Genomic DNA, 56,489 nt, shown 5'->3' with positions numbered 1-56,489 from the left:
CATTTCTTGGGTTTGCAGTCTATGCCACTTATCATCATTGGAATTTCCAACTTAGAAATATATGGTTTTTTACACTCGGGTTGCCGTGGATGCTGTTTGGATTCGGGATTTCTTCAATTAAAAATGAATGGGAAAACAGCACAGAAGGCTGGTGGCTCACGCTTCCTTATTCAAGGATTATGTTAATCGGAGCAAAATATATTGCTGCTTTGTTTAAGACCCTTTTTATTCTTATTGTCATATATGCTTTGGCAATTGTTTATGCCATCTTATATGGCGCATGTATAAGCGTTTGGCAAGGTGGTTATCCCCTTCATGAAGTAACCCAATTTATCATGTCGGGATTTTGGTGGTATTTATTTTTAATTGGGTTAATGCCTTTAATGGTTTCTATAGGGGTTCTTGTCGGAGTCATTAAATATTCGACCGCAAAATATATTTCCCCGCTGATTTATATTTTCATGTTTATATTAGGATACGGCATGTACGGCGGGTTAGGACTTTTTAATCAAAAGCACAATTTATATACAGTATTTAGCGGTGAGATTAGTCCTGGCTCTTCACCATTTCCTGTTGTATTTATCTATTTCATGATTGCAGGATGGGTTTTGGCATATTTAATGGTTCGTTTTTCTGGTTACTTGTTAAAAAATAGATTGGATTTATAGATTGGAGATTAGTGCGTTAAGCAGCTGCCTGAATTAATATCTTTTCAGTTTCAGGATGAGCTTTGTTAAGTTTTTATGAATGGCCTCACGCAGGAATTCATTTAAATCCGCCTTGCTTGGCAGCTGCTCCTAATCTTCAATTGCGTTGTTAGTTTTTCTTTTAAAGTACAAAAAACTGTTAATTTCTGGAGGGATTTTAATGGAGACAGTGTTGAATACAGAGTCTTTAGACGCTCAAAGCCGCTTAGCGGATACCATTTTGGATGTGAGTCATTTAAAAAAGACATATGGTAAGAAACAGGCAATAGAGGACGTTACTTTCTCAGTTAAAGCGGGGAGCTGCTTTGGTTTGCTCGGGCCAAACGGCGCAGGCAAATCAACGACAATGAAGATTTTAACGGGCATTATTAAGTCAGATGGCGGCAGCGCTAAGCTATTGGGCAAGGATGTTTCGAAAAACAAAAACGTTGTTTCAAAGAATATCGGCTATGTCCCGCAGGAAATCACTTTGTATGATCAATTAAGCGCCTATGACAATCTTGTTTTTTTTGGAGAAATGTACGGGGTTCGCGGGAATGAATTGAAACGCAGGATTGATGAGGTGTTGGCTGACACGGGTCTAACGGAACGAGCGAAAGATGCGATTAAGACATTCTCCGGCGGGATGAAACGCCGGATCAATATTGCTTGTGCTTTATTGCATCGCCCGAAGCTGCTTATATTAGATGAACCGACAGTCGGGATTGACCCGCAATCGCGTAATCGTATATTCGAAATGATTCGTGCATTAAATCGGGCAGGAATAACTATCATTTATTCTACACATTACATGGAAGAAGTCGAAGCGCTGTGCGACGAGATCGCCATCATTGATAACGGCAATGTAATGGCCCAAGGACCGCTCGGCGGATTGCTCGAACGTTACGGCCAAAAGGCAATTTATGTTGAAGCAGGCGGGGTCATCGAGATACCGGACTTACCTCATGTAGTAAAAATGCGTAAAGAAGGTTCCGGATGGGTCGTCGAAACGAACCAAGTTCAGGCAGTTATGCAAAATCTTATTAAACTGGCGGCTGAACAACATTGGGATGTCAAGCAGCTTGAGATTGTCAGACCATCGCTGGAAAGTGTATTTTTGTCAGTCACCGGTACAGCACTAAGAGACTAAAAATTAGTAATAATTAGTTATCCACAGTTCACGGGGTCAGACCCCTTAATTGGGGATAACTTAAAAAAGGGGATTGTTATGAAATCAATCATTTTAAAAGAGTTAAAGTTGATGTTAAAGGAAAAGAGAAGCTACTTTTTTCTTTTGATTATGCCGCTGCTTATGATTGTCATGTTCGGTTCTATCTTTGGCAATACCGATAATTCAACGATTGACATTCATGTTATCGATCAAGATCATTCCTTGGCATCAAAGGCTTTTCTTGGACAAATGAACCATATTAAAGGAATAGATTTGAAGCAAACTTCTTCAAAAAATACAAAGGATGAAATTGATAAAATTAAAAAAGGACAGTTAGCGTCGGTTCTTGTTATAAATAAAGGATTCCAAAAGTCATTGAAGGAAGGAAAACAAGCGGACTTGAAGCTTTACCAAGATCCTTCTTCTGCATCATCAGTTGCACCTGTTAAAGCCGTGCTTAAAAACATTGCAAATGGTTACCGGGAACAAAAATTGTCGCAAACGCTGGCGGCAAAAGGTGTTTCTAAAGCGGATATATCTAAAACATTGGCTCAGCCAATCCAAATTAAAGATGTCGATACAACAGCCCAAGGCATTAATTATATTTCACAAGTTGTTCCGGGAATGACCGTTATGTTTGTCTTCTATATCATGATCTCAATGGCAAAACGCTTTTTTGATGAAAAGAAATCAGGACTTTTGGCAAGGGTTCAAAGTACAACTGTTAAACCGTTTCAATATTTGATTGGAATGTGGCTGCCATTTGTCATTATTGTTATTGCCCAATGTGTTCTTCTCTTTGCTTTTGGACACTGGGTTTACGATCTTCACCTTGGCGACCTTGCTGCATTAGGCCTGATCATTATCTGTATCAGCATTTGCAGTTCCGGAATCGGTTTGGCACTGTCACTGATTGTCAGCAGTGAAAATACAGCCATGGTTATTTCCCAGATTATCGCACTTGGCGGCGCTATGGTCGGCGGCTTATGGATGCCTTCGTATCTTATGCCATCTTTTGTGCAAACGATCGGTCATTTTACACCGCAGTTTTGGGCACAAAAAAGTTTACAAGATGTGATTGCCCATGGCGCCCATATTAGCAATGTCCTTGAAGGTCTTGGTATTTTAATTGCATTCGGTGCAGCCGGGTTAATTGTTGCTACATTGTGTTTTCCACGATTCTTGCGCTCTGCCGCCAATTAACTAAATAAATTTATTAAAAAAATCGGGTGATTATCCCGATTTTTTTATTTAAATTTTTTGCTGCTGTTTGTCAATTAATCTTGTTTTCTCGATATCTAATGACCAGAGCCCGTTATTTAAAACAATATTAGACTGTATGATATCAACTTTTTGTTTAAAAATCGGTCCATCAAGCACGAATGTGTGATATTCGCCATTTTCCCCCATAGGACAAATATCGGAAAATCCACAAATGTCATTAAAAAAGGTTTGATCAAGAGATCGCCCTGCAAAGCTTTGATCAAAATATATATCAGAAGCACGGCAAACGACCGCTTGATACCCAAGAGATATCCATTCATTCAGTAAGTCTAATGAATGCCTTTTGTCTATCCAAACTGGAAATAAGGGATCAAGTTCTGAAGATAAGGCGACCTGTTCATTCCATTTTCGTTCCGGCTCAATGTACAAACTGCCAAAGGCAACGGCGTCTGCCTGATGTTTTTTGCGTAGGGCAGATAATGCTTCTTCTAATCGAATTTCATAGTTAAGATTTTGCGCATCAACCATGACAAGAGGGAGATCAATCGCTTTTGCTTGCTGTTTTATAACATTTAAACGGATGCCGTGTGATCGATTGCGGTCATCAGCTTCTGAAACCATTGTTACAAGACCAACAACTTCGTACCCATTTTCTAAAAGACGGTGCAAAGATAGACAACTATCCTTTCCGCCGCTCCAGCTTAAAATAACACGTTTATTTGAATTCATTTAGTTTCCTCCATAGCAAATTCTAAAACCATTTTAAAGCTTGAAGGTACTATAAGGGAATTCACAAGTTGTTAAAATAGCTTCTATAAATAAAATAGAATAGATTAATCCTTCGGCAGGTTTTATAATTACAAACACGTACAATAGCCAATGTATAATATGTTGCTCAAAAGACAGCCGGGTGATAATTGCTTGGCTGTCTTTAAATGAATTTTTTGCGTTAACTTGCAAATAATAGCATAGGGAAAGGGAGGTAAAAAGATGACAAAGCGGAAACAGCCAAAAGGAGCAGCACGAAATAGTAATTTTACGCCAACAGAAAGCATGGCCAATATGAATTTGACGGATAAAACATTTGCAGAAACAGAGATTCCAGAGAAACTTAAAAATCCGCATAAAGAAGAAGAGTAAAGGGGCTTATAGGACGGCCCCTTTTTTTATTGTCAATTAATTTGTTGAAAAGATGTTGCCATTTTAATGAAGGTCATTGGATCTTTTTTTGTTTCCAAATGATAAACTTTATTGTTATCCTGCCATTTCATTTTAACTAGGGTATTATTATTCCCATTATAAAAAATTGTAATAGTTCCTTCTGAATGAGGTGCAGGCAGGCTATGGTTTTCTAAATAATTTACAATATTTTTGGCTAACCCTTTCTGATTTTTTGCTATTGAATTTTCGGTAAGTGTGTCTATATTAATATACCAATTTCCCTCATTCCACATAATATTTGCGTGGCCTGCTGATCCTTCCATGCCTGCTTTAATGCCATGACCTAGATTAAGTCTCCCATTATTACCTGTGTTAATATAATCACCGATTTCCTTTTTGGCATCGTTGAAACTTTTATATTTTTTCCCGCCGAATTCAACAATTTTATTTTTTGAACTAACATCATTTAGGGAAGAATCATTAATTGGGGTTGGTTTAGAAGTTTGCATAAATATAACATTATAACTGTTTGTATCAGATTTTATTGCCGCTGATAGATTCGTGTTTTCATCAATGGGAACTTGAGTCGGCGCCATCTTAGGAACGGATGTATTAAGGCTTTGCATGGTTTTTCGAATGACATTATTAGGAGATGTTGATTTTGTATTATCCTGATTATTGTTGCCCTCGCCGGAAGAGTTATGCTGGTCAGAAGAGGTATTGCTGTTAGCCTTTTCCGATTGATTATTTGTTGGTTGAGTGGATGGCTTATTATCATTTTTTTGGTTACCCGCATCTTTGTCGGCTGAATTTTTTTCAGTTGTTGTTTTAGAATGATTTACTGCGGAATGATTGCTATTGTTATCTCCATGTTCCGAATTAGCCGTCTTCTCGTGTCCGCATCCTGTTAAAAGTGTTATACCTAGTGCGATAAACATCACTGAATAAAACTTCTTCATTTTTAACACTCCTTCAAATAAAATTAGCTGAATATAACAAAGTCATGATTGCGGAAGATTAGCTTCTATTTAATATTTGATACAATGATCTTTATAAGAATTAGGCAGCATGTATTAAAAGTAAGAAAGCTATAATAAAAACAATCCACAGGAAATCACTCTACGACCGAAATTTAAACGCTTTTTACGTTCTGATAATCCATCCCTTTTTTGAACATCTAAAAAGTAATTGATGAACAAAAATATGAGCAGTTATGCTTAACCCCAAAAAAGCAAAAAAAACAGTATAAACTTCATAAGGCAAGTATTCCTTCCTGAATGGATAGTTGGAATTCATACCCTCGTTATAAATAAAAAAAACACTTAAAAATGAAAAGTATTAGAAAATTTCTTTCCTTAGGAAATATAATTAGTCGGTTTTACAGCAAATTATCATAAAGCGCATTTTAGAACAAAAATAGTTGCTTTTATAATTTACTAAGAGCTTTAATTGAATAATATTTTAGATTACCTTCGATCTATTTATAATATTATGTCATTAAAAATGAAAGATGTGTTAGGAGGCTATATTATGAATCAGGCAGCTCAAGCGTATTGGAATGATTTTTGGAGGGATCAAGATAAGCCTCGGTCTGTTAGTGCATGGCAATTCGGAGATAATCCTAATCATCTCGCACAGTTGGTTATAGATGGCATAAAAACTGCAACATGCTCAGGATATATTTTTTATAAACTGGAGAATGAACCACTGCCAACAACAGAGGATTATAGCATTATTTTAAACAGTGAAGATAAACCTGTGGCAATTATTAAAACGGTGGAGGTTGCACTAACCCCAATGAATGAAGTCACTGAAGAGTTTGCTATTGCTGAAGGTGAAGGAGATAGGACTTATCAATATTGGTGGGAAGCTCATGAAAAGTTTTTCAGAAATGAATTAAGCGCAATTGGACGTGAATTTAAGGAAGATATGCTTCTTGTTTGTGAGCGTTTTAAAGTGGCAGATGTTAAAGATAGATAAGTTTTGTTTATATATAGACAATAAAATACAGTTTCCGAATAAACCTAATGATTAGGCTTGTTATGTACAGCCGCCATTGCCGTAGTTGTATAAGAAAGTTTTAAACCACCACTCCTCAAAGTGGGTGTCCGCAGAAATGTTCCTGCATGTCCTCCATGTCATATAGACAGAGGCTTGTCATTCCGATTTCAATTTAAACTCCCTTTTACAGCTTAAAGGTTAAAACTTTATTATGAATACGAACAATGCAGCTTGTGTGATTATATTACCTCGATTATGTCATTTGTTCAATGGTAATTGTTTCCGTATGTTACCGGCGGGCTTCTCCGCTCAACTATTTATATGGCGAAATTAATGGGGAGGGAAAGCCCCCTGCTCCTTTAATATTTTTGTTAACTATTAAAAAGATTTCATTGAAGTAGCTATTTTCAAGACATCTAATGGATTTTTGTATGATTGCATATGGTAAACAATCGATTGATCTTGCCAGGATATATAAGTCTTCGGTGTTTTTTTCTCGCATTTTACTCGAATAAATCCTTTATCATGAGGTGATGGTAATGCATGGGTATGCAAATACGCAACCATATTTTTGGCAAGACTTTCCGGAGTGCAACTTGGATAAGCATTTGGGGCATCTGTCCCTTCGATTAAGATAAACCAACGGCCTTCTGTCCATGTTATAGACGTATGGCTCGCAGCTACTCCAGATTCCCCCTTTATACCGTAGCCTAGATCAGTGTTGCCTTTATTTGATTTATATTTTGAAGCGTCTTGTAATGAGGAATATCCATTGCCAGCAGAAGATTTGGCCTTTTTGCCGGCTTCAGAAGGATTTTTATATTTATTAGCTCCAAATGAAACAATATGATTCTTTGAACTAATATCATTTAAAGAAGCATCATTAATTGGCTTTGGTTTAGAAGTTTGCATAAATATGACATTATAGCTATCATTATCAGATTTAGTTGCGGCAGATAAATACTTGCCGTCTTCTAATGGGACTTGGGTTGGCGCCATCTTAGGAACGGATGTACTCATGCTTTGCATGGCTTTTTGCATAACGCTATGAGGTGAAGGTGATTTTGTACTTTCCTGATTTTTATTGTCCTTGTCTGAAGGACTTTTTTGATCCGACGAATGATTACTGCTTGATTTTTCTGATTGGCTATTTGTTGGTTGAGTGGATGATTTATTATTGTCCTTTTGATTATCTGTTTCTTTATCCAATAATTTCTTTTCGGATTTTGATTTTAAATGATCCGGTGTAGTGCTCCCGGCATTGCTTGCATTCTGGTTTCCGCATCCTGTTAAAAGCGTTATGCCTAAAGCAATAGACATCATTGAATAAAATTTCCTCATTATTTCACTCCTCAAAAGGGTATATATAATTTACTTACCCATTATTTAAGAACTTTTAACTGGTTAAATATAATTTGTATATAATTCATGGGATATTCCGCCAAATGGTATTCTAAAAGGGATACTTCTAATTACGTAAAAAACGTTTAGGAGACAAGAGTTTTGTTTGTATGAATGTGCAGTTCAGATATAAATTTTCGGTATGCCCCCAATGAAAATTAAAGTAATACGTATCTTATAATAAAGAATGATCTTGACATCTCTTATCTGCAAAATTATATTATTGTATAACTGATCTATCATTCTATTATATATAATATAAGATGATAGGCATTAACCTAAGAGAGGGTATTAAGATGTTAAATAAAATTATTGTTCCGATTTTATCGGCGATATTGATTGGAATAGGATTATCCGGAACGATATCCGCTAAGGCCGATTCAGCTCCGGGTGATGTTATTGTTACAATTGGAGCTAATTTAACAGAAGCTCAAAAGCGTGACATTTATAGGGAAATGAATGTTGACCCGACTCAAGCAGAAATTATTACCGTTACAAATGCGGAAGAACATAAATATCTTGATAAATACATGCCAAAGGCACAGATCGGCAGCCGGGCGATCAGCTGTGCCAAAATTACACTGAAAGACAAAGGTACAGGTTTATCGGTTCGCACCCATAATATAACTTACGTTTCGGATGATATGTATATTAACGCTTTATCGACAGCGGGCGTTAAAGATGCGAGTATTTATATCACAGCGCCATTTAACGTATCCGGGACGGCAGCGTTAACAGGCTTAATTAAAGCCTATGAAACGTCAACAGGTAAAGTCATACCTGAAAAGCAAAAACAAGTGGCTAATGAAGAAATGGTAAAAACAGCTCAATTAGCTCAGCAAAACGGTGTCGGAAAAGAAAAAGCTGCTGATCTCATGACGACTATCAAAGAAAAGATCGCCCAAGACAAACCGTCAAACGATCAAGAAATGAGAAATATTATTAATGATTCGGCAAATAAGGTCGGCATAAGTTTAGACAGCCATGATACTAATGAATTGGTATCCTTATTCAATAAAATTGAAAACCTGAATATTAACTGGAATACAGTAACTGATCAGCTGCAAAATGCTAAAAATAAAATCACTCAGGCTGCAAATTCAGATCAAGCAAAAGGGTTTTTTGCAAAGCTGGGAGACTTTTTTCAATCACTCATTAACAAAATAAGTTCAGCACTTTAATTAAGACCATGCCATTTTTGGCATGGTTTTTTACTTTTCCCGGGTCCCATTTTTAAATGAGCACCGGGAAAAGTCGCTCATAAAACGAGCTTTTTATACAGGAAATGAATGGAATTTAATCTGTTGGATAACCTAAATGTATGAAAATGTCGGATGGTGGTGACATTTGTGAACATACAAGCATATAAGCCTTATATATCGGTTGTGACGCCGGTTTATGGCTGCGAAAAATGTCTTCGCGAGTTGTATCAACGGTTAAAAAGGGTGTTGAATCAAATCTCTAACCGTTTTGAAATTATTATGGTTTGCGATCATAGCCCGGATCAGTCGTGGGAAGTCATACAATCGTTAGCAGCTCATGATATGCGGGTAAAAGGGATTAAACTTTCCAGGAATTTTGGCCAGCATATCGCCATTACGGCAGGACTTGATGCGAGTAAAGGTGATTGGGTGGTCGTCATGGACTGCGATTTGCAAGATCAGCCGGAGGAGATTATACACCTTCATACTAAGGCGCTTGAGGGTTATGATATTGTGTTTGGGCGTCGCGCTGAGCGTCATGATACTTTGATAAAAAAATGGCAGTCCAAGCTCTTTTATAAAGTTTACGGCTATTTCGCAGATACTAAGTTTGATCATTCAATAGCAAATTTCAGTATATGCTCGAGACAAGTGGTTAATGAAGTGGTTCGTTTACGGGAAAGAAGCCGCTCTTATCCGCTTTTTTTAAAATGGCTCGGTTTCAACTGGACATCAGTAGATATTAATCATGCGAAACGGGAAACTGGGAAATCAAGTTATAATTTGTCGAAATTGATGCGATTTGCGATGGACAGCATTGTTTCCCAGTCAAACAAGCCATTGCGTTTAGCGATCAAACTGGGCTTTGCCATTTCGTTTGGATCCCTTCTATTTGGCTGTTTTCTTATTTATAAATACTTTTTTCTCATGCAGCCTGTAGCGGGATGGACGAGCTTCATGGTTTCAATTTATTTTATTGGCGGGTTAATTCTTGCTAATTTAGGCGTTCTGGGTCTCTATATTGGTAAGGTTTTTGATGAGGTTAAGGGGCGTCCGCTTTATATTATCCATCAGGCTGTCGGTTTTGAAGAGCCTGTTCAAGTGATAAAAAATAAGGAGACTGACGTGTAATGGAGGACATTATCAGGACACCGTGGGATCAGCGGGCATTTGGTATTGATACATACGAAATCCGCCGCGTGTCAGAAGACATTTTGTCTTCGTTAGATCAGGTAAATGGCCATTTTACAGTTAAGATTTCTCCTTTAGAATCAAAGGCTTTGCTTCATCAGTATGGTTTTTATTATTGCGATACGCTTATTGAGCCGTATGGCAGTTATAACCGTTTTCAATTTTATTCCGAACCCGCTATCTCAATTAATGAGGAAATTGATTTAGAAGAGATCATTGACATGTGTTTTGATACGTTCCACTTTGATCGGTTTCATCGGGATTTCCATATTGATTCAAAAAAGGCTGACGGGCGTTATGCCAATTGGCTCCGCGATATTTACAAGAACGGCAATGTATTTGCGCTTCGTTATAGACAAACAACAGCGGGCTTTTTTGCATGTCATGATGAACGGATATTACTCCATGCTTTACATAAGGATTTCAGAGGAAAAGGTTTGGCCAAATATTTTTGGAGCGCTGCATGTCAGTATTTATATTCTTTTGGTTACAAGGAATTGGTCAGCTCTGTATCGGCGGCAAATACGGCTATAGTCAACGTTTATCATCATCTGGGTTTTTCTTTTAGAAATCCTGTGGATATTTACCATAGGATCAATCATAAACATTTATAATAGGAAGTTTGAAAAAGGCAAGCCGCCGTTTCTTTAAACTTCAATTAGAGGAGTATGACGTTGGGTTACTTATATATTTTCGGTACGATTTTCTTTACGGTTTATGGACAGATGGTATTGAAATGGCGGATAAATGCAATCGGTCAGCTTCCGTCCGGATCTTTGGAAAAGGTCTTGTTTTTGTTTAAAACTGTATTTGATCCTTTTATTTTTTCTGGATTGGCCGCTGCTTTTATTGCCTCCCTATTTTGGATGGCGGCTATGACAAAGTTTTCTTTAAGTTATGCTTATCCGTTTACAAGCCTTTCTTTCGTATTGGTTGTTGTTTTATCAATACTTTTTTTCCATGAAGCGATAACTGTATATAAGGTTGTTGGATTATTGTTGGTGATCATTGGCGTCATAGTTATAAGTCAGTCTGCTTAGGTGGTGTAAAGTATGATTCCTTTTAATCAGCCAGCTTTAACAGGCAACGAAGAAGCTTATCTTATTCAAGCTATCAGGAATCGCAAAATTTCGGGAGATGGACACTTCACACAGCTTTGTCATCAATGGATTGAGAAGACATTCCGGTGTCCGAAAGCGTTACTTACGCCGTCATGCACTCATGCATTAGAAATGGCTGCGGTGCTGATGGAAATAGGCCATGGTGATGAAGTGATCATGCCGTCTTATACCTTCTCATCAACAGCCAACGCCTTTGCACTGCATGGAGCAAACATTGTGTTTGTCGATATTCGTCCGGATACAATGAACATTGATGAAAGGCTCATTGAACAAGCAATCAATCATAGAACGAAAGCGATCGTTGTTGTTCATTACGCGGGTGTTGCTTGTGAGATGGACGCTATCATGAAATTAGCTGATAAATATGGATTATTTGTTGTTGAAGATGCAGCACAGGGCGTCATGAGTATGTACAAAGGACGTCCGCTTGGGACAATCGGACATTTTGGCTGTTACAGCTTTCATGAAACAAAAAATTTCACAAGCGGGGAAGGCGGTGCGCTGTTAATTAATGATCAACGCTATGTGGACCGTGCTGAAGTTATCAGGGAAAAGGGCACCAACCGGAAACAATTTTTGCAAGGTCAGGTTGATAAATACTCATGGGTTGATATTGGCTCATCCTTTTTGCCTAGTGAACTCAATGCTGCTTATTTATATGCACAATTTGAAAAGGCGGAGGAGATCAATACAGACCGCTTATCAAGCTGGCACACTTATTATAATGAATTAGCTGATTTGGAGCGTGCCGAGAAAATAAAATGCCCTCATATACCCGAGAACTGTCAGCATAACGCCCATATGTTTTATATTAAAGTTCGAGATATTGAAGAACGTTCGAAGTTCATTAGTTATTTGAAAAGTAAAGGTATTATGGCTGTTTTTCATTATGTTCCGCTCCATTCCTCTAAAGCCGGTCAAAGGGTAGGAACATTTCATGGCAATGATCAATTTACGACAAACGAAAGTGAAAGGTTGGTCCGTCTTCCTATGTATTACGGGTTAACAAATGATTCCATTAATTACATAACAGATTGTATCAGGGGCTTTTATGAAACAAGAACTTAATAGGGTATTTATCTTTATGAAGGTTCGTTACAGTCAATACTTTGCTTTTGGCGGCGAATATTCTAAAAAGAAATGCTTTTTTTGGGGGAATATTCATGTCAATACTAGCAAAGTTAAAACCGCTTCCGGTAGAAGAAATTTCCAAAGACGATGTCCTTTATCGGGGTTTGGAAATTAAGATGCAGCAGCTCGGCCATCTGACACCTTTTCGTGAGTCGCTAAATTGGAACGAAGAAATTGCCTCTTATGAATTAGGGAGTCATGAATTAATTGAAAAGTTAAAGAAAACCGCGGCTAAAAATGATGGTGTTCCATTGTTTTATGCAAAGCTTTTAAAAAAGACAATTTATCAGAATTTAATTCTTCACCCAAACAATCAAGGTTTTTACTTGCCGTTTCGTTTTGAAGAACCTTTTACTATTGAGATTAAAGGGAAAAAAATTTGGATTGGTTCTTCAATCCGTCTGTCCGAGGAGTTAGCGTGGCTTGAATTAACTATGAAAAATGAAAATGATAATGATCTGGTTGAAGTTTGGAAAACCTTGCAGGAAATATGCCGTGAAAGTTTTGAGCATATGACGCCGATACAATTACAATCCGCTTAACGGATTTTTCGAATTGCAGGAATAAACTTCTCTTCTTGAAACACAATAATAGTGATTCGATGAATTAAAGGAGGGACTGTTTATGCCTAGACCTAAACCGGATGACCGCAGCGATAACGTTGAGAAACTGCAGGAAAATGTCCAAAATACGATTGAAAACCTTGAGGAAGCTCATGAAACATTGCATAATGATGATCTTTCAGAAAAAGATCGTCAAGCTATTCTTGACAAAAATGAGCGCCGGGAGCAAAGCATTGCCGGTATGCGTGAGGAAATTAAAGACGAAGCTCAATATCAAAATCAAAAAGACTAGGCATTTTGCCTGGTCTCTTTTCCTCTTTTGACATTATCCACCATAAAACACGTCGTTATAGAATGTGTAACCGGTTAATTATTTTGTTTGAAAATGTCTAATGATAATAAGTTTTGTCAAAACAATTGCAATTTCTATCGATCCTTTGCATAATAGACAAAGGTTTATATGAACCGACATTTCATATAGATAGGGGTAAAGAAGAAAATGAAGGAAAGTAAGAATCCGACCAGAATTGAACTTATGCAAATGATAAATCGAAAGAGAAAAGAAATGATGAAAATCGCATCCATCAGAGGTCTAAAAAACAAAGAAACGGTTAAGCAAAGTAAAGAGCTAGACGTCTTAATTAATTTATATCAACGTAATTTGCTTCAATCTAAAAGTTCTTAATTTATTTATTGGATATAGATCAACCCCATGAAAGCAATTAGTCCTTCATCTTTGCCTTTTTGCAATATCCAATTAAGATAAATTTTTAATTAATTTAAAAAACAAGAAACGAATGACGATTCACTCATATAAACTTATACTTAAAGAAGCTTGAAAATACAGACTTGACAACCACCGGCGTTAAACAAATTAACAATTGCCGAGTTTTTCCCTTTAAGAGTTAAAAATGAAAAGGAAAAAACCTCTAATTATAGAGGTTTTAAAAAAGGAAATTATTCTTTAGGAGGGTTTATTGACTCGTCTTGATCTGCCTTGCCATTGAATGACCTTTTAAATTCATTTAGTGTTTTACCAGCAGCTTTTCCCAATTCAGGCAATTTTTTTGGACCGAAAATAATAAAGGCAACCAATAAAATGAGAGCAATTTTACCAGGGCTAAACAATTCCATTTGTCTTCCCCCAATCGTTTGGTTTATATTCATTATAACCCGTATATTGAATATAAAAAATATTTAAAAATGAAAAAGGAGCAAAAAGATGAAAAATTCAACGTTGGGTTTGATTCTTTTAGGGATTGTTTTAGTTGCGACTATTGTATACTTTATTTTAAATTGGATATTTTTATCATAAAGCCAAGGCATTTTTACATATAGCAGCGGAAAATAATTTTGCGAAATAAAGAAAGACGCGAAAACTTTATTTTGCGTCTTTCTTTTTTGTTTCTTGGAGCGAGCGCCATTCCTTTTCTAAATCAGTTAAGGTTAAATCATATAAGTGTTGCTCGCCCTTTTTATATATACCATTCTGGATCAGTTCATTAATAAGAGCAGTTCTTCTTTTTTCAATAGCTTTTTTTCGTATAACATGATCGTTCAAGTTTACCACCATCTTTTTATACAAAACTTTTTGGTATTTGATTCTAAATGATTACATTTTACTTGTCAAATGAATGGACCTCAAGCTTGCTGCTAATCCTATAACTGCACCACATTATCTAATGAGGAGTGGATGATTCCATGGCTAAAGATGTGTTGTGTGAAGTAAATAATTGCAAGTATTGGGAAAGCGGAAATAAATGCAGCGCTAAATCCATTTATGTTGTAAGCCACACAGGAAAAAAGGCTAAAGAACAAGAAGAAACGGATTGTAAAACATTTGAACCAATGGCATAACATATGAGGGCAATCAATGATTGGTTGCCCTCTTTTTTTACGTTTTTAAAATGATTTATATCATCCCGGGATTAATAACATATAATAAAGGAAAATGGCCCATTTTTATGTGTCAGCTTGATAAAGATACGGTGTAGCTGCCCAAAAGCTTTTTCAAGTTGTTGCCTGCTGTGGACGGTTACTTCTTAAACAATGATCATTTCTGAGGAGATGAGGGCTGTGCCATACGCAATTAATATCTTTAATATAAAAACAAATGGCGTTACAATGAATGGTAATGTTGATATCGGTCCAACCGTTCATAACAGCCATACTGCAAATACAAAGGCAATAGGTGCAAATGTTTCTCTCGGTGACTTTTCACCATCCAGTTCCTTTAGTTTAAATGGCAGTTATGATCCGGATCTTAGCGATCAAGGTCAAGTTGCGAACCCATCATTGCCACAAACCGGTCAAATTTAATCCGATGTGTCTTAAAATTCTTTTTCTATGTGGTGATTCCCATGTCGTTTATATTTAACATAAAAAATATTAAAATCAATAACATGTCACATAATGCATCGATAATTATAGGACCGGGCTATCATAACAGTCATACCGCCAGTTCTAAAAGTCAAGGTGGGAATAACACAATTGGCGACAATTCACCGGCTTCTGGATTATTTAATAACCAATTATACGATCCCGATATTAACGATCAAAGTGAAGTCGGAAATACTGACAGTATAAACGGCACTACCCAAGGATAAATGATATTAATTTATTTTTTAGCATGCGTTGAAAATCAACGGGTGCTTTTTTTATGTCCATTACTGGTGAAACTTGTCCTTAATATATTATGCAAAATAAGAATAATTCATGTTAAAATAGGGTAATACACACAAACACTTTTTTAAAACGAATATTATAATTGTCCTTTCTTATTAAATATAAAGATAAGTAAATACTTTTAATTACATTTTTTATGAATTTATAAGGCAATTTGTTGGTTATCACTCACTGCCATTGAAGGTCTTTTTGGCTGGTTTGAGGATAAAAGGAGCTATTAAAATGAAAATATTGTTATTGCCTTTGTTTAAAATGCCATCAGGGCATCATCATGTAGCTGATGCGATTATTAACCTTATAGAGAAAAGAACTAATAAAATTGAATGCAAAAAAGTTGATTTATTAAGTTATAGCAGTAAAACGATTGAAAAGGCAGTATCATCACTATATCTAAAATGGATACACCATACGCCCCGTTCTTATGATTGGGCCTATAGACATTTTGCCTATACGAAAAATCATAAACACGTTTCTTTCAGCGGGATAGAACGATTTTTTATAAATAAACTTTATAAGCTGTTAACCAGTGAACAGCCTGATCTCGTGATATGTACACACGGCTTTCCTTCATTGTTAATGAGCCGTTTAAAATTAACCGGTGTTGTTAAGATACCAGTTATCAATATATATACGGATTTCTTTATGAATGATATATGGGGAAGAAAAGGTATTGATTATCATCTTGTCCCAAACCAGGAAATGAAACAGCAAATGATTGAAAACTATCATATTAAGGAACGCCGCATTATCGTCACCGGGATCCCTGTGCATGAAAGCTTTTTAAAACCGGGTAAAACGATGCATTCTCATTCTTATCAAAAGAAGATACTCATAGCCGGGGGCAGCAGCGGACTGGGGAATATGATCGAATTAGTAAAAAATAATGAGCGAAAACCGAAGTATCAATATATCATTTTATGCGGCAACAATAAAAAGCTGTTTAATGACATAAAGAAATTAAATTTAGATTATGTGAAGCCGCTGCCTTATATTTCATCAAAAGAGGAAATGAACCGGCTGTACGATGAAGTTGATGCAATTGTTACTAAACCCGGCGGCGTAACTATCAGTGAAGTTTTGAGGAAAGGGTTACCGATATTTGTTCATTCGGCTTTACCTGGACAAGAATATATTAATTTACAATATTTAAAAAGTCAGTATTTAGTATATGAGATTAACCGGCAAAATGATCTGGAAGCTATCATTTCGGGTGTCTTGCAGAATGAACTCGAAATGAGAAAGTGGAAAAAGGCTGTTTCAACATATCTTGATAAGTTTGAAATACCTTCAACTAATACGATGTTTCAATTAATTTCAGCCAACACACTTAAAGGTGCATATTTTAATAAAAGCGGATATCCATTTTTACGTGTCCGGAATGTTGTCAGCAAGGTTATGAAGTATATGAAAAAGACTTCACCAATAGACAATATATAAAAAAGCGAACCGATACGGTTCGCTTTTATTCTCTTTCTTTGTTTTTAATACGAATAATGTGGATAATGGTAATAACGATAAAAATGAGGAGGAATATGCCGACAATAATTGCTAAATGTATAGGCTTAAAATGCAGATATTGTTGGATTTTGTTTCCCAGGAAATAACCTAAGAGAATAAAGGTAGTTACCCATACAGCGCCCCCTATGGCTGAACTGATGATATATGTAACAAGACGGGAGCGGCTGATTCCGGCTAAGTATGGATTTATTTGTCTGATACCCGGGATGAAGTAACCAATGGCAATTGTCCAAGCGGAGTGTTTTTTATATTTTGTTTCAGCTTTTTCCCATCTCTCCGGAGTTAAACCGAAATACTTGCCGAATTTATTTATAAAAGGTTTTCCAACGTATTTTCCGATAAAGTAAGAAGTTATCATACCTGAAAAAACACCTGAAAAGGCACAAACTAAGCTGCCGTATAAATTAAGCGTGCTTTGCGAGACAGCAACGCCGATAAATAACATAAAGGACTCTTCCGGTGAAGGAATACCTGTAATCCCGAAGAACAGGAGGAAAAAGATAGCAAAATAACCATAGGTTACAAGATACGGTTCGAAGTTTTCCATATAATTCCCCATTTGACTATTATTTTATTTTATGTAGAGTATTTATGAGGATGTTCAAAAAGTCAGGGAAAATAGTCCTTTTTCTTCTTTTTGAACACGTGCTATAGTATCAAGTTAATATAAATACACTTAAAAGTAAACTTAAATCCCGAAAGAGGAAGAATAAGATATGTCTATTTTACTTATTTTACTTATATTAGTATGCATATTTGCTATATACAGTATTATCCCTACATTAGTTATACGCGCATTTTCTATTGGTATTTTTAAATCTGCACATATTAAAAATAAAGCGGCCCTGACATTTGATGACGGACCGAATCCGTCTTATACACCCAGGCTATTAGACCTGCTTAAGAGTCACGGTATTAAAGCGACATTTTTTGTAGTAGGTGAGAACGCAAAAGCTTATCCTGAAATTATTTCGAGAATGCATCGTGAAGGCCATACAATAGGTACTCATCATTATAGACATATTAGCAACTGGTTATTAACACCTCGGGAAGTTAAAGAACAATGCCGCTTAGCGGCGGAAACCATTGAAATGATCACTGGAAAACGTCCCGTATATTATCGGCCGCCTTGGGGTCACCTTAATTTATTTGTAAATTGGGCGAGCCGGCCTTATAAAATCATTATGTGGTCGGCTATACTCGGGGATTGGAGATATAAACTTGGTAAAGATAAGTTAAAACAACGTCTTCATAAAAGTTTACATGAAGGAGCTGTTATCGTTCTCCATGATTCCGGACAAAACATAGGTGCAGACCAATTAGCGCCAGAAATGATGCTTCAAGCCTTAGAAGAATTTTTACAAGAAAAGAATGACAAAATTGAATTTGTTCCAATAGATGTCCTTTGTCAACATGAAGAATCAAAAGAGTCACTAATAGAGGATAATTTAAATAAATGATACAGGGATATTATTCGAAAAGTGTTCAGAGATTCCCATACTCAAAATGAATTCTTTTATGATAAACTGTCTTAAATAATAAACTATGAGGTGGCGAAATGACAAAAAATCAAGAGAAAAAGTTAAAAGAACAACGTAAGCGTGAACGGGAAAATGAAAAGCAAAAAAGAAAACAAAGAAAAATCATTGTCATTAGTACTGTTATTGTTGTCTTGCTTGTTGTCGGGATTGTCGCTACTGCTTTTCAAAATTTAAATAAAAATAAGGTTGCTGAAAATCAGACTCAAAATGCCGGAAAACAAACGGAAACAAGGGCAACAATTGATTACAGCGGTCAACCTATGATGGGACAAGCGAACGCCCCTGTAACCATCGCGGAGTTTGGAGATTACAAATGTATTTATTGTAAAAAATTTGAAGAAACAATTTTCCCTAAGCTTAAAAAGGAATTTATTGATAAAGGGAAGGTTAAGTTTTATTTTATCAATGACACGATCTTTGGCGAAAACTCACAGCTTGCTGCTGATGCGAGTGAGGCAGTCTACCATCAAAATCCAAAAGGGTTCTGGGCCTTTCATAAAAAATTATATGAGAGCCAAGGGCCTGAAAACAAAAACTGGGTCACAAAAGGTTTATTGACAAATATAGCAAAAGAAACAGTCCCTTCCTTAAATATGAACAAATTCACGGATGCCTTAAATAACAGATCTTACCAAGATGATGTTGTTAAGGATTATAATATTGCCCAAAATATCGGTGTTAAAGGCACCCCTGCGTTATTTATTGACGGGCAGCAAGTTGATCCGTTTAATTATCAGGATATAAAAGAGACAATAAGGGAAGCTGCCAATGAGTAAATCGTCATCTGCAAGTGATTCATTAAATTTACGGCTTTATTTTGCTTGGATTGTGGCTATTATATCGACCTTGGGCAGCCTTTATTTTAGCGAAATTGCAGGATTTGAGCCATGCAAATTGTGCTGGATACAGAGAATTTTTATGTACCCGCTTGCGATTATTCTTGGGATTGCCTGCTTTCGAAATGACCGTTCCATTAGTATTTATACTTTGCCGCTGACAATGATCGGCGGCATCGTTTCCATTATTCATTACAGTGAACAAAAACTTGGTCTGTTCAGGGGAATATGTCAATCTGGCATTCCATGCAGCGGGGAGTATATTAATTGGTTTGGATTTATTACAATACCATTTCTTGCGCTAATCGCTTTTGTTCTGATCACAGTGACTTTAATGATTGATTTAGTGAAGGCCCGCAAGTCGGCATGATGTCAGAATCAGATAAACATGAGATGTTTATTTTGGAGGGAGAGTCCGGGTGGCAAAGCAAATGATTTTGCGTGTTTTATTGGGGATAAGTATGTTATCAATGTTGATTGTGTCTAGTGCTTCTGCACAAGGTACCAACAATCAGGCTGGATTAATGATTACCAGTCTGACAAATGACAAGGAACTCATTGCCGGAAAGAAAGTCCCTTTTACAGTCCATGTTTCAAGTATTAATGAAAAAAATCCGGCGCAAAGCATTAAAGATGATAATAAAGTGGTTGTCTATACCTTCTTTAAAAAAGGCAATGAAGTTATCAAACGTAAAATGTCTAACGGCCAAAAAGGTAACTACAAAGGCTCTGTCACTTTACCATGGGACGGCAAATGGCAAGTGACAGCTTTTGCTTTAACGCGGGACCAATCAAGTGATAACTTACAGCCGGAATCTATGAAAACGGAATGGAACGTAGAAAAACCAGCAAGTATTCAATCAATCGTTTGGCCGGTTATTCTGGTTGTGATTATCATATTAGTGATCGGATATATCATTTTTAATAGATTTAGAAGAAAAACCAGCTAATGCTGGTTTTTCTTTTGTGACTAAATAAAGTTATCCACAGTTCACAGGGTCAGACCCCTATTAAAAAAATAGTTGTTAAAACAATTATAACAATTCAAAATAAGTGGAATAGGGTGTATAATGTTAAGGTAAGCCCTTTCATAGAGGCTGAAAGAACTAGTTTATGACAGGTTCTATATTACTTATGACAGGGGGGTTGCTTGTTATCCAGAATAGCCAAACAATGATAAGGGGGAGAAAGAAAAATGGGTGAAAATGAAAAGTATAGCGAGATTGTCCAAACGCCGGAGTTTCAGCGGCTCCTGAAAGCAAAACGTAAATTTATCGTTCCAGTCACTATCTTTTTTGCAGGGTATTTTATTTTGCTGCCGATTTTTACATCTTACTCAACAATTCTGAACAAACCTTTTATCGGTTCAATCACATGGACTTGGGCTATTGCGTTTACACATTTCATTATGACATGGGTATTGTCCGGTGTATATATTTGTAAGACGAATAGCTTTGATAAAATATCAGAACAAATATCAGAACAAATAGCGGAAAAGAATGCTAATCAGAACAAAGAGGTGACATTATGAATTATACAGCTCTTGCCTTGTTTTGTATTATCGTTATTGCGACCTTATTTATTACATATTATGCGGCAAAAAGAACGAAGAATGCCAATCAGTTTTACACTGCCGGCGGCGGGTTAACTGGATGGCAGAATGGCTTGGCTATCGGCGGCGATTTTATGTCTGCCTCATCTTTTTTAGGCATTGTCGGCGGGATAGCGTTAACGGGGTTTGATGGTTTGTATTTATTGCTGGGGGCGCTTGTTTCTTATCTAGTCGTTATGTATTTAGTAGCGGAACCGCTTAGGAATCTTGGGAAATATACTTTGGCTGATATGATTACGGCCCGGTTTAACACGAAAAAAGTAAGAGGGGCGGCCGCTGTCAACACAATCGTCATCTCTATCTTTTATATGATTGCCCAACTGGTAGGTGCAGGCGTGTTAATTAAACTATTACTTGGTATAGGTTTTTCGACATCTCTTATTATTGTTGGGGTATTAATGACTGTCTATGTCCTGTTTGGCGGTATGACAGCAACAAGCTGGGTGCAAATTATTAAAGCCAGTTTACTTATGGTTGGCACTTTTATTTTATTTATTCTTGTTCTTTCAAAGTTTAACTTTAACATTATGGCGATGTTTGATCAGATTAAACACGCAACACCACTTGGAGAGAAATTTTTAAATCCGGGTATTAAAAATACTAACGGATTGGATGCTATTTCGCTGAATATTGGTCTTTTACTCGGGACTGCAGGCCTGCCGCACGTACTGATGCGTTTTTTTACTGTTCAAGATGCGAAAACGGCACGAAAATCTGTCACAGTGGCAACATGGGTTATTAGCATTTTCTATGTGATGGCTGTTTTCTTAGGGTTTGGAGCGACTCTATTAGTTGGAACGAAATCAATTACTCAAGCTAACCCTGCTGGAAATATGGCTGCGCCGCTGTTAGCTCAAGCTTTAGGCGGAAACTTTATGTTTGCGTTTATATGTGCAGTGGCTTTTGCGACTATTTTAGCTGTTGTTGCAGGTATTGTCTTATCAGGGGCCTCAGCATTCGCCCATGATTTTTATAATGAAATAATACGCGGCGGCAAGGCAACGGAAAAAGAACAAGTACGCGCTGCCCGGATTGCCGCTATCTCAGTTGCTGTTATTTCAATTATTCTCGCATTATTTGCAAAAAACCTTAATGTAGCATTCCTTGGTTCATTAGCGTTAACCCTTGCGGCAAGCGCGAATTTGCCAGTTATTCTTTATACGATATATTGGCGCAAATTCAATACGGCAGGGGCAATTACCAGCATGGTTGTCGGATTAGCAGGTACGATAATACTTGTTTTTCTAAGTCCTAATGTCTGGGATCCTGAAGGCCACGCGATACTTATCGGCAAACCAATTTTTCCGCTTGCTTCACCGGGTATAGTATCAATTCCGCTTTCATTTATCGGGGGTTATTTAGGCACGGTATTATCAAGGAAAAAAGCTAACAAGGAAGATTTCGATAAAGTACTTGTTCAATCTAACCTTGGTAAAGATGTTTGACATTAAGATAAGAATTTTAAATTATTGGGAAGCACTTTATCTCGTTGCAACTGTCCAAAGAATCCTGTCTTAAACGTTAATAGAATCATTGACGCTTTATCAATATGGCGATATAATATTCATAATCTTATGATAAGGAGATGCGCCTATGTTTGTATTCATGGCAGTAAATGGACTTTTACAAAATTAAACAGTCCGGGGACAGCCTATCCCAAATACTGCGCATGTGCTAAGGGTATCATGATTTAAAAGATCATCGCAGTTATATTGAGAATGATTTGAAGAAGCTTTCCTCCGGACGAACTGGGAGGACATTGAGTGGATCAATTAAATAGTAAAAATTTATTTTCCGGTGATTTGGTTCGTTTAGCAGCTAAACGTCATGAAGATGCGTTAATTATGTTTAAATGGCAGGAAGACAGCGATTATTTGCGGCGAATGGACAGTGACTTTGCTGCTTTTTCGACGCTTGAGGAATTAGAAGAAAGGGATCGCCAAAGCAACCGGCAAAATGGTCCCATTGAATTTAGAATCCGCACTTTGGAAGATGACCGATTAGTTGGATTTGTCGCCCTCTTTGGTATTGAGTGGAATAATCAATCGGCTAAGCTTGCAATTGGTATCGGCGATTCTAAAGATCGGGGGAAAGGGTACGGTACAGAAGCGCTTAAGCTTATTCTTGGTTATGCTTTTAACGAATTAAATCTTTATCGTGTCGGTTTAGATGTGAATTCCTACAATATCTCTGCTATTAAGGCATATAAAAAAGCGGGATTTATTGAAGAAGGTAAAATGAGAGACAGCGTATACCGCGACGGCTGCCGTTACTCTAGAATAATGATGAGTATATTAAAAGATGAATGGATGTAATTAATAACGTTTGGCCTTTTGGCCAAACGTTTACTTTTTCTTTTAATACCGCCTTTTTAAAGGGGAATGATTGGAAGGTTTCTTCCTGTTCATGAAGAATATATAATTTGACAATTGAACGCGGCGGGACGTTAAATAAGGACAATATCAGAATATAAATCAAAGCTCAGATAAAATGTCAGAAAGATTATTCAGGCAGCTGGTATTCCCTGCCCTGATGGTTATTCAGGGAAGAAAAATGATTACATTTTTTGATACAGCGGGTCAATGATGACATCATAATGTTCCTTAACTTCTTTTAACGAATAGATCTGCAATTTACTTTTTTGATTAATAATCATTTCAATGTTACCTTTTAATAAGTTCATGGCATGGCCGCCAACAAATTCGCCTTGATATTCTTCAAAATATGTATCATCAAGTTTGCGGCGAAAAGAAAGATCCATGAAAGCATTAACAAGAATTAGGGTATCTTCCTTTTGATCAATTGCGTAATAATAGTTTCCATAACAGTCGACGATAAGGTCACCGCGTTTTTTTATATTCATAACTGACATCCTTTCACCAATGGTTACTTTAAAATATAAAATGTTTAACACTAAAAGCGAGGTTATTCATGTGGAGTTAAATAAAATAACAGAAGAATGTTACTTTTTTCACAGTCCTGTTAATGTCGGTTATATTAGAAAAGGCTCAACAGGCATCCTGATTGATGCGGGACTCGATTCATCGGCATCAAAAAAGGTGATTAGACAGCTGGACGAGAGAAATTGGCCTTTAACACATTTACTTATTACTCATGCTCATGCCGATCATTTTGGCGGCGCTTATAAAATTTTAACAAAAAGAAAAATCATTACTCTGGCTCCGGAAGTGGAAGCGGATGTTTTGCGTTATCCAAAATGGGAACCCATCTATCTCTTTCAAGGCAATGAACCGCATGAATCCCTTAGAAACAAATTTATCGAAGGTCAAGCTGTTCAAGTTGACGAATATTGCCATGAAGGTCCTATAGAATTAGGAGAAATATCAATAGAATGCGTTTCCTTGCCAGGGCACGCAGAAAATCAAATGGGCGTCATTTATGAAGGTATCCTATTTGCGGCTGATGCTTATATGTCTATAGAGACACTTAATAAGCATCGTATCCCGTATCTTGTTGATCTTGGGCGGACTCTTGATTCTCTCAAAAAAATGCTCGAACTCCCTGTAAGAGGAGCGGTTCCCGGTCATGGCATATTTGAAGAAAGTTTTAAAGAAACGATTCAGGATAATATTCAATTTCATGAAGATATTCTATCACGAATTGCCAATATACTGAAGGATGAATCAAACGGCTTATCTCATGAGCAAATGATTCAAAAGGTATGTCAGGAATGGAACATAGAGTTGAAAGCATTGCCGCAATGGGCGTTGTACAGAACAGCCATTACAAGTTATCTGCATTACTTGGCCCAAACCGGACGGGTTAATATGTTTATAAAGCAAAACATGCTTTGGTTTATACATAAGTAGAAAATAGCTTTCTAAGAGGTTGATGATAATGGATCAAATAATAACAGCGGCCGGTACCGTGATTTTAAATAATGATGCCATTCTGCTTGTAAAAGAACATGGAAAATGGGGATTGCCGAAGGGCGGCCAGGAACCTAACGAGTCACTGATAAATACGGCTGTTCGTGAGACAAGGGAAGAAACAGGTCTCGATGTTCTCATTAAAGGTTTAGCTTTTATGAGTGAATTTTTTATTGAACATTGGGGGCATTATTTACAGGTCTATTATGAAGCAAAACCGGCAGGCGGTAAATTAAATCATATTAAAGATTTTGAGGTAGACTATGCGGAATATATTCCGTTGGATAATATTGAAGAGTATTTGCATTTTCCTCCGGTTATAAACCCGTTAAAAGCTTGGCTTAAGGATAGGCAATCTTCATATTATTTATCCTATCTTAATGAAGACGGAAAGCAAGTACCTCCAAATGACGTACAATGGGATAAAAATAACTTTAAAGGATGAGAGACTTTTGCAAAAAGATAAACAGCTGTTAATATGGTTAATCCGTCATGGCGAAACCGAATGGAATAAATTAAAAAAGGTACAAGGACGGCAAGATATAGAATTAAATGAAACAGGGATAGCTCAAGCAAATGCTGTTGGCAAATATGCCCAAAATGTGGATTGGGATGCTATTGTAACAAGCCCTTTAAAGCGGACGGTTAAGACGGCCGAATGCATTGCTGCTAATCTCAATAAGCCAGTTCCTGTTTATATTGAGGATGATTTAATTGAAAGGCATTATGGCAAAGCGGCGGGACTGACTTATGAAGAGAGGCTCGCTATATTTAAAAACCAGTCTATTGAGGGAATGGAAGAACTCGTTGATTTGGAAAAAAGGGCTTGGCGTCTCCTTGATCGTCTTTTAAATCAATGGCAAGGCAAGCGAATTATGGCTGTTACTCATGGCGGATTAATTAAAACGATATTATCTGCGGTTTCTAAAAACACTTTAAAAAGAGACGATATATTTGTTGGTAACGGAAGTATTTCCAGCATTCATTATTCAAACAATGATTGGCATATAGATTTATATAACGAAACTGACCATTTAACCAAAGATTATTAAGTTTTTATCCCGGTGCAACCGTCCGTAAAACTCCCGCCTCAAAACTTGAGTTTAAGCGCTGAAGTTTAGGCGGGAGATAACGGACGATAACACCCCAATTTGTTCATCTAACCATCAGTGTGGGATGAACAAAACCCCCACTGATGGAAGTTTCACTTTATAACCATATGGAAGCAAAATAATGGTTCAAAAATGCTTTCAAAAAAGATCAAGTAATATGTTAAACTTTACTAAAAGTTTCCTTAGGAGAATATCTATGGCTGAGAATAAAACGAAAAAAGGCGTTCTTGTTACTATAGGTTTACTTATATTAACTAAGTTGAAGTGGCTGCTCGCCTTATTAAAGTTTTCTAAATTTGGCGGGACGTTAATCAGTTTAGTTGTCTCATTGGCGGGTTACGCCATATTCTTTGGCTGGGGGTTCGCAGCAGCTATTGTTTATCTCATCTTTGTTCATGAAATGGGACATTTAGTTGCCGCCAAACTTAAGGGGATCAAAACGTCGCCTGCTGTGTTTGTCCCATTCCTAGGTGCAGTTATTGGCATTAAAGAGCAGCCGAAAGATGCGGCAACTGAAGCCTACCTTGCTTATGGCGGGCCGTTTGCAGGGCTGATTTCAGTTATTCCCGCGATTATCCTTTATTACTTGACCCACCAGCCTTATTGGGCCCTTGTTGTCATGCTGGGAGCTATGATTAACTTATTTAACTTGTTTCCAGTGTCTCCGTTGGACGGCGGGCGAATTGTCGCTGTACTCTCAACAAAAATATGGTTTATCGCGCTTATCGCTTTATTAGTCTTGATTATTATATCTCCAACGCCAATTATGTTTTTAATTTTAATTTTCGGCTTTTTCACATGGTGGAGCCGCGTACGTGAAGGATATAAACGGAGAAAAATTGACCTTCACATTAAAGCGAAACAAAAGATGATTGAAAGTCTGGAAAATTATAAGGATGATATTTTTTATGCTTTTGGGTTTGATGAAGAGGGCGGCCCGATGGTCAATGAATCAATGATCATGTACCATTTAAGATTAATGCGTCAGCACATTGATGACATACATGTACGGGTGTCAGACATGAAAAAATGGTATATTCCTTTTATTCAAGATAAAGAACGTCTGAAAAAGGATGCCCTTATTTATGAAATGAACTTATATCATGAATTAATTGCCTTTTTACAACATACCCCAGACTATTCGAGTATTGAAAGAAAGATCAATCAAGCTGAACAAGAAATTGCTGATTTAGAAAGAGAAAAAAGTAAACTGAAAGAATATTATAAAGCCAAACCGTCAACGAAATGGAAGGTGCTTATTGCATATATTCTGTTGGCCGCATGCCTTTCGTTCTTGTCTATTTATGCGAGACAAGTTTTGGATACCACATTGGGCTATATTTACTAATAAGGCGCTCTTGTAAGAAGCGTTACTCATTTTCTTTCCGATAAAAACCACCTCATGTATAATGGAATTAAACGCTTACATTGATGTAATGATAGGAGGGGGACATATGCCGGAACATACTGTCGTAAAAATTGACGGGGAAGAGTATTTAGCAGATCCCGGTCAAAGTTTAATAGATTTAATCAAAAATAACGGTATTGAATGTCCGAGCGTTTGTTATCATGAGAGTCTTGGTCCTATTGAGACCTGCGATACTTGTATTGTTGAAGTCGATGGGGAATTGAAGAGAGCTTGCGGGACAACCGTACAAGCAGGAATGACTGTCAATACACAAACAAAAGCTTCATCAGAGGCGCGCCGTATCGCCATGAACCGGATCTTAGTTAACCATGAGTTATATTGCACCGTTTGTGATTATAACAACGGTACATGTGAGATTCATAATACAGTCAAAGCCATGGGAATCGAACATCAAGATAAGCCGTTTGAACATAAGCCGTATGAAGAGGATTTCACAGGTTCTTTTTACCGTTATGATCCAGACCAATGTATTTTGTGCGGCCGCTGTGTTGAAGTTTGCCAAAATGTTGAAGTCAATGAAACACTGTCAATTGATTGGTCGTTAGAGCGCCCGCGTGTCGTTTGGGACGGAGGCACGTCAATTGATACGTCATCTTGCGTCAACTGCGGCCAATGTTCGACCGTTTGTCCATGCAATGCCATGATGGAAAAGGGTATGGTCGGTGAAGCCGGCTATTTATCAGGTATTGAAAAAGGGACGCTGCGCTCTTTAATAGAGTTAACTAAGAAAGTAGAGAACGGCTACGGTTCGCTCATGTCTATATCCGATGCTGAATCGGCTATGCGGGAAGAACGTATTAAGAAAACGAAAACGGTATGTACTTATTGCGGTGTCGGCTGTTCCTTTGATGTTTGGACAAAAGGCAGAAAAATTTTAAAAGTCCAGCCTCAGCCTGAATCGCCGGCAAACGGCATTTCAACATGTGTAAAAGGCAAATTTGGCTGGGACTATGTCAACAGTCCGGAACGAATCACGAAACCGCTGGTCCGTAAAGGCGGCCGTTTTATTGAAGTTGAATGGGATGAAGCACTGAAAACTGTCAGCGACAAGTTAAAAGACATTAAAAAGCAACACGGCAGCGATGCCATCGGTGTGATTTCATCGTCAAAAGCAACGAACGAAGAGTCGTATCTGATGCAAAAGCTGGCAAGACAAGTGATCGGAACGAATAATGTTGATAATTGCTCACGCTACTGCCAGTCACCGGCAACTGTCGGCTTATTCCGGACGGTAGGCTACGGCGGCGATGCCGGATCATTTTCAGATATCGCTTCAGCCGGCCTTGTGATAACGATTGGTTCAAATACAGCTGAATCACATCCGGTCCTTGCTTCAAAAATTAAACGGGCGCAAAAACTCCATGGTCAGCGCCTGATTGTTGCTGACCTCCGCAAGCACGAAATGGCTGAACGGGCAGACCTGTTTATTCATCCAAAAGCGGGGTCTGATCTTGTTTGGCTGCAAGCTGTCACTAAATATATCATTGATCAGGGCTGGGCTGATGAAGGTTTTATTAAAAAACGGGTGAACGGTTTTGATGACTATGTTAAAAGCTTGGACAAGTTTACGCTCGACTATGCTGAAAAGGTCACAGGGCTGTCTGAAGACATTTTGAAAAAGATTGCTGAAGAAATCCATCGGGCTCATTCCGTTGTCATTTGCTGGGCGATGGGCGTCACGCAGCAAAAAGGCGGCAGTGACACATCTACAGCAATTTCTAACTTGCTGTTAGCGACTGGAAACTACGGCCGCGCGGGTGCAGGTGCTTATCCGCTTAGAGGCCATAATAATGTACAAGGCTGCAGCGATTTCGGCAGCATGCCAAATAAACTGCCGGGATATCAGGATGTTTCCGATGATGCCGCAAGAAAACGTTTTGAAAAAGCGTGGGATTGCGTAATTCCGGCAGAAGCCGGTTTGAACAATCACGAAATGGTCGAAGCGATTCATGACGGTCACTTAAAAGCGTTGTTTTTACAAGGCGAAGACATGGGCATTGTTGACTCAAACATTAATCATGTCCAATCAGCGTATGAAAAGCTTGATTTCTTTGTCGTTCAGGATATTTTTCTGACAAAAACAGCCCAGTTCGCCGACGTTGTTTTCCCGGCCAGCCCGAGCTTAGAAAAGGAAGGCACCTTTACCAATACGGAACGGCGCTTCCAACGGCTTTATCAGGTGCTTGAACCGTTAGGCGACTCAAAGCCGGATTGGCAAATTATCCAATTGCTTGCCCAATATTTAGGCGCCGATTGGTCTTATCAACATCCTTCGGAAATTATGGCCGAAGCGGCGAATCTGACACCAATGTTCAGCGGGGTAAGGTATGATCGTCTCGAAGGCTATAACAGCCTGCAATGGCCGGTTGAAAAGGACGGTAAAGATTATCCGCTGCTTTATGAAGAATCGTTTCCGTTTGATGACGGCAAGGCACGCTTTTTCATTGTCGACTGGACAGAACCGACAGGAACAAGCGGAGAATATGATTTGCATGTAAATAACGGCCGTCTGCTTGAACATTTTCATGAAGGCAACCTCACATACAAATCAGAAGGGATTAAGAGAAAAACCCCGCACGCTTTCATAGAAGTGTCACCGGAGTTAGCCAAAAAACGCGGCATAAAGGACGGATCGACCGTTCGCCTTGTCTCGCCGTACGGTGCTTGCAAAGGGCGTGTGGTTGTCACAGACCGCGTTCATGGAAATGAATTATACATCCCGATGAATGACAACGGTGAAACAGCAATTAATCAGCTGACGTCAAGTGAAGTCGATAAAGATACCGATACACCGGCTTATAAAGATACCGCTGTTCGTATGGAAGTGCTTGAAGTAGAAGGCGAAAATCCAATCCCGGCCAATAACCACCGCAACGGACACCGGACGCCGCAGCAAGGTGTTTTAGTCGAAAAGAAATGGGAACGTGATGATTACGTCTTTCCAGGCGATGTCGTTAAGCATAAAAAGGAGCTGAGCGCAAATGGCTAGTCCAATACAAAAAATTGAACGGATGAAAATTGATCCAGAGGTACAAAAGCAGCAAGAAACAGACCAATTGCTTTCAGCCCTTTTAGACAACAAAGAAGCGATCCTTTCACTTATAGATATTGTCGATAAATTGCAAGACCGCGGGATCCTTGACCTGTTAAACGCCTTATTCGGACAAGGCGATAAGGTCTTAGCGATCGCAGCAAGAGAACTTAATAAGCCGGGCATAAGCAATACCTTAGATCATACAATGAATTTGGCCCAAATGGTCGGCAATCTGGAAGTACAAAAATTAAAAGGGTTAATTGACCATGTTAATGCCGGTATCGATGAAGCAGAAAAACAGGTCAACAGCGGTGAAAAAACAAGCCTTTTTGATCTTATAAAAGTTTTGAAAGACCCGGATGTTAACCGGGCGGTTACTGCCCTGGTCGGTTTTTTGAAGGGAGCAGGCAAAATTCAAGGAGCGGAATGATTTCCGCTTCTTTATTTTTTTAAATCTGCTCCGCTTAGGTAAGTAACTTTTTCTAATCATTTAGATCTATATCCGAAAAATTTTAAGAGCGAAAATTGAGCTTTGAGAGCGGCTTTTTATATTTAGGGCGAAAGTTAGGGGTTGTGAGCGACATTTCAAATTTTATGAGCGAAAATTAGTAATTTAAGAGCGGATTTTTAAGATTATGAGCGAAATTTGGAATTTATGAGCGATCTTTAAAAGATACGAGCGAAAATTAGGGTTTATGAGCGACTTATTAATTTTAGGAGCGAAAGTTTGGATTTGTGAGCGACATTTCGAATTTTATGAGCGAAAACTAAGAATTTAAGAGCAAATTTTTAAGATTATGAGAGAAATTTGGAATTTGCGAGCGGTTTTTAAAAGATATGAGCGAAAGTTAGGATTTATGAGCGAATGGAAGAAGTTATGAGCAATTTTTAAAGTTAAGGAATGAAAACCTGATTGTAAAAGTTCAAGATATGAAAAACGCTCCTTTTTAAAGGAGCGCTGTTTTTTATTTTGTGAAGGAGTCTTTGTCCATCGCCAAGATAAAACTTCTTCGATAATTTTCTTCAAGAAAGGTTTAATTCAAAAACATTCCCGCTATAGCACCGCTCATTAAATTTGCTAATGTACCTGCTATGACAGCTTTTATACCTAATTTTGTGATTTGAGCTCGTCGTTCTTCAGCAAATGCTGTCAAGCCGCCGATGAGAATTCCGAGGGAGCCGATATTTGCAAATCCGCAAAGTGCAAAAGAAACAATTGCCACTGTTTTTGAAGAAAGTTCATGCATGTGCGGTGCAAATGATGTATAAGCAACCATTTCATTTAAAATGATTTTTTCACCAAGATAATTACCTGCGGTCATTGCCTGATGCCACGGAACACCAATAAGAAAGGCAATTGGGGCAAAAATATATCCAAGTATTTTTTGAAATGATAAACCATGAATACCAAATAAACTGCCGATACCGCCAAGAATTCCGTTAAGAAGAGCCATTAAAGAAATAAAAGCGATGAGCATGGCGATGATTAAGACAGCCATTTTCATACCATCTACCGCACCTTTAGAGATGACATCAAGGATATTTTTGTCTTCTTTATCCGCTTCTTGAACTTCGCTGCTTCCAGTTTTAACGGGTGTTTCAGTTTCTGGAATCATAATTTTTGCGAATAGTAAGCCTGAAGGCGCCGACATAAAGCTTGCCGCAAGCAAAAACTTAACTGGAATACCGAGGGCTGCATAACTTGCAAGAGTACCGCCGGCAACGGAAGCTAATCCGCCTGTCATAACTGCAAACATCTCGGACCTCGTCAATAATTTCACATAAGGTTTTATGACAATAGGCGCTTCTTGCATTCCGAGAAAAATATTTGAAGCAGCTGTAACTGATTCAGTCCTGCTTGTACCAAGTAATTTTGACAATGCCCCGCCAATAATCCGTACAACGAACTGCATAATACCGAATCGGTACAATACAGCAATTAACGGTGTAAAGAATACAGCAAGCATCGCCACTTTAAAAGCAAATACAAATCCAACCGATGAAGATGGATCTACTAGTTTTCCAAAGGTGAACGTTAAACCTTCAAGTCCGTAATGAAGTACCTTCGAAAAACCGGCTGAAATTTTATCTAATATCATTCTGCCGATGGAAGATTTAAGAACGATATATCCGAATACAATCTGAAGCACGGCGCCGATAACGACAATTCGATAATTTATTTTTTTCTTATTATCAGAAAATAGGAAAGCAATAAAAAGGACCACAATGCACCCCAAAAGCCCCCTTAAAAAATCCATATCCACACACCCTCGATAATATTAATTGTATTAGTTTTAGCTATTCAAAATTTGCACAAACATTTCGATAAACTTGTCTGAGTTAACTTCCAAACAAACTTCTATATTAGGTTCTTTGTTATAGACGCCTTTAAAATCACACACGGTTTGTCCATCGCATAAGGTACTTTTTGTTTCAACATCAACATACAATTTTTCAGTTGCAACAATTTTTCTATCTAAAGCGACAGCAACCGCCAATGGATCATGAAGTGCACACGCCCTTATACCATTGACTTCGTGATAACGATCGATATAATGTTTTGTGCAATCTTTTACAAAAGCTCCGATATCAGAACCCTCTAATTGGCTAATATGTTCATCGGTAAGCAAAGCTTTTCTTGTGACATCTAAACCTACTAAAGTGATAGGGATGCCGGAATGGAAGACGATTTTCGCCGCTTCTGGATCAATATATATATTAAATTCAGCCAAAGGCGTTGTATTCCCAGGACTCTTGACAGCCCCGCCCATAATAACAAGTTCTTTCACCCATGAAGTTATTTTAGGCTGTTTTCTAATAGCTAAAGCCATATTCGTAAGAGGCGCTGTCAGGATTATTGATAGTTCACCTTTATATTTTTCAGCTTGTTCAATGATAAAGTCACAGGCGTTTTCAGTGTCAGAAATATCAACTTCCATATCTTTTAGTGCCCCGCCTAAACCATCTTCTCCGTGAACTCTTTCTTCAAAAAAGGGCTTTCTTAAAAGCGGCTGGTTTGCTCCCTTAATAACACGAATGCCGTTTTCTTTACCTAAAAGTTTTAATACCTTACCCGTATTAGTTGTCGCTTTATCAAGGGATATATTTCCGCTTGTAGTCGTAATCCCCAATATATCAAATTGACCGCTTTTAACGGCGAGTAAAATGGCAAGCGCATCGTCAATGCCTGTATCAACGTCCAGAATAACTTTTTTCATTCTGTAATTCCTCCATTATTTAAAAAGTTTTGGATACATTCAGTCCCCAGGGCAACAGCGTATTTCAAGGACGAAAGGTTAACTTCAAATTTTGGATGATGCCATGGGAATTTTTCCTTACCATCTATGCCGGATCCCCAATAAACGAATACCGAAGGCACAGCTTGAGCTAAATATGTAAAGTCATCACCGCTCATATAAGGCTTTTCTAATTCAACAATGCTTTCTTTACCGAAGCAAGATTCAGCTGTTTCTTTAACCAATTCTGTCATGGATGGGTCATTCCAAACCGCCGGATAGCCCCTTTTATACTCGTAAGTATAAGATCCCCCCCAATAGTCAGCTACAGACTTTAGCAATGCCTCTATTTTTTCTTCTATCGTATCTTGTGCCTCTTTAGTAATTGAGCGCACTGTTCCGGCCAAATCAACCTTATCGGCAATGACATTTGACGTATAACCGCCATTTATCTTTCCAATAGTAATGACGGCATGGTCAAGCGGGGAAACTTGACGGCTGACAATGTTTTGGATACCGGAAATGAATTGGCCGGCCATAGCAATGGCATCAACACTTTGCTGAGGTGCTGCCGCATGTCCGCCTTTACCAATCAGAGACATAAATATTCGATCTGAGTTAGCCAGCATATAACCATCTTTGACTTCAAATTGTCCGGGACTTAAATATGGGTTTGAATGGATGCCTATTGCCGCATCGACTCTAGGATTTTCCAAAATGCCTTCTTCAATCATTCTTTTTGCTCCGCCTGGATGAACTTCTTCTGACGGCTGGAACATAATCTTGACGGTTCCTTTTAGTTCAGATTTTCTTTCTTGAAGTAAAGTGGCAATTCCTAAACCTATTGTTGTATGGGCATCGTGGCCGCAGGCATGCATAATGCCTTTAACTTTTGACGCATATTCAAGGTTTGTTTGTTCCGTGATCGGCAAGGCATCAATATCAGATCTTAACAAAATGGTCTTTCCCGGTTGAGATCCATGAATTTCCGCGCATAATCCTGTTTTGGCTAATACTTTATATGGGATATCCAAGCGATCTAATTCGCTTTTGATGAAGGCCTGCGTTTCGTACTCCTCAGCACTCAATTCAGGATGCTGATGTAAATGCTTGTACACTTTTTGAAGATAAGGTTCAAGATTTTTCTCAATATTATTGAGCAATTCAGTTTGACTCATTTTTCAGCCTTCTTTCAACAGTTGATTTCATAGTCAAGTTCAATAGGTAAGTACGATGATGTGTAACCGATTTCACAAAATTGTGCCGTTTTACATTATATCAATGGTTGAAGGATAATTGAAGTGGGAATTTTATGAATTTGTTAGAAAATGCAGTACATTGAAAAAGGCTCATCTTCAATATAAAAGAAGGGCCTTGTCTGACAATGTTTTATAAATGTAAAAAAGCCGCTACCATCTGGGTAACCGGCTTTTGCTGCATATCTATTTTGTGAAGAAGTCTTTGTTTAATTGAATATATTCCTGTTCTTCTTCAGGTACCTCATCGTCAGGATAGATAGCTTCTACAGGGCATACTGCTTCACAAGCTCCGCAGTCAATGCAAACATCAGGATCGATATAAAACATATCTTCTCCTTCTTCAATGCAATCAACAGGGCATGTTTCAACGCATTCTGCAGCTTTTTCATCTTTACAAGGTGAAGTAATGACAAATGCCATTTGAAAAGTCCCCCTTTCAGTTCTTATTAAAAGCTATTTCCAATTATAACGCTACGTTTTAAGTATGACCAATCTAAGATGAAATTTCAATTATTTTTGACAAACATCATCAAACTATGCCTGTTTTAAATAAAAAAATATAAAATCGGACATGCCATAAAAATTTTATATCATAACATCTAACAATTAGCAAGGAAGGGTTTTTGGTAAAATTTGAACTGGGAGGGGGGTTGTCAAAATTTTGACGATATATTGTTATATTAAATAAGTTTAAATTTATATAGGTCCTTAATTAATATAATCGAATTAAGAAATATAAATTCGGTTATTTAAAGACTAAAAAAACAGCCATCTCATTGTGAGCGGCTGTCTTTTTTGACATTTTAAAGGGTTGGTTGAGATACCATTATTGGTGGACGTGTGTCTTGTGCTGATTTCTTTTCCACATTAGTATGCGTAAAAGCTAAGCTGGCAATAAAAGCAATCGTGCATAGTCCTAAAACAAATTTTTTCAAATTTTTTCCCCCCTTAACAACTAATTAATCTGTTTTCTAGCATCATTTGCTAGTCTGTAAAATTGACTGGCACTTTTATATTGTCTTATATCATAATAGAAATTGGCAAGTTCTTCTGCATATTCAGCAACATAATCCCATCTTTGAATTTTTTTAAAGTAAGGAATTGCTTCTTTTAAAATAGATTCATAATCTTCTTTTTGGTTCATTCTGACATCAAGAATCTTAAAATCATAATAACAGTCTATTAGATCAAAGGATTTTGCTAATTTAATACCTTGATCAATAAGTTTTTGCGCTTTTTTGGTTTCTTTAACAGCGCAATATTCTTTAGCCAATAAATGGAAGGTTATGCACCGATTTTTAGGATCAAGGTCGGCTTTTGATTTGAATTGCTGGCCCTTTTCAAGATATTCAATAGCCTTTTCTGGGTTTCCTTGGCAAGAGTATACAAATCCAATATTATGATGGATAATGCCGCGTCGTTCATTATCATCATATAACTCTGCGAACTTTAAAGCTTGATTGTAGTGGTATTTAGCTTGTTCGTAATTATAAATGCGCCTATTACAAATACCAAGTAATGTTTGGCAATCAGCAATACGCTTTAAATTATAATCTTTTTCAAAAATGGTAAGAGCTTTATGAGCGTAATTAATACTTTTAGTTATACTGTAGGATCCAATGTAACTTAGACTAAGGTGATAATATAAGTCGGCAAATTCTTGCTCAGAGAGATTAAGTTTGTGTATAAGAAGGTATTCTGCCTTTTTAATATAATCGATACTTTTTTCAAAATCCTCAATATTGTAAAAGTTTATTCCTGTAAAATGGAAGAAAAAATATTGTAATTCTGTTGTGAGTATGTCACTAAATTTTTCAACCCCTTTTAAAAGTGAAGAGGCCTCCGAAGTGTTTCCTAATATCATAAGAAGTCTTGATTTATATAAATCAAACTTCAATAAAAGAATAGGATCTTGGATATTGTTTAACCGATTTATAATTATTTTTTCTTTTTCATTGGCATCGACTATATTTCTATCCCTAATGATGCTGTACCACTCATCCAACAACTCATTAATTTCATCCAATTCTTCCTGGTTGTCAACATCCTTATAGGATATCCCAAGCCTCTCACATAGCAGCTTAATCGTGTCTTCGCTGGTCTTGTCACCGTGCTCGATTTTGCTGAGGTAGGAAACTGAGCAGATGCCTTCGGATAGTTGTTCCAAGGTTAGCCCAGATCTTTTCCTATAATATCTTATGCGGGTTCCTATCATGATATACCATCCTTTTTATTTTGGGAAAATTCAATACCATACCCCCCAAATATTTAATGTATTTTGAATCAATTTTCCCAATAAAAGAGTACCATTATTTCTGGTATGATAGAAATATAGAAAATGAATTTGGTTCTTTATCAGTATATTTTAAAACATTAGTACCAGATTGTTAATAAAATTATTCTAGTTAACTAATAATAATCCTTGTTTTTTATAAAATTTCAAAGGAGGATTGGTGGAAATGGTCAATATATTCAATGAAAATGCTGATGTAGAAACAGTTGATGAGGTGAAAACCGGTACCATTGATGACGTCAAAAATTCCTTTCAGTCGCAATCCGCTTTATTTAATACATTCGAAGATATTATTGATGAATCTTTTCAGGCGGCTGTCAGCTTTGATCAATTTCTTCTCGACAGCAACGGGTATTACTGGTTCACAGAAAAGACAACAGAAGGTCAAAGCGCCTCACAAATTTATATATTTAACAGCCAGGGGGATTTTATAAAAAGCCATGGTGTAAATGGCAAAGCCGCGACGATCTATGAATACAATGATTGCATACTTGCCGCGTGTGAAGGTATCGACAGCAAAGGATATATTTATAAATATTCGAAGGATGATCAAAAGCTGTTAAAAACGTGGGACATTGACGGGTTCCTCTGGGATTTGGAGAAGTTAGGCGATACACTTTATATAACAAGTTATCTGGCGGAAACAAATGAAGCTGTTTTATACACTATTTCCGGGCAGGAAGTGGATTGTAAAGTGCTTGGTAACAGCTTTTTCCCAACCGGGGTGCTTATTAAGGATAACATTCTTTATATTCCGGTATGCCCGCTTTATTCTCCAAATACAGGCTCTGTATTGTGTATTGATCTTAACAGCGATAAGGTAGAGGAAATAGCAGTTTCTGTATCACCCAGGCAAATTTTAAGTTATGGCGGACAGCTGATTTTACATGGTTTGGATATGTCCAAAGGTAAAGCAGAAAGTCTGATCTATCTGGATCCAAACACAAAAAAAACAGAAAGCTTTCAAATACCAAAGGCTTCAGATATCCGTATACAGGGCGAATACTTGCTTATCTTTAACCACGAGACGAAAACAGTTATCTACTGGAGCCATGCTAAGAAAAAAATCATTCGAATTGTCCAATGGCCTATAAAAAGGAAATTTCATAGTAAAAAGAATGCAAGACTGAACCACTAACCTTTTATTGGCTAGTGGTTCATTTTTACACTGTCAAATTTCACATATATGTTAATCGGCATGTCACCTCAAACTAATTTGTTAGAATGGAAAGGTCATGTTAAAGAAAAAATAACGGGGATGAACGGAGAGGATGTTAATAAAAATTTATTAGCGGATGTGTGACTATTCTAAGGAAATAAAACATAACCGTCACTTTTATAGATATAACAAAAAAAGACCGGGAATCCCCGGTCTTTATCCGACAGCTTTAACCTCTTCATCTTCTTTATCACTTGTAATCCGCGGCTTTTTAAGTCCGGAATGAACGCCCCAATAATAGATTCCTAAGGCACAAGCTGCGACGATAATAGTGTCCCATGGAGCCGGGATAATTCCCTTTCCGCCGAACGTTCCTAAGAAAGAGAATACGAAAATCATAATATAATAGACAAACATCCAAATTGAAGAAAGAAGATCTTCTTTTAAGTTCTTTTTGAAACGTTTATTGTTATCGATAAAGGCAAAGTATAGAATTAATGAAGCGAAAATTAAGCTGATCAATATCAAGTTAACGTTAAATCCGCTCCAGAAGGCAATCAATGCAGCTGCAATGAAGGCTAAAGGCGAAATAACCGACATTGCTTTTAATTTAAATGGCCTTTCTAAATCAGGCGATGTTTTGCGTAATGAGCCCGCTGAAATCGGCCCGGTCATATAGGTTAATACAAAGGCTGAGGTAACAGCGTTAATAAGGCCTCCCCAAACTTGGAATTGAGAAGGAAGGGTCCAAAGAGCTGCTAAAATAAATGTTAACCATAGTGCTGCGCGAGGCAATCCGCTTCTTGGATCGACTTTTTGGAATATCGAATAAAAGTAACCATTTTTTGCCCAAGCAAAGAGAACACGCGCTGTACCAGCTAAGAAAATGTTGCCTGTACCGGCAGGGGAGATAACAGCATCAAACAGGATTAAGCTTACAAGCCAGCTAATGCCCAATGCGCCCAAAAGGTTTGCAAACGGCGATGAAAATTTAAGACTGGCCCATCCGTGTGCCAGTTTTTCCGGCGGAACTGCTCCAATAAACACAAGCTGTAAAATAACATAAAGAACGAGGCCGGTGATAACCGCGTATATGATGGCCCTCGGTACATCCTTTCTCGGATTTTTGGCTTCCGCGGCAAAGTCAATGGCCTGCCTGAATCCAAGGAATGAAAAGACAATACCTGCACCCGCAACGGCTTTGAATACGCCATGAATACCGCCGGGATTAGCTTTGGTTATTGTAAAGTTTCCAGGATGGATAAAGAAAAGCAGAGCAATTACAGTCAGTAAAGGAACAACAAATTTAAAAATAGTAACAACTGTGTTAATTTTCCCAAAAATGTTGACGCTCCAATAGTTTAATAAAAAGAAAACAAAAATAAGAACAATTTGTATAAGGAGACCGAGACCAGTTGGTGTTCCGTCAGCGTGACCAAGAGCCGGCCACCAGGTTTGGGCGTAGCCCCTTACAGCTTCAACTTCAACGCCAATCACGCTTGAATAAGCCAACACCGAGGCGAAGCCGATCATATAACCGACAACAGAACCATGAGTGTAATCCGGGTAGCGGACAAAACCGCCGGCTCTTGGCAATGCAGCTCCCAGTTCAGCATAGACCATGCCAATTAAAATAATTGCAATTGCTCCTAAAATCCATGAAATCCATGCAAAAGGTCCTGCGTAGGTTGCACCATTTAAAGCCGCGTAAAGCCAACCCGACCCAATAATTGAACCTATACCCAGAAAGGTAAGGTCCCAAATATTGAGTTTCTTCTTCAGTTTGCCTTGGGACATACTATTCCCTCCTTTAGATATAAAAATTGGATTATAAACAAATTATATGCGTAATAATTTAATTAATCAATAAAATAATTAAATTTTTAGAATATTATAAAATAGGTAAAAATGGGTGGTAACTGCTTGTACTGCCATGATTTGTAAACGGTAAGGCCAGCAAATTTTTTCTATGTTAACTGTTTAATTTGTTAAAGAAGACATGCCGGTTGGGAAACTAAAAGGCGGGGATCAGGTCTAAAACTTTAGAGCGCAAGGCTCATTTTGCTGCGCTTAAATTTAACGTAAAATAAAAATATCCATAAGAAGCTGAAGCTTCCTATGGATATTGATTATTGTATATACGGATTATGTTTAACCTTCATTAAAAGGAACGGAGCCAGTATAAACCCTCCGAGAAAACCAAACAAATGTCCCAGAATATCAATATCAGGATAAACAAAAGTTGAAATCAAACCTAAAATAAGGATAACAACAATTATTTTCGTATTAAAGCTGTCAATAAGATCACGGCGAATGGCAACCATAAAGAGGTAAATGCCAAATAATCCAAAGATAGCCCCGCTGGCACCTAAATATGAATAGCCCATTGGCTGAAATAAATAGACCGCTAAATTGCCGATAAGGCCGGCGCCAAGGTAGGCTATGATAAACCGCCATTTACCAAGTAATAATTCAAGTGCGGGAGCGAACAACAATATTGAAAAACAATTAAATAAGACGTGCGGGAATGTGATATGTAAAAAAATTGGTGTAATGAGTCTCCACCATTCCCCATAGGCAATTGCCGCATTAAAGCCAATCCCGGAATTAACAATGGTGTACCCTATTCCAGTGGAAGTAAATTTATCAAGAAAGATGATGAGATAGATAACAATATTTATGGCGATGATACATGATACAATGGGGTATAGTTTAATAAAAGTTTTAAAGTTTTCGTTTCTGACAAACACAGATTGTCCTCCTTAGTTAAGAGCTTGACTTATTTTAAGAGGTTATTTAAAAGCCGGACATATTTAATAATATTATAAATCAAAAACAGCGCTGAAGCTTATTAAAAAGGTGAAAAAATGATTATTGGAACAGGAATAGATATGATCGAATGCCATCGGATAAAAAAACAAATTACCAATGATAAGTTTATAGATCGTATTTTAACAATTCAAGAAAAACAGCGGTTTAATCAATTGTCTGATCATAGGAAAGTCGAATATCTAGCCGGGCGTTTCGCTGCCAAAGAGGCTTATGCGAAAGCAAAAGGGACAGGCATTGGCAACACGTTGTCATGGCGTGATATTGAAGTGATTAATAATGGACAAGGTAAGCCTATATTAAAGGATATGACAGATGAACAGCAAGTCATTCATCTTTCTATTACTCATACTGATACCTTTGCCGCAGCTTTTGTCATTATTGAAAGCAAATAGGCTAGTCTGCATATTGGAGGAAGTTGTCTCATATATTTTTAATGCGCTAGGAGGGACTATTGTGCACATCGTATCACGAGAAGAAATGCAAACCATCGATCAGTATGCAATAGGGAGCATTGGCCTGTCGGGGCCGATCTTAATGGAGAATGCCGGGCGCGCTTTCTTTCATTATTTGAAACCCTTCTTAGGTGAAGGAGAGAGAATAGGAGTGATGATAGGCAAAGGGAACAATGGCGGAGACGGTTTCGTTATTGCCAGGCAGTTGATAGATCAGCCTTGTCAAGCAGATGTTTGGGTTGTTCCTGAGCAAAAGGAAATAACAGGAGACGCGGCAATTCATAGGGATATCTTTTTACGTTCTGGAGGATCAATAAAATATGTTGCTGAGGAACCTGAAGTTTTTCAAGAAAAAGTTAAGAATTACACATTAATCATTGATGCACTGCTTGGAACGGGTTTTCGGGGATCTCCAAAAAAACCTTATCAAGCGGTGATCCAAAGCATTAACAAGGCTGATGCTGCAGTGATTGCGGTTGATTTGCCAAGCGGTGTACCGGCTGATGGGGGTCATTTTGAGCACGAAGCAGTCAGGGCGGATTATACCTTTACATTACAGTGCCCGAAAATGGGGATGTATACACAGCCGGGGGCCGTTCATTTTGGTCAAACAAAGACAATAGATATTGGCATGCCATCATCCGCTATTCATCATGCGAACGTAACGAAACAATTATGGACAAAGAAAGATTTTATAAGTTCACTTCCAAAGCGTACGCCTTTTTCCCATAAAGGCAGTTTTGGAAAGGGGATTCTTGCGGCAGGATCATCTAATATGCCCGGGGCTTGTGCGCTTGCTGCCAAAGCTGCATTAACATCGGGCATTGGACTGTTAAGCCTTTATGTTCCTGAAAGTATAAAGCCTATCATTGCGTCCCATGTTGCAGAGGCTATGTATGTTTCCGGGGATATTGACTGGAATATGTATGACGGTATCGCGATAGGTCCGGGAATAGGCAGAACAGCATCAGCTGAAGCGTTGCTGCATGATGTACTGGCTCAAGCTGAAAAGCCATTGTTGATTGATGCTGATGGTTTATATCATTTGAAGCATTATTTGCCATTATTAAAAAACAAACCATCTCCAGTCATCTTAACGCCGCATCCTGGTGAAATGGCGAGGTTAACCGGGCTTTCGGTTAAAGAGGTGGAAAATGACCGATTTAGCATTGCGAGCCAATTCGCCAAAGAATATCAAGTGTATCTTATATTAAAAGGGAAGTATACCATTGTAACTGCACCGGATGGAATGCAGGCGGTTAATCCGACGGGCAACCCGGCACTTGCCAAAGGCGGAACGGGAGATGTTCTTTCCGGAATGATTCTAGCCTTTATGCTTCAGCATCATCAACTATTCCCGGCAATCTGTAATGCTGTTTATCTCCATGGAGCAGTGAGTGATCAACTGGTTTCTAAGGGCCATTCGCAAATGGATGTCACAGCATCCGATATTATTAATGGAATACCGATGGTTTTGCATGATTTCGAAAGCGATACGGTTTGCTAGAATAGAATCCCTCCTTTGTCACCGACATGAGACAAAGGGGTTGGATAAAAAGTGAAGAAGATATTTACATTGCTGTTACTCGGCATCATGTTCCTTGTTGTCTTGACAGGATGCGGTGAGAAGAGCCAAAAACACGTCGTATCTGATTTAGGCAAGAAGATGGAAGAAATCAAGGGCTATAAAACCAATGCCGTGATGACGTTCATGCACGGAAATAAAAAGCAAAGTTATCATGCCGAGATTTGGTATAAGAAACCGTCATACTATAAAGTTGTGCTGCAAGATAACAAAAAGGAAAATAAACAAATGATTATTCGTAATAAAGACGGCGTATTTGTACTGACGCCTGCCTTAAATAAAAGTTACCGTTTTGAAAGCGATTGGCCGAATAATCGCAGTCAATTTTATTTGTATCAATCGCTTGCCAAAGATATCTTAAATGATGAGAGTGCAAGTTTTGAGTCCAAAGATGATAAGTATATTTTTAAAACTAAAACCAATTACCCTACCAAAGACTTATCCAATCAGAAAATCTCTTTATTGAAAAAGGACTTGGCGCCGAAATCAGTTCAAGTGATGGATAAAGATATGAATGTTATTGTAGATGTAAACTTTAAAGATTTTAAAATGAACCCTTCATTTGGAAAAGATGATTTTGACGTTAAAAAGAACATGACAACAGCAAAACTTGAAGAACCGACAATGGCGGCTAACAATCAAGAATTTAAAGTTTCATATCCAACGGTTAAATTGCCAAACACGAAGCTCTCCGTAATGAAACCTGAAGTTACTAGCGATCAGAAAAAGTTTGTGCTTAAATATAAAGGTGATAAAGCTTATACACTCATTGAAACAAAGAGTAACGCCGCACTGACAAGCTCACCGGTTATGGCAATGGGTGAGCCTGTGAACCTGGGCTTTACCATCGGTACCATGACTGATCATTCTTTATCATGGTCATATGATGGCATGGATTACTATTTAGCGTCCAGTAAATTAACGGATGAAGATATGCAGAATATTGCCCGTTCTACTAACGGTAAACTGACCAAATAATAAACTTAAGCCGTCTGCTTTGGACGGCTTAGTTATTTATGCTTTATCATTTCAGTTCAAACTTGGCGCCGGAAAAAAATCCTTGTAAAATAAAGTGAAAACGTTATAGTAACAATGAATGAGTAAATGATAAAAGGAGATATAACAAAAATGACGGCCCCTTATTATAGAGATACATGGGTAGAAGTCGATCTTGATGCGATAGAATCAAATGTAAAAAATATGAGGACTTATTTGCCGAAAAATACACAATTAATGGCGGTTGTTAAAGCCAATGGATACGGCCATGGTGCTGTTGAAGTGGCTGAAACGGCGCTGGGGACAGGAGCCGATTGGCTGGCTGTTGCCTTTCTGGATGAGGCTATTGAATTGCGGTTGGCAGGGATTGAAGCTCCAATTTTAGTTTTAGGGCGTGTTAGACCTGAAGACGTACCTATAGCCGCCAGATATCATATTTCTTTAACTGTTTATCAAACAGAGTGGCTCGAGCAAGCGATGAATTTTTACCAAAAGAATGATCCGGTTTTCTTGCATGTTAAATTAGATACAGGTATGGGCCGTTTAGGCATTCGTGATGAAGAATCATTGTCCCGCTTTGTCCGTAAGCTCAAAGAAGACAGCCGTTTTGTCCTGGAAGGGGCTTATACTCATTTTGCCACTGCGGATGAAGAAGACGAGTCTTATTTTGAAGAGCAATATAAAAGATTCCAAACAGCACTATCATGGTTAAAGTCTGATGGCGTCAATCCAAATATTATCCATTGCGGAAACAGCGCGGCATCCCTTAAGCATCCCGAGAAAATGTTTAATTTAGTGCGATTTGGCATTTCAATGTATGGCTTATCCCCATCTCCCAGCATGAAGCATAAACTGCCCTTTCAATTGAAAGAGGCCTTTAGTTTATACAGTCGCCTTACTCATGTTAAAAAAGTGGAACCTGATGAAGCAATCAGTTATGGCGCCACATACCGGACAGCAGGTTATGAATGGATCGGAACAGCTGGCATCGGTTATGCGGATGGCTGGCACAGAAGGCTCCAAGAACAGCATAATCAAGTGATTGTCAATGGCGAGCGCTGCCCGGTTATCGGCCGGATCTGTATGGACCAGCTGATGTGCAGATTGAAATCCGAAGTTCCCGCCGGCACGAAAATTACCCTGATCGGTACGGATAAAAACGAATGTATTACGATTGACGAAATAGCAGAACAATTAGGAACCATTAATTATGAAATACCTTGTATGATTAATGAAAGAGTTCCAAGGATATACTTAAAAAATAAAGAAATAATAAAAATAAAGAATCCGTTGATTAAGGGTATGAGATTGTAGTAAAATAAATTATCATCTTAGTGACGTTTAAATGGTCCGGGAATTTTTCCGATTAATGAAGCGGGGTTTTAAGTGTATGGCAGCACGTTCCCTTTGCCGCAGGCTGTTCTTTGAAACGTGTCCCGCTTTCCGCCGCGAAGTGTCCAGAGACGTTTATTCAGATTGCGGCTTTGCATTACTTATTTTGGAATGATATGATTACTTTTAGAATATGATTGAGTCGAAGCGATTTGTTGGAGGTGCACTTATGCCTGAGTCGAATTCTAAAGAAATTGTAGTGAAATTACCACAATATTTATTGAACGAAATGGACGGGATTGCTCAAAAGGATAAAGTGAATCGTAGTGAGTTTCTTCATCGAGCGGTAAGAATGTATCTTCGTGAAAGGAACAAACGGCAGATTCGTGAATCAATGCGTCAAGGCTATATGGAAATGGCCAAAATCAACTTAAACATTGCCTCCGAAGCGTTCCTTGCAGAAGAGGAGGCAGAAATTACCTCAGAGCGCCTCGTTAGCGGGGTGTAATTAGGGTGATTGTAAAACGCGGCGATGTTTATTTTGCCGATCTCTCTCCGGTCGTTGGTTCAGAGCAGGGTGGCGTACGGCCGGTATTAATTATCCAAAACGACATCGGCAATCGTTTTAGTCCAACGGTGGTAATAGCTGCTATCACCGCTCAAATTCAAAAAGCAAAATTGCCGACACATGTGGAAATTGATGCTAAAAAGTACGGATTTGATCGTGACTCAGTAATATTACTCGAACAGATTCGAACGATTGACAAGCAACGTTTAACCGATAAGATTACACATCTTGATGATGATATGATGCATAACGTCAATGAAGCCATTCAAATAAGCTTAGGTCTGATTGACTTCTAGTATTCGCTTAGCTGCTCTTATATAAAGAGTGGCTTTTATTTTTTGTCGAATCTTCATAGAAAATGATTGCGTAATATTTTTAGGAGTGGAATAATTATTCTCAAGAAAGTGTGTTTTGAAGGGAGTGTCTTTGTGAAATCGGCAGTGATTGAACATTTAAAAGAACAAAAAGATAAAATCGTCCAAATGTGGATGGAGAAGATGGACGAAGCAGTATCGGACATGCCCAGTACTAATGTTAATTATAGTGCTTTGGTCACAACAAACGAAACTTTTGCAGAAGTGATATATAATTATATATTGAATGAAGGTTCATCGGAAGACTTAAATAATTTTATTGGAAGAATTCTGCGCTTTGGATGGCCATTAAGTTATCTGACCCACGGTATTCAAGTCTTTCGGAAGGTTGTCATAGAAGTCATCGGGAAAAAAGCGGAGAATACAAAGGATTTACTTCGGCTTTATCATCAAACAGATGCTATTATAGATCCTATTACTAACAAGTTAATTCAAGATTCAGCGGAGTCATGGGAAAATACTGTTTATCTGCAAAAAAATGCCCTTTTGGAATTATCGGCGCCTTTAATTCCCGTTATGGAAAAAATATCAGTGATGCCGTTAATTGGGACAATCGATACTGACAGGGCAAAATTAATCATGGAAAATTTACTTGAAGGTGTCATTGAGCATAGATCTGAAGTGGTTCTTATTGATATTACAGGGGTGCCAATCGTTGATACAATGGTTGCTCATCATATTATTCAAGCTGCGGAAGCGGTTCGGTTAGTCGGAGCGTCGTGTATTTTAGTCGGCATTCGCCCGGAAATTGCTCAAACGATTGTTAACCTTGGCATTGCGCTTCATGATTTTCCTACAAGAAGTACATTGAAAGAAGGCATAGAGACGGCCTTGAAAATGACAAAACGGCAAATCGTATTTATTGATCAGGAGGGCTCGGATTGAGAATTCCTATACTAAAATTACATGACTATTTGTTAATTTCTATTCAAGTGGAATTGGATGACCAGACGGCCATTCAATTTCAGCAAGATCTGCTTGAAAAAATCCATGAAACCGGTGTTAAAGGTGCGGTCATAGATTTAACATCCGTTGACATGATTGATTCTTATATAGCAAAAATATTAGGCGATGTGGTCAAAATGTCTTCGCTATTAGGCACAAAAGTTGTTTTAACCGGAATCAGGCCAGCTGTAGCCATTACCCTTATCGACTTAGGCATAACATTAAAAGATGTACCAACAGCCCTAGATTTGGAAAAAGGACTTGAGAAACTGCAACAGGAATTGGAGGGATGACCATGCACACCCAATCCTGTGTAGAAATTAAAAATGAATGGAACATTGTCCAAGCCAGACAGCTTGGCCGTGAATTGTCAAAAGAACTTGGTTTTCAGACTGTTGATCAAGCAAGAATTACAACTGCCATCTCAGAGCTTGCGAGAAATATCTATCTTTATGCCAATGACGGGATTATTACCGTTGAACCTTTTAATAATATGGGAAAATTGGGGTTGAAAGTCGTCTCGTCTGACAAGGGACCGGGTATCAAGGATATTCGTAAAGCTATGGAGGATGGATATACGACATCCGGAGGTTTAGGTGCGGGTCTTCCGGGTGTTAAAAGATTGATGGATGAGTTCAAAATCCATTCTCAAGAAGGCAGCGGTACAGAAATTGTTGCAATAAAGTGGCTCCGTTAATGAGAGAGGAGACAATTATTAATGGATAGTCAAATCCTGTATGAAAAATATGAAAAGGTATTATTAAACTATTTAGAAAATAGAAACGAAAAAGGCTTGTACAAAGCCCAGCAATTTGGCAGAGAAATGATTGAGCAAAATATTTCTCCTGAGGAAGTTGTCAGTCTGCATGTCAAAGTGCTTACTCAGGCCTTGCCTTATTTAGATCAAGATGTTCTTGATACTTTCGATTTTTTATTGGAAGTCATGATGGATTATGGATTGGCTTACCGTGAGCACCAAAGCTTAAGAGATAAACAGCGGCAAATTAATTCCGAAATTGATGTTGCCGCCGATTTGCAGCAATCTTTATTAAAAGGGGATGTCCCTGACTGCGGATTTTTAGACATTGGTGTTATCAGTCAGCCCGCAAAAAAAATGAGCGGGGATTATTACCATTTTGTTAATGATGATAATCATTGTATAAGCGTTGCGATAGCTGATATTGTGGGAAAGGGTATTCCGGCCGCGATGTGTATGTCCATGATAAAATACACGATGGACAGTATTCCGGAACAGCGGATGCAGCCGGGGGCTATGCTTGAAAACCTTAACCGGGTCGTTGAGCAAAATGTCGACCCCAATATGTTTATCACTATGTTTTACGGTCTTTATGACCCTAGAGTTCAGGAATTCTTTTATTCATCTGCAGGTCATGAGCCTGGTATTTTTTATTCTGCAGCCGAAGATAAATTTACTGAATTAGAGGCCAAAGGGCTTGTTTTAGGACTTTCCCGTTCAACGAAATACAAAGAGTATGTTAAGAAAGTGCAGCCGGGAGACATGATCGTGCTTTTGACTGACGGGGTAACCGAATGCCGAACGGAAAAAGGGTTTATTGAGCGTGAAGGTGTTATCGATTTGATTCGCGGGTATATGGATAAGCCGGCCCAGGAAATTGTTGAAAATGTATTTTATGAATTAGAAAGACTGCAAGATTTTGATCTTAGAGATGATTTTACATTAATTGTCATGAAATTTTAGGTTTAGCCTTTATTTTTAAGGGGTAAATCCATAATACATTTAGTTGACATCGTACTTGGCAGTGCAGGGTTTGTTCGGCTGAACATCCAAGTTGTTAACAGGAGGTTTCCAGATGAATTTACGGATAGAACATCAAGAAATGGGTTCAAATAAATATATGATTAAACTTATAGGTGAAGTTGACGCATATACAGCACCGAATCTCCGTGAAGAACTTATTCCTTTGGTTGAAAAGGGCGGGGATGTTGTAACAATTGATTTAAGCGAAACAGAATATATGGACAGCACCGGTCTCGGGATTATTATCGCCGGATTAAAAGCGGCTAAGAAAAGCGGCAGTGCATTAGAGATTGGGGAAATGACGCCCCGTGTGGAAAGGCTCTTTAAGATAACTGGCCTCCTGGATGTTTTAAATAATGATGATACAGTAAAGGAGGGAAAATGATGATGTCTCCTGATTCGATAGATCTCACTATTCCTGCAAAACCGGAATTCGTTGGGGTTGTCCGTTTAACAACTTCAGGCGTAGCTAACCGGCTTGGATATTCTTATGAAGATATTGAAGATATTAAGATCGCTGTTTCTGAAGCCTGTACCAATGCGTGCAACCATGCTTATCAAGCTAATGAGGATGGAAAAATAAGCATAAGAATCGACAGCTACGATGACCGTATAGAAATTATCGTCGGCGACCGCGGGAAAAGCTTTAATTTCCAAGATAAAATTGGTAATTTGCAGCCTATAGATCCTAATATGTCATTGGAAAAGATCAATGAAGGAGGGCTAGGGCTGTTTTTGATTGAAACACTGATGGATAAAGTGACTATCAGCGGTGATTCCGGGGTCATAGTAGCCATGACAAAGTTTTTGAGAAGAGACGAGGTGGATAACAATGCCCGCAAAGTCTCAACTTCAACAGAATGATATGAAAACTGATATATACGAACTGATCGCCGCATACCAGAAGGATCCAGAAGAGGAATTTATTCAAAACAAACTGATTAAATACTATGAAAATCTGGTTGTGGCCATGTCCAATAAGTTTTCTAAAAACAGTGATATTAAAGAGGATTTATACCAAGTTGGTATGATCGGCTTACTCGCGGCATTAAGACGCTTTGACCCCTCGATGGGAAGAAGCTTCGAATCATTTGCCGTTCCAACCATTATTGGCGAGATTAAAAGATATATGCGTGATAAAACATGGAGTGTCCATGTTCCGAGAAGGATTAAAGAACTTGGTCCGAAAATCAAAAAAACAGTTGATAAGCTGACTAATGACTTGCAACGTTCACCGAAAGTAGCGGAAATAGCAGAATTCCTCAATGTCGATGAAGAAGATGTGCTGGAAACTATGGAAATGAGCAGAAGCTATCATGCACTGTCAGTTGATAGTAAAATAGAGGCAGACGCTGAGGGCGGAACGGTCACTCTTCTTGATCTGGTTGGCAGGCAAGATGACGGTTATGAAACCGTTGACCGGAAAATGCTCTTTGAAAAGGTTTTTCAATCATTGACTGATCGTGAGCAGGAAATTATTGAACTGACTTATTTTGAAAACCTCAGCCAAAAGGAAACAGGGGACCGGCTTGGCATTTCTCAGATGCATGTATCGAGATTGCAGAGACGGGCATTGAAGAAACTTCGTGAGACTTTACCTGAAGAAGGGCTTGAAAAACTGACATGATTAAACATTATCCCTTCGAAAAATTTGAAGTATCCGTCTTTCAAAGGGCGAAAAAGGATAAACCGTGCTGCGGTGACAGCTATTTTGTAAAAGAAACAGACAGCTATTTAATATGCGCGGTAGCTGACGGCTTGGGAAGCGGAATCGGTGCAAAAGAAGCCTCCCAAAAAGCTGTTGAGACGATCGAGTCCAATCATACCCTTCCTGTTGATCTTTTAATGAATAAGGTTAACCAATCATTAATTAAACATCGGGGTGCTGTCGTTACTATTTTTAAGATTGATTACACTGACAAGTTAGTATCCTTTTGCGGCGTTGGTAATGTAAATTTTAAGATTTATCCTCAAATCGGCAAACCTATTTCTCCGTTGCCGAATCGCGGATTTTTATCTGGTCAGCCTGTTCGTCTTCAGGTTCAAGAATTTAATTATCCTGATCATGCGATGTTTGTTATTCATTCAGACGGCGTAACATTACATGCAAACCAAGTTCATTCGATTAAAAAAATGTATCATGTTGTAGCTGAAGAAGCGGAAAGTTACCTTGATAATTATGCAAAATTAAACAATAACGATGATTTAACAATTTTAATTGGAAAACCGTTGTAACGCAGCTTCTTGATGGGAGGCTGTTTTTTTATGTGCAAATTTTGATATGATTAAAGTATAAGCCCAAAATTTTTTTGGACCTTTTTGAACAGAAGGAGGCGCCCCATGAGCCAAGCAGTAATAGAAAAGGAAACAATTTATAAGCAATTGGCTAAGTCGCTTGATATTCAGCCGCAGCGTGTGGCAAATGTTATAAAATTACTTGAGGAAGATAATACAATCCCTTTTATTGCCCGTTATAGAAAAGAATTAACCGGCGGATTAGACGAAGTGCAAATTAACGACATCCATGATGGATGGCAATATGCTCTGCAGTTAGAAAAACGTAAAGATGAGGTTTTGCGCCTTATTGATGAACAAGGAAAATTAACAGATGACTTGCAAAAGGCCATTAAACAATCGGCAAAACTGCAAGAAGTAGAGGATTTATACCGTCCTTATAAGCAAAAAAGACGTACGCGGGCAACCATCGCAAAAGAAAAGGGCCTTGAGCCGCTCGCGGATTGGCTCATGAGTTTTCCGGAAGCAAGCATTGAAAAAGAAGCGGAGAAATATTTATCTGATGAGCATGAGCTTTACCAAGTTGAAGAAGTTATAGCCGGGGCGAAGGATATCATCGCTGAAAGAATTTCTGATGATCCTGAAATAAGAAAATGGATAAGAATAAAGACGTTTAAAAAAGGTGTGCTTCACAGTTCCCTTAAAGATAAGAAGGTATTAGAGAAAGACGAAAAGAAAGTTTATGAAATGTACTATGAATACGAGGAAAATGTACAAAACATTGTACCTCATAGAGTTTTAGCGATAAATCGCGGAGAAAAAGAGGAAATTTTAAAAGTTAATATTATTGCCCCCGTTGAAGAAATTATTGAATGGATGGATAAACGTATTATCACTCATTCAAAAACCTTTGCGTTAGAAATACTCAAGGAAACGATTCAGGACGCGTATAAGCGGTTAATAGCGCCGTCGATTGAGAGAGAGGTTCGCCAATCATTAACTGAGAAGGCGGAAGAACAGGCTATACATATTTTTTCTGAGAATTTAAGATCATTGCTCCTGCAGCCGCCGATTAAAGAAAAAATTGTATTAGGCGTCGACCCGGCTTATCGTACAGGCTGTAAATTGGCAGTCGTTGATGAAACCGGCAAGGTATTGGACATATCGGTCATTTACCCGACCCCTCCGAAATCGGAAGTTGAAAAAGCAAAGGATCATGTATTAGCTTTAATTAAGAAATTTAATATCGAAATGGTTGCCATCGGGAATGGGACAGCGTCGAGAGAGACTGAAAAGTTTATTGCGGATGTTATAAAAGAAGTAAAGGATAGAAATATATATTATCTTATCGTAAATGAGGCAGGTGCAAGCGTTTATTCAGCGTCTAAGCTTGCGCGTGAAGAATTCCCGGATCTGCAAGTTGAAGAAAGAAGCGCGGTTTCTATAGCGAGAAGGCTTCAGGATCCTTTAAGTGAATTAGTCAAGATTGACCCTAAATCTGTTGGGGTTGGCCAATACCAGCATGATGTATCGCAGAAAGAGCTAAATACATCGCTTACTTTTGTTGTTGAAACAGTGGTCAACCGAGTTGGTGTCAATGTAAACACCGCTTCATCTTCATTGCTTCAATATGTTGCCGGCTTATCAAAGGCTGTTGCAAACAATGTTATTAAAAAACGTGAAGAAGATGGTAAATATTTAAGCAGAGAGCAGTTGAAAACTGTCCCGCGTTTAGGTGATAAGACATTTGAGCAATGTGCAGGCTTTTTAAGAATCCCCGATGGCGACGAGCCCCTTGATAAAACGGCCATTCATCCTGAAAGCTATCAGGATGCCCATAAGTTGCTTGATCTTCTGGAGTGTTCGACAGCAGACATCGGCACTGAAAAATTAATAGAAAAACTAAAAGCCATTAATATTAGTGAGACAGCAAAAGATTTAGGCATGGGGGAACCAACCTTAAAAGATATTATAGACGCCTTTATCCGTCCCAGCCGTGACCCTCGTGATGATGTGAAAAAGCCATTGCTAAAAACTGATGTTCTTGAACTGGCGGATCTTAAGGAAGGTATGCAATTGGAGGGAACTGTCAGGAATGTTGTTGATTTTGGCGCTTTTGTTGATGTTGGTGTCAAACAAGACGGTCTCGTCCATATTTCCAAGTTATCCAACAGTTATGTTAAGCACCCGCTGGATATTGTCCAGGTAGGGCAAATTGTGACTGTATGGGTTGACAGTGTTGATGTGCAAAAGGGACGTATTTCACTTACTATGCTGCCGGACAATAAAAAATCTTGATGATTGATAAGTATTAAGGTTAAGGTGATTGACACGTCTCGTCGGGAAAGTTGCAAAGAGTTTTTTCCATATTGATGAAGTTTTGTTGCCCGAAAGAAATAGGCACTGTTTATTTATGAACAGTGCCTCTCTTGATAAAAAAACCAGCATTGATTTAATAATTTAATCTGATACCGATCCTTTTTGTAATAAGCCTCTCTAAGTTGTTTTTTAAACCAAAAGGGCATACGAAGGAAGGGACCTCCTTTAAAAAAACAGATAAATGCTTTCATTTTTAATCTATGAAGCAAAGCTTGTTGAAGTGCCCAAAAATATGAAAAGGACGAGATAAATGACAAATAACGAATTACAAGAACTTGTAGAACGAATATCGTTAGAGTGGTTTAATAAACCTTTTAAGCATCGGGCAACATTTAATAACCGTCTAAGAACGACAGGAGGACGGTATTTACTCTCCAGCCATCATCTTGAATTTAATCCAAAACAGCTCGATGTTTATGGTGAAGAAGAATTAATAAAAATTATTAAGCATGAACTTTGCCATTATCATTTGCATATTGAAGGGAAAGGATATCAACATCGCGATCGTGATTTTCAGGACTTACTTTCCCAAGTAGGCGGATCGAGGTACTGTCAATCGATTCCGGGTACAAGAAACCAAACGAGAAATATTCATGTGTATAAATGTCAAAAATGCGGTGAGGTATACTACAGGAAAAAGACAATCGATACAAAAAAATATGTTTGCGGCAAGTGTCGGGGAAAGCTTCAATGGATCTTAAAAAAATCCCTTAAAGAGGGTTGACGAGCTTTGTTATGATGTGATAAATTAATTAAGTCGCCAATGAAGTGACATTAATGTTTAGAAAAACATCGAAAAAAGTTGTTGACACATGTAATGTTGTGATGTATAATATTAAATGTCGCTGCTGAGAATAAGCGGCTTTAAAGAAAAGATAGCACATTATATTCCACAGTAGCTCAGTGGTAGAGCAATCGGCTGTTAACCGATCGGTCGCAGGTTCGAATCCTGCCTGTGGAGCCAATGGAGAAGTACCCAAGTTGGCTGAAGGGGCTCCCCTGCTAAGGGAGTAGACGGGTAACCCCGTGCGAGGGTTCGAATCCCTCCTTCTCCGCCATCGAGAAATCTTTGGCCCGTTGGTCAAGTGGTTAAGACACCGCCCTTTCACGGCGGTAACACGGGTTCGAATCCCGTACGGGTCACCACTTTAACTTTTGTAAATGCCTTGGACAAGGGAATTTTGAACAAAAGATATCTATTCAATATATTCTATATACGGTCCCGTGGTGTAGTGGTTAACATGCCTGCCTGTCACGCAGGAGATCGCCGGTTCAAATCCGGTCGGGACCGCCATTGCTGGCCCATAGCCAAGCGGTAAGGCACCGGATTTTGGTTCCGGGATGCGCTGGTTCGAATCCAGCTGGGCCAGCCATTTGAGCCATTAGCTCAGTCGGTAGAGCATCTGACTTTTAATCAGAGGGTCGGAGGTTCGAATCCTCCATGGCTCACCATTTTTAGGTTAAAACAGAAAGTTAGAAGTGATTTAAACTATCTAACTTTAAATGTTTAACATCCACTATACAGGATGCGGGTGTGGCGGAATTGGCAGACGCGCTAGATTTAGGATCTAGTGTCTTGCGACGTGGGGGTTCGAGTCCCTTCACCCGCACCATTTATTTTTTCCTATATGATACCATCACTTATTCTGCGGTCGTGGCGGAATGGCAGACGCGCTAGCTTGAGGGGCTAGTGGAGGAGACTCCGTGGAGGTTCGAGTCCTCTCGACCGCACTTATGCTTTCCATTTGGATATGCTTCCTAATTTGTTAAACTTTATATGCGCCCTTAGATCAACTGGATAGATCGTCTGACTACGGATCAGAAGGTTGGGGGTTCGAATCCTCCAGGGCGCGCCATCTTCTAGAATTTAGAGGTTGGAGATAAGAAGTTAAAATGAAAGTTCTGCTTCGAGGCAATACAAAAAGTCTAACTTCGAACATCTAACATCAAACTTCTAAAACGGGAAGTAGCTCAGCTTGGCAGAGCACTTGGTTTGGGACCAAGGGGTCGCAGGTTCAAATCCTGTCTTCCCGACCAGGTTAAATATATATGCGGGTGTAGTTTAGTGGTAAAACAAGAGCCTTCCAAGCTCTGGTCGTGGGTTCGATTCCCATCACCCGCTCCATTAGTTATGATCGAAACTTCATTGTGAAGCATCTTAGTGAGATCATATCAGTTGTACCCTTGTGGTGCTCCATTAATTTGTTAACGACGCTTCGTCGATAAACATCATCGCGAGTTAACATCAGTTGTGCTCGGAGAGTGCTCCATTAATTTGTTAGATGGGCCTGTAGCTCAGTCGGTTAGAGCGCACGCCTGATAAGCGTGAGGTCGGTGGTTCGAGTCCACTCAGGCCCACCATCTATGAATTTATTACCAGTTGACAGATTGATATAGCTATTGTATTATATATTAGCTGTCATCTTTTAGAGATTGTACCTTGAAAACTAAACAAAAGCCAAGCGTGATTGAAAGGGCAACTTTTCAATAAAAGCTAAGGATCATAACGATTGAAAGTACAGCTGTTTAACAGCTTTAATAAGGATGTTCGCATC

63 protein-coding genes, 12 tRNA genes and 1 other RNA gene (1 of these 76 running past the window's edge) are annotated in these 56,489 nt (G+C 38.4%); 59 read left to right on the top strand and 17 right to left on the bottom strand.

Annotated features, from left to right (window positions below; translation table 11 throughout):
• The 3 genes from ACFQRG_RS18725 to ACFQRG_RS18715 all read left to right on the top strand — a co-directional run.
• Positions 1-668 carry the 3' portion of an ABC transporter permease subunit gene (locus tag ACFQRG_RS18725; protein ID WP_380968950.1) on the top strand. The gene continues 133 nt to the left of window position 1, outside the view, so only the last 668 of its 801 coding nucleotides appear in the window; its start codon lies beyond the left edge, outside the window; it ends in the stop codon at positions 666-668.
• A gap of 256 nt (positions 669-924) precedes the next feature.
• Complete coding sequence (locus ACFQRG_RS18720; protein WP_380969089.1) at positions 925-1,836, top strand: ABC transporter ATP-binding protein; 912 nt, start codon at positions 925-927, stop codon at positions 1,834-1,836.
• Between the two features lie 78 nt (positions 1,837-1,914).
• Positions 1,915-3,060 carry an ABC transporter permease gene (locus tag ACFQRG_RS18715; protein WP_380968948.1) on the top strand — a complete coding sequence of 382 codons (1,146 nt, stop codon included), beginning with the start codon at positions 1,915-1,917 and terminating at the stop codon, positions 3,058-3,060.
• Positions 3,061-3,108: 48 nt separating this feature from the next.
• Here ACFQRG_RS18715 and ACFQRG_RS18710 read toward each other — a convergent pair whose 3' ends face one another.
• Positions 3,109-3,810 carry a Dph6-related ATP pyrophosphatase gene (locus ACFQRG_RS18710; protein WP_380968945.1) on the bottom strand — a complete coding sequence of 234 codons (702 nt, stop codon included), beginning with the start codon at positions 3,808-3,810 and terminating at the stop codon, positions 3,109-3,111.
• Positions 3,811-4,071: 261 nt separating this feature from the next.
• Between ACFQRG_RS18710 and ACFQRG_RS18705 the strand changes: the two genes are divergently transcribed.
• Complete coding sequence (locus ACFQRG_RS18705) at positions 4,072-4,221, top strand: hypothetical protein (protein ID WP_380968943.1); 150 nt, start codon at positions 4,072-4,074, stop codon at positions 4,219-4,221.
• A gap of 32 nt (positions 4,222-4,253) precedes the next feature.
• Here ACFQRG_RS18705 and ACFQRG_RS18700 read toward each other — a convergent pair whose 3' ends face one another.
• A complete protein-coding gene (locus ACFQRG_RS18700) occupies positions 4,254-5,201 on the bottom strand; it encodes a hypothetical protein (RefSeq protein WP_380968941.1) in 948 nt (315 codons plus the stop codon).
• 571 nt (positions 5,202-5,772) lie between these two features.
• Here ACFQRG_RS18700 and ACFQRG_RS18695 point away from each other — a divergent pair.
• A complete protein-coding gene (locus ACFQRG_RS18695; RefSeq protein WP_380968939.1) occupies positions 5,773-6,222 on the top strand; it encodes an ASCH domain-containing protein in 450 nt (149 codons plus the stop codon).
• A 63-nt stretch (positions 6,223-6,285) separates the two neighbouring features.
• On the opposite strand, the gene ssrS is transcribed toward ACFQRG_RS18695, so the two are convergent.
• Positions 6,286-6,479: non-coding RNA, 6S RNA (ssrS, locus tag ACFQRG_RS18690), on the bottom strand.
• A 142-nt stretch (positions 6,480-6,621) separates the two neighbouring features.
• Positions 6,622-7,584, bottom strand: coding sequence for a hypothetical protein (locus ACFQRG_RS18685; RefSeq protein ID WP_380968937.1), 963 nt, complete (start codon positions 7,582-7,584; stop codon positions 6,622-6,624).
• A 356-nt stretch (positions 7,585-7,940) separates the two neighbouring features.
• Here ACFQRG_RS18685 and ACFQRG_RS18680 point away from each other — a divergent pair, with 356 nt between their 5' ends.
• The 8 genes from ACFQRG_RS18680 to ACFQRG_RS18645 all read left to right on the top strand — a co-directional run bounded on the left by ACFQRG_RS18680 (position 7,941) and on the right by ACFQRG_RS18645 (position 13,537).
• Complete coding sequence (locus ACFQRG_RS18680; RefSeq protein WP_380968935.1) at positions 7,941-8,825, top strand: DUF1002 domain-containing protein; 885 nt, start codon at positions 7,941-7,943, stop codon at positions 8,823-8,825.
• Positions 8,826-8,993: 168 nt separating this feature from the next.
• Entirely contained in the window at positions 8,994-9,977 is a 984-nt protein-coding gene (locus ACFQRG_RS18675; RefSeq protein WP_380968933.1) for a glycosyltransferase family 2 protein, read from the top strand.
• Entirely contained in the window at positions 9,977-10,651 is a 675-nt protein-coding gene (locus tag ACFQRG_RS18670) for a GNAT family N-acetyltransferase (RefSeq protein WP_380968931.1), read from the top strand. The genes ACFQRG_RS18675 and ACFQRG_RS18670 overlap by 1 nt, the downstream gene beginning before the upstream one ends.
• A 60-nt stretch (positions 10,652-10,711) precedes the next feature.
• On the top strand, positions 10,712-11,077 hold the full coding sequence (locus ACFQRG_RS18665) for an EamA family transporter (protein ID WP_380968929.1): 366 nt from the start codon (positions 10,712-10,714) through the stop codon (positions 11,075-11,077).
• Between the two features lie 12 nt (positions 11,078-11,089).
• Positions 11,090-12,226, top strand: a complete 1,137-nt coding sequence (rffA, locus tag ACFQRG_RS18660; protein ID WP_380968927.1) for a dTDP-4-amino-4,6-dideoxygalactose transaminase — start codon at positions 11,090-11,092, stop codon at positions 12,224-12,226.
• Between the two features lie 95 nt (positions 12,227-12,321).
• Positions 12,322-12,831, top strand: coding sequence for a hypothetical protein (locus ACFQRG_RS18655; protein WP_380968925.1), 510 nt, complete (start codon positions 12,322-12,324; stop codon positions 12,829-12,831).
• Between the two features lie 82 nt (positions 12,832-12,913).
• The gene (gene tlp / locus ACFQRG_RS18650; RefSeq protein ID WP_380968923.1) at positions 12,914-13,144 is read left to right on the top strand and encodes a small acid-soluble spore protein Tlp; all 231 of its coding nucleotides are present in this window, start codon (positions 12,914-12,916) and stop codon (positions 13,142-13,144) included.
• A gap of 207 nt (positions 13,145-13,351) precedes the next feature.
• Positions 13,352-13,537 (top strand): aspartyl-phosphate phosphatase Spo0E family protein, encoded by a 186-nt coding sequence (locus ACFQRG_RS18645; RefSeq protein WP_380968921.1) that lies wholly within the window; start codon positions 13,352-13,354, stop codon positions 13,535-13,537.
• Positions 13,538-13,809: 272 nt separating this feature from the next.
• On the opposite strand, the gene tatA is transcribed toward ACFQRG_RS18645, so the two are convergent.
• Together tatA and ACFQRG_RS18635 are read right to left on the bottom strand one after the other, a co-directional pair.
• Positions 13,810-13,986: a twin-arginine translocase TatA/TatE family subunit gene (gene tatA / locus ACFQRG_RS18640; RefSeq protein ID WP_380968919.1), complete on the bottom strand. Its 177-nt coding sequence runs from the start codon at positions 13,984-13,986 to the stop codon at positions 13,810-13,812.
• Between the two features lie 247 nt (positions 13,987-14,233).
• Positions 14,234-14,413, bottom strand: a complete 180-nt coding sequence (locus ACFQRG_RS18635; RefSeq protein WP_380968917.1) for a Fur-regulated basic protein FbpA — start codon at positions 14,411-14,413, stop codon at positions 14,234-14,236.
• Positions 14,414-14,553: 140 nt separating this feature from the next.
• Between ACFQRG_RS18635 and ACFQRG_RS18630 the strand changes: the two genes are divergently transcribed.
• The 4 genes from ACFQRG_RS18630 to ACFQRG_RS18615 all read left to right on the top strand — a co-directional run bounded on the left by ACFQRG_RS18630 (position 14,554) and on the right by ACFQRG_RS18615 (position 16,974).
• The gene (locus tag ACFQRG_RS18630) at positions 14,554-14,709 is read left to right on the top strand and encodes a DUF1540 domain-containing protein (protein ID WP_380968915.1); all 156 of its coding nucleotides are present in this window, start codon (positions 14,554-14,556) and stop codon (positions 14,707-14,709) included.
• Between the two features lie 219 nt (positions 14,710-14,928).
• Positions 14,929-15,171 (top strand): spore germination protein, encoded by a 243-nt coding sequence (locus ACFQRG_RS18625; RefSeq protein ID WP_380968912.1) that lies wholly within the window; start codon positions 14,929-14,931, stop codon positions 15,169-15,171.
• Positions 15,172-15,212: 41 nt separating this feature from the next.
• Complete coding sequence (locus ACFQRG_RS18620; protein WP_380968910.1) at positions 15,213-15,458, top strand: spore germination protein; 246 nt, start codon at positions 15,213-15,215, stop codon at positions 15,456-15,458.
• A gap of 301 nt (positions 15,459-15,759) precedes the next feature.
• Entirely contained in the window at positions 15,760-16,974 is a 1,215-nt protein-coding gene (locus ACFQRG_RS18615; RefSeq protein WP_380968908.1) for an MGDG synthase family glycosyltransferase, read from the top strand.
• 25 nt (positions 16,975-16,999) lie between these two features.
• On the opposite strand, the gene ACFQRG_RS18610 is transcribed toward ACFQRG_RS18615, so the two are convergent.
• Positions 17,000-17,602: a DedA family protein gene (locus ACFQRG_RS18610; RefSeq protein WP_380968905.1), complete on the bottom strand. Its 603-nt coding sequence runs from the start codon at positions 17,600-17,602 to the stop codon at positions 17,000-17,002.
• Between the two features lie 169 nt (positions 17,603-17,771).
• On the opposite strand from ACFQRG_RS18610, the gene ACFQRG_RS18605 reads away from it, so the two are divergent.
• From ACFQRG_RS18605 to ACFQRG_RS18575, 7 genes are all read left to right on the top strand, one after another.
• A complete protein-coding gene (locus ACFQRG_RS18605; RefSeq protein ID WP_380968903.1) occupies positions 17,772-18,515 on the top strand; it encodes a polysaccharide deacetylase family protein in 744 nt (247 codons plus the stop codon).
• 98 nt (positions 18,516-18,613) lie between these two features.
• Positions 18,614-19,372 (top strand): DsbA family protein, encoded by a 759-nt coding sequence (locus ACFQRG_RS18600; protein ID WP_380968901.1) that lies wholly within the window; start codon positions 18,614-18,616, stop codon positions 19,370-19,372.
• On the top strand, positions 19,365-19,802 hold the full coding sequence (locus ACFQRG_RS18595; protein WP_380968899.1) for a disulfide oxidoreductase: 438 nt from the start codon (positions 19,365-19,367) through the stop codon (positions 19,800-19,802). Before ACFQRG_RS18600 ends, ACFQRG_RS18595 begins: the two co-directional genes overlap by 8 nt.
• 49 nt (positions 19,803-19,851) lie before the next feature.
• Entirely contained in the window at positions 19,852-20,382 is a 531-nt protein-coding gene (locus ACFQRG_RS18590; protein ID WP_380968897.1) for a hypothetical protein, read from the top strand.
• Between the two features lie 245 nt (positions 20,383-20,627).
• Positions 20,628-20,963, top strand: coding sequence for a DUF485 domain-containing protein (locus ACFQRG_RS18585; RefSeq protein WP_380968895.1), 336 nt, complete (start codon positions 20,628-20,630; stop codon positions 20,961-20,963).
• Positions 20,960-22,489 (top strand): solute symporter family protein, encoded by a 1,530-nt coding sequence (locus ACFQRG_RS18580; RefSeq protein WP_380968893.1) that lies wholly within the window; start codon positions 20,960-20,962, stop codon positions 22,487-22,489. The genes ACFQRG_RS18585 and ACFQRG_RS18580 overlap by 4 nt, the downstream gene beginning before the upstream one ends.
• A 318-nt stretch (positions 22,490-22,807) precedes the next feature.
• A complete protein-coding gene (locus ACFQRG_RS18575; protein ID WP_380968891.1) occupies positions 22,808-23,359 on the top strand; it encodes a GNAT family N-acetyltransferase in 552 nt (183 codons plus the stop codon).
• 242 nt (positions 23,360-23,601) lie between these two features.
• On the opposite strand, the gene ACFQRG_RS18570 is transcribed toward ACFQRG_RS18575, so the two are convergent.
• Complete coding sequence (locus ACFQRG_RS18570; protein ID WP_380968889.1) at positions 23,602-23,907, bottom strand: hypothetical protein; 306 nt, start codon at positions 23,905-23,907, stop codon at positions 23,602-23,604.
• 70 nt (positions 23,908-23,977) lie between these two features.
• On the opposite strand from ACFQRG_RS18570, the gene ACFQRG_RS18565 reads away from it, so the two are divergent.
• The 6 genes from ACFQRG_RS18565 (at position 23,978) to ACFQRG_RS18540 (ending at position 30,939) form a co-directional block, all read left to right on the top strand.
• Positions 23,978-24,874 (top strand): MBL fold metallo-hydrolase, encoded by an 897-nt coding sequence (locus tag ACFQRG_RS18565; RefSeq protein WP_380968888.1) that lies wholly within the window; start codon positions 23,978-23,980, stop codon positions 24,872-24,874.
• A gap of 28 nt (positions 24,875-24,902) precedes the next feature.
• Positions 24,903-25,379: an NUDIX hydrolase gene (locus tag ACFQRG_RS18560; protein WP_380968885.1), complete on the top strand. Its 477-nt coding sequence runs from the start codon at positions 24,903-24,905 to the stop codon at positions 25,377-25,379.
• A 7-nt stretch (positions 25,380-25,386) separates the two neighbouring features.
• Positions 25,387-25,986: a histidine phosphatase family protein gene (locus ACFQRG_RS18555; RefSeq protein WP_380968883.1), complete on the top strand. Its 600-nt coding sequence runs from the start codon at positions 25,387-25,389 to the stop codon at positions 25,984-25,986.
• A 256-nt stretch (positions 25,987-26,242) separates the two neighbouring features.
• Positions 26,243-27,394: a site-2 protease family protein gene (locus ACFQRG_RS18550; protein ID WP_380968881.1), complete on the top strand. Its 1,152-nt coding sequence runs from the start codon at positions 26,243-26,245 to the stop codon at positions 27,392-27,394.
• 106 nt (positions 27,395-27,500) lie between these two features.
• Positions 27,501-30,464 (top strand): formate dehydrogenase subunit alpha, encoded by a 2,964-nt coding sequence (fdhF, locus tag ACFQRG_RS18545; RefSeq protein WP_380968880.1) that lies wholly within the window; start codon positions 27,501-27,503, stop codon positions 30,462-30,464.
• Positions 30,457-30,939, top strand: a complete 483-nt coding sequence (locus tag ACFQRG_RS18540) for a helical membrane plugin domain-containing protein (RefSeq protein WP_380968878.1) — start codon at positions 30,457-30,459, stop codon at positions 30,937-30,939. The genes fdhF and ACFQRG_RS18540 overlap by 8 nt, the downstream gene beginning before the upstream one ends.
• A gap of 604 nt (positions 30,940-31,543) precedes the next feature.
• On the opposite strand, the gene ACFQRG_RS18535 is transcribed toward ACFQRG_RS18540, so the two are convergent.
• The 6 genes from ACFQRG_RS18535 to ACFQRG_RS18510 all read right to left on the bottom strand — a co-directional run bounded on the left by ACFQRG_RS18535 (position 31,544) and on the right by ACFQRG_RS18510 (position 37,219).
• On the bottom strand, positions 31,544-32,767 hold the full coding sequence (locus ACFQRG_RS18535) for a NupC/NupG family nucleoside CNT transporter (RefSeq protein WP_380968876.1): 1,224 nt from the start codon (positions 32,765-32,767) through the stop codon (positions 31,544-31,546).
• A gap of 36 nt (positions 32,768-32,803) precedes the next feature.
• The gene (locus ACFQRG_RS18530; protein ID WP_380968874.1) at positions 32,804-33,727 is read right to left on the bottom strand and encodes a nucleoside hydrolase; all 924 of its coding nucleotides are present in this window, start codon (positions 33,725-33,727) and stop codon (positions 32,804-32,806) included.
• Complete coding sequence (locus tag ACFQRG_RS18525; RefSeq protein ID WP_380968872.1) at positions 33,724-34,923, bottom strand: M20 metallopeptidase family protein; 1,200 nt, start codon at positions 34,921-34,923, stop codon at positions 33,724-33,726. The genes ACFQRG_RS18530 and ACFQRG_RS18525 overlap by 4 nt, the downstream gene beginning before the upstream one ends.
• A 264-nt stretch (positions 34,924-35,187) precedes the next feature.
• The gene (locus ACFQRG_RS18520; protein WP_380968869.1) at positions 35,188-35,424 is read right to left on the bottom strand and encodes an indolepyruvate ferredoxin oxidoreductase subunit alpha; all 237 of its coding nucleotides are present in this window, start codon (positions 35,422-35,424) and stop codon (positions 35,188-35,190) included.
• A gap of 383 nt (positions 35,425-35,807) precedes the next feature.
• Complete coding sequence (locus ACFQRG_RS18515; RefSeq protein ID WP_380968867.1) at positions 35,808-35,939, bottom strand: hypothetical protein; 132 nt, start codon at positions 35,937-35,939, stop codon at positions 35,808-35,810.
• Positions 35,940-35,959: 20 nt separating this feature from the next.
• Positions 35,960-37,219 carry a helix-turn-helix domain-containing protein gene (locus ACFQRG_RS18510; protein WP_380968865.1) on the bottom strand — a complete coding sequence of 420 codons (1,260 nt, stop codon included), beginning with the start codon at positions 37,217-37,219 and terminating at the stop codon, positions 35,960-35,962.
• A 244-nt stretch (positions 37,220-37,463) separates the two neighbouring features.
• On the opposite strand from ACFQRG_RS18510, the gene ACFQRG_RS18505 reads away from it, so the two are divergent.
• On the top strand, positions 37,464-38,435 hold the full coding sequence (locus tag ACFQRG_RS18505) for a hypothetical protein (RefSeq protein WP_380968863.1): 972 nt from the start codon (positions 37,464-37,466) through the stop codon (positions 38,433-38,435).
• Between the two features lie 237 nt (positions 38,436-38,672).
• Here ACFQRG_RS18505 and ACFQRG_RS18500 read toward each other — a convergent pair whose 3' ends face one another.
• Entirely contained in the window at positions 38,673-40,253 is a 1,581-nt protein-coding gene (locus ACFQRG_RS18500; RefSeq protein ID WP_380968861.1) for an APC family permease, read from the bottom strand.
• Positions 40,254-40,585: 332 nt separating this feature from the next.
• A complete protein-coding gene (locus ACFQRG_RS18495; protein ID WP_380968859.1) occupies positions 40,586-41,206 on the bottom strand; it encodes a rhomboid family intramembrane serine protease in 621 nt (206 codons plus the stop codon).
• A 117-nt stretch (positions 41,207-41,323) separates the two neighbouring features.
• Between ACFQRG_RS18495 and acpS the strand changes: the two genes are divergently transcribed.
• The 15 genes from acpS to ACFQRG_RS18420 all read left to right on the top strand — a co-directional run bounded on the left by acpS (position 41,324) and on the right by ACFQRG_RS18420 (position 53,853).
• Positions 41,324-41,680, top strand: a complete 357-nt coding sequence (acpS, locus tag ACFQRG_RS18490; RefSeq protein WP_380968857.1) for a holo-ACP synthase — start codon at positions 41,324-41,326, stop codon at positions 41,678-41,680.
• 61 nt (positions 41,681-41,741) lie between these two features.
• A complete protein-coding gene (locus tag ACFQRG_RS18485) occupies positions 41,742-43,247 on the top strand; it encodes an NAD(P)H-hydrate dehydratase (protein ID WP_380968855.1) in 1,506 nt (501 codons plus the stop codon).
• A 51-nt stretch (positions 43,248-43,298) separates the two neighbouring features.
• Positions 43,299-44,303 (top strand): LolA family protein, encoded by a 1,005-nt coding sequence (locus tag ACFQRG_RS18480; RefSeq protein WP_380968852.1) that lies wholly within the window; start codon positions 43,299-43,301, stop codon positions 44,301-44,303.
• Between the two features lie 150 nt (positions 44,304-44,453).
• Positions 44,454-45,635, top strand: coding sequence for an alanine racemase (alr, locus tag ACFQRG_RS18475; protein WP_380968850.1), 1,182 nt, complete (start codon positions 44,454-44,456; stop codon positions 45,633-45,635).
• A 247-nt stretch (positions 45,636-45,882) separates the two neighbouring features.
• Positions 45,883-46,161, top strand: coding sequence for a CopG family ribbon-helix-helix protein (locus ACFQRG_RS18470; protein WP_380968848.1), 279 nt, complete (start codon positions 45,883-45,885; stop codon positions 46,159-46,161).
• Positions 46,162-46,166: 5 nt separating this feature from the next.
• Entirely contained in the window at positions 46,167-46,517 is a 351-nt protein-coding gene (locus ACFQRG_RS18465) for a type II toxin-antitoxin system PemK/MazF family toxin (RefSeq protein ID WP_205002620.1), read from the top strand.
• A gap of 132 nt (positions 46,518-46,649) precedes the next feature.
• Positions 46,650-47,480: an STAS domain-containing protein gene (locus ACFQRG_RS18460; protein WP_380968846.1), complete on the top strand. Its 831-nt coding sequence runs from the start codon at positions 46,650-46,652 to the stop codon at positions 47,478-47,480.
• Positions 47,477-47,833: an STAS domain-containing protein gene (locus ACFQRG_RS18455; RefSeq protein WP_380968844.1), complete on the top strand. Its 357-nt coding sequence runs from the start codon at positions 47,477-47,479 to the stop codon at positions 47,831-47,833. The genes ACFQRG_RS18460 and ACFQRG_RS18455 overlap by 4 nt, the downstream gene beginning before the upstream one ends.
• 2 nt (positions 47,834-47,835) lie before the next feature.
• Positions 47,836-48,237: an anti-sigma regulatory factor gene (locus ACFQRG_RS18450; RefSeq protein ID WP_380968842.1), complete on the top strand. Its 402-nt coding sequence runs from the start codon at positions 47,836-47,838 to the stop codon at positions 48,235-48,237.
• Positions 48,238-48,258: 21 nt separating this feature from the next.
• Positions 48,259-49,260, top strand: a complete 1,002-nt coding sequence (locus ACFQRG_RS18445; protein ID WP_380968840.1) for a PP2C family protein-serine/threonine phosphatase — start codon at positions 48,259-48,261, stop codon at positions 49,258-49,260.
• 112 nt (positions 49,261-49,372) lie between these two features.
• Complete coding sequence (locus tag ACFQRG_RS18440) at positions 49,373-49,705, top strand: STAS domain-containing protein (protein ID WP_380968838.1); 333 nt, start codon at positions 49,373-49,375, stop codon at positions 49,703-49,705.
• Positions 49,702-50,184 (top strand): anti-sigma B factor RsbW, encoded by a 483-nt coding sequence (gene rsbW / locus ACFQRG_RS18435; protein WP_380968836.1) that lies wholly within the window; start codon positions 49,702-49,704, stop codon positions 50,182-50,184. The genes ACFQRG_RS18440 and rsbW overlap by 4 nt, the downstream gene beginning before the upstream one ends.
• Entirely contained in the window at positions 50,153-50,947 is a 795-nt protein-coding gene (gene sigB, locus ACFQRG_RS18430; protein ID WP_380968834.1) for an RNA polymerase sigma factor SigB, read from the top strand. The genes rsbW and sigB overlap by 32 nt, the downstream gene beginning before the upstream one ends.
• Entirely contained in the window at positions 50,944-51,555 is a 612-nt protein-coding gene (locus ACFQRG_RS18425; protein ID WP_380968832.1) for a protein phosphatase 2C domain-containing protein, read from the top strand. The genes sigB and ACFQRG_RS18425 overlap by 4 nt, the downstream gene beginning before the upstream one ends.
• Positions 51,556-51,660: 105 nt before the next feature.
• Positions 51,661-53,853, top strand: a complete 2,193-nt coding sequence (locus tag ACFQRG_RS18420) for a Tex family protein (protein WP_380968830.1) — start codon at positions 51,661-51,663, stop codon at positions 53,851-53,853.
• 113 nt (positions 53,854-53,966) lie between these two features.
• On the opposite strand, the gene cmpA is transcribed toward ACFQRG_RS18420, so the two are convergent.
• On the bottom strand, positions 53,967-54,080 hold the full coding sequence (cmpA, locus tag ACFQRG_RS18415) for a cortex morphogenetic protein CmpA (RefSeq protein ID WP_132747235.1): 114 nt from the start codon (positions 54,078-54,080) through the stop codon (positions 53,967-53,969).
• Positions 54,081-54,184: 104 nt separating this feature from the next.
• Here cmpA and ACFQRG_RS18410 point away from each other — a divergent pair, with 104 nt between their 5' ends.
• The 13 genes from ACFQRG_RS18410 (at position 54,185) to ACFQRG_RS18350 (ending at position 56,295) form a co-directional block, all read left to right on the top strand.
• Positions 54,185-54,658 (top strand): SprT family protein, encoded by a 474-nt coding sequence (locus tag ACFQRG_RS18410; RefSeq protein WP_380968828.1) that lies wholly within the window; start codon positions 54,185-54,187, stop codon positions 54,656-54,658.
• A gap of 165 nt (positions 54,659-54,823) precedes the next feature.
• Positions 54,824-54,898, top strand: a tRNA-Asn gene (locus ACFQRG_RS18405).
• Positions 54,899-54,900: 2 nt separating this feature from the next.
• Positions 54,901-54,992 (top strand) — tRNA-Ser (locus tag ACFQRG_RS18400).
• Between the two features lie 13 nt (positions 54,993-55,005).
• Positions 55,006-55,080: transfer RNA gene (locus ACFQRG_RS18395), tRNA-Glu, on the top strand.
• Between the two features lie 72 nt (positions 55,081-55,152).
• Positions 55,153-55,228 (top strand) — tRNA-Asp (locus tag ACFQRG_RS18390).
• A gap of 4 nt (positions 55,229-55,232) precedes the next feature.
• Positions 55,233-55,307 (top strand) — tRNA-Gln (locus tag ACFQRG_RS18385).
• Positions 55,308-55,310: 3 nt separating this feature from the next.
• Positions 55,311-55,386, top strand: a tRNA-Lys gene (locus ACFQRG_RS18380).
• A 76-nt stretch (positions 55,387-55,462) separates the two neighbouring features.
• Positions 55,463-55,547, top strand: a tRNA-Leu gene (locus ACFQRG_RS18375).
• Positions 55,548-55,582: 35 nt separating this feature from the next.
• Positions 55,583-55,665, top strand: a tRNA-Leu gene (locus ACFQRG_RS18370).
• A 48-nt stretch (positions 55,666-55,713) separates the two neighbouring features.
• Positions 55,714-55,790 (top strand) — tRNA-Arg (locus ACFQRG_RS18365).
• A gap of 104 nt (positions 55,791-55,894) precedes the next feature.
• Positions 55,895-55,971: transfer RNA gene (locus ACFQRG_RS18360), tRNA-Pro, on the top strand.
• 14 nt (positions 55,972-55,985) lie between these two features.
• Positions 55,986-56,059: transfer RNA gene (locus tag ACFQRG_RS18355), tRNA-Gly, on the top strand.
• A gap of 159 nt (positions 56,060-56,218) precedes the next feature.
• Positions 56,219-56,295 (top strand) — tRNA-Ile (locus ACFQRG_RS18350).
• Positions 56,296-56,489 lie beyond the last annotated feature (194 nt).

The sequence above is a fragment of the Scopulibacillus cellulosilyticus genome, assembly GCF_042665295.1.
GTDB classification, from domain to species: domain Bacteria; phylum Bacillota; class Bacilli; order Bacillales; family Sporolactobacillaceae; genus Scopulibacillus_A; species Scopulibacillus_A cellulosilyticus.
Note: the sequence above shows the minus strand (reverse complement) of the source record. Positions and strands in the feature narration are given on the sequence as shown.

Bases quoted from the DNA above. Each gene is read 5' to 3' on its own strand.
- ACFQRG_RS18705 (WP_380968943.1), top strand. From the start codon at position 4,072: ATGACAAAGCGGAAACAGCCAAAAGGAGCAGCACGAAATAGTAATTTT.
- rffA (WP_380968927.1), top strand. From the start codon at position 11,090: ATGATTCCTTTTAATCAGCCAGCTTTAACAGGCAACGAAGAAGCTTAT.
- ACFQRG_RS18500 (WP_380968861.1), bottom strand. From the start codon at position 40,253: ATGTCCCAAGGCAAACTGAAGAAGAAACTCAATATTTGGGACCTTACC.
- ACFQRG_RS18510 (WP_380968865.1), bottom strand. From the start codon at position 37,219: ATGATAGGAACCCGCATAAGATATTATAGGAAAAGATCTGGGCTAACC.
- ACFQRG_RS18670 (WP_380968931.1), top strand. From the start codon at position 9,977: ATGGAGGACATTATCAGGACACCGTGGGATCAGCGGGCATTTGGTATT.
- ACFQRG_RS18580 (WP_380968893.1), top strand. From the start codon at position 20,960: ATGAATTATACAGCTCTTGCCTTGTTTTGTATTATCGTTATTGCGACC.
- tlp (WP_380968923.1), top strand. From the start codon at position 12,914: ATGCCTAGACCTAAACCGGATGACCGCAGCGATAACGTTGAGAAACTG.
- ACFQRG_RS18685 (WP_380968937.1), bottom strand. From the start codon at position 7,584: ATGAGGAAATTTTATTCAATGATGTCTATTGCTTTAGGCATAACGCTT.
- ACFQRG_RS18605 (WP_380968903.1), top strand. From the start codon at position 17,772: ATGTCTATTTTACTTATTTTACTTATATTAGTATGCATATTTGCTATA.
- ACFQRG_RS18560 (WP_380968885.1), top strand. From the start codon at position 24,903: ATGGATCAAATAATAACAGCGGCCGGTACCGTGATTTTAAATAATGAT.
- ACFQRG_RS18715 (WP_380968948.1), top strand. From the start codon at position 1,915: ATGAAATCAATCATTTTAAAAGAGTTAAAGTTGATGTTAAAGGAAAAG.
- ACFQRG_RS18700 (WP_380968941.1), bottom strand. From the start codon at position 5,201: ATGAAGAAGTTTTATTCAGTGATGTTTATCGCACTAGGTATAACACTT.
- tatA (WP_380968919.1), bottom strand. From the start codon at position 13,986: ATGGAATTGTTTAGCCCTGGTAAAATTGCTCTCATTTTATTGGTTGCC.
- ACFQRG_RS18620 (WP_380968910.1), top strand. From the start codon at position 15,213: ATGTCGTTTATATTTAACATAAAAAATATTAAAATCAATAACATGTCA.
- ACFQRG_RS18630 (WP_380968915.1), top strand. From the start codon at position 14,554: ATGGCTAAAGATGTGTTGTGTGAAGTAAATAATTGCAAGTATTGGGAA.
- ACFQRG_RS18440 (WP_380968838.1), top strand. From the start codon at position 49,373: ATGAATTTACGGATAGAACATCAAGAAATGGGTTCAAATAAATATATG.
- ACFQRG_RS18540 (WP_380968878.1), top strand. From the start codon at position 30,457: ATGGCTAGTCCAATACAAAAAATTGAACGGATGAAAATTGATCCAGAG.
- ACFQRG_RS18420 (WP_380968830.1), top strand. From the start codon at position 51,661: ATGAGCCAAGCAGTAATAGAAAAGGAAACAATTTATAAGCAATTGGCT.
- cmpA (WP_132747235.1), bottom strand. From the start codon at position 54,080: ATGCCCTTTTGGTTTAAAAAACAACTTAGAGAGGCTTATTACAAAAAG.
- ACFQRG_RS18535 (WP_380968876.1), bottom strand. From the start codon at position 32,767: ATGGATTTTTTAAGGGGGCTTTTGGGGTGCATTGTGGTCCTTTTTATT.
- ACFQRG_RS18410 (WP_380968828.1), top strand. From the start codon at position 54,185: ATGACAAATAACGAATTACAAGAACTTGTAGAACGAATATCGTTAGAG.
- ACFQRG_RS18520 (WP_380968869.1), bottom strand. From the start codon at position 35,424: ATGGCATTTGTCATTACTTCACCTTGTAAAGATGAAAAAGCTGCAGAA.
- ACFQRG_RS18445 (WP_380968840.1), top strand. From the start codon at position 48,259: ATGGATAGTCAAATCCTGTATGAAAAATATGAAAAGGTATTATTAAAC.
- ACFQRG_RS18570 (WP_380968889.1), bottom strand. From the start codon at position 23,907: ATGAATATAAAAAAACGCGGTGACCTTATCGTCGACTGTTATGGAAAC.
- fdhF (WP_380968880.1), top strand. From the start codon at position 27,501: ATGCCGGAACATACTGTCGTAAAAATTGACGGGGAAGAGTATTTAGCA.
- alr (WP_380968850.1), top strand. From the start codon at position 44,454: ATGACGGCCCCTTATTATAGAGATACATGGGTAGAAGTCGATCTTGAT.
- acpS (WP_380968857.1), top strand. From the start codon at position 41,324: ATGATTATTGGAACAGGAATAGATATGATCGAATGCCATCGGATAAAA.
- ACFQRG_RS18655 (WP_380968925.1), top strand. From the start codon at position 12,322: ATGTCAATACTAGCAAAGTTAAAACCGCTTCCGGTAGAAGAAATTTCC.
- ACFQRG_RS18595 (WP_380968899.1), top strand. From the start codon at position 19,365: ATGAGTAAATCGTCATCTGCAAGTGATTCATTAAATTTACGGCTTTAT.
- sigB (WP_380968834.1), top strand. From the start codon at position 50,153: ATGCCCGCAAAGTCTCAACTTCAACAGAATGATATGAAAACTGATATA.
- ACFQRG_RS18525 (WP_380968872.1), bottom strand. From the start codon at position 34,923: ATGAGTCAAACTGAATTGCTCAATAATATTGAGAAAAATCTTGAACCT.
- ACFQRG_RS18530 (WP_380968874.1), bottom strand. From the start codon at position 33,727: ATGAAAAAAGTTATTCTGGACGTTGATACAGGCATTGACGATGCGCTT.
- ACFQRG_RS18710 (WP_380968945.1), bottom strand. From the start codon at position 3,810: ATGAATTCAAATAAACGTGTTATTTTAAGCTGGAGCGGCGGAAAGGAT.
- ACFQRG_RS18695 (WP_380968939.1), top strand. From the start codon at position 5,773: ATGAATCAGGCAGCTCAAGCGTATTGGAATGATTTTTGGAGGGATCAA.
- ACFQRG_RS18585 (WP_380968895.1), top strand. From the start codon at position 20,628: ATGGGTGAAAATGAAAAGTATAGCGAGATTGTCCAAACGCCGGAGTTT.
- rsbW (WP_380968836.1), top strand. From the start codon at position 49,702: ATGATGATGTCTCCTGATTCGATAGATCTCACTATTCCTGCAAAACCG.
- ACFQRG_RS18450 (WP_380968842.1), top strand. From the start codon at position 47,836: ATGCACACCCAATCCTGTGTAGAAATTAAAAATGAATGGAACATTGTC.
- ACFQRG_RS18600 (WP_380968901.1), top strand. From the start codon at position 18,614: ATGACAAAAAATCAAGAGAAAAAGTTAAAAGAACAACGTAAGCGTGAA.
- ACFQRG_RS18680 (WP_380968935.1), top strand. From the start codon at position 7,941: ATGTTAAATAAAATTATTGTTCCGATTTTATCGGCGATATTGATTGGA.
- ACFQRG_RS18615 (WP_380968908.1), top strand. From the start codon at position 15,760: ATGAAAATATTGTTATTGCCTTTGTTTAAAATGCCATCAGGGCATCAT.
- ACFQRG_RS18470 (WP_380968848.1), top strand. From the start codon at position 45,883: ATGCCTGAGTCGAATTCTAAAGAAATTGTAGTGAAATTACCACAATAT.
- ACFQRG_RS18505 (WP_380968863.1), top strand. From the start codon at position 37,464: ATGGTCAATATATTCAATGAAAATGCTGATGTAGAAACAGTTGATGAG.
- ACFQRG_RS18610 (WP_380968905.1), bottom strand. From the start codon at position 17,602: ATGGAAAACTTCGAACCGTATCTTGTAACCTATGGTTATTTTGCTATC.
- ACFQRG_RS18550 (WP_380968881.1), top strand. From the start codon at position 26,243: ATGGCTGAGAATAAAACGAAAAAAGGCGTTCTTGTTACTATAGGTTTA.
- ACFQRG_RS18645 (WP_380968921.1), top strand. From the start codon at position 13,352: ATGAAGGAAAGTAAGAATCCGACCAGAATTGAACTTATGCAAATGATA.
- ACFQRG_RS18425 (WP_380968832.1), top strand. From the start codon at position 50,944: ATGATTAAACATTATCCCTTCGAAAAATTTGAAGTATCCGTCTTTCAA.